This window comes from Streptomyces sp. VTCC 41912 (genome assembly GCF_045799175.1).
GTDB classification, from domain to species: Bacteria; Actinomycetota; Actinomycetes; order Streptomycetales; family Streptomycetaceae; genus Streptomyces; species Streptomyces albulus_C.
Genome location: NZ_JBJMAB010000001.1, coordinates 618,145 through 673,577, shown reverse-complemented (window position 1 = coordinate 673,577; position 55,433 = coordinate 618,145). Strand labels below are relative to the sequence as shown.

At 72.9% G+C, this 55,433-nt stretch carries 51 protein-coding genes (1 of these 51 running past the window's edge); 25 read left to right on the top strand and 26 right to left on the bottom strand.

What is annotated here, in order from left to right:
* Nucleotides 1-1,026 carry the 5' portion of a biotin/lipoate A/B protein ligase family protein gene (locus tag ACJ6WD_RS03070; protein ID WP_407615089.1) on the bottom strand. It extends 42 nt beyond the left edge of the window, so 1,026 of the gene's 1,068 nt are visible here — the first part of the coding sequence; the start codon lies at nt 1,024-1,026; the stop codon falls past the left edge of the window.
* Between the two features lie 178 nt (nt 1,027-1,204).
* Nucleotides 1,205-1,951, bottom strand: coding sequence for an SIR2 family NAD-dependent protein deacylase (locus tag ACJ6WD_RS03065; protein ID WP_407615112.1), 747 nt, complete (start codon nt 1,949-1,951; stop codon nt 1,205-1,207).
* Between the two features lie 210 nt (nt 1,952-2,161).
* Here ACJ6WD_RS03065 and ACJ6WD_RS03060 point away from each other — a divergent pair, with 210 nt between their 5' ends.
* From ACJ6WD_RS03060 to ACJ6WD_RS03035, 6 genes are all read left to right on the top strand, one after another.
* Complete coding sequence (locus ACJ6WD_RS03060; RefSeq protein ID WP_331249514.1) at nt 2,162-4,021, top strand: gamma-glutamyltransferase; 1,860 nt, start codon at nt 2,162-2,164, stop codon at nt 4,019-4,021.
* A gap of 190 nt (nt 4,022-4,211) precedes the next feature.
* Nucleotides 4,212-5,141 (top strand): inositol monophosphatase family protein, encoded by a 930-nt coding sequence (locus ACJ6WD_RS03055; protein ID WP_407615088.1) that lies wholly within the window; start codon nt 4,212-4,214, stop codon nt 5,139-5,141.
* A 40-nt stretch (nt 5,142-5,181) separates the two neighbouring features.
* A complete protein-coding gene (locus ACJ6WD_RS03050) occupies nt 5,182-6,603 on the top strand; it encodes an NAD(P)/FAD-dependent oxidoreductase (RefSeq protein WP_366406813.1) in 1,422 nt (473 codons plus the stop codon).
* Nucleotides 6,604-6,690: 87 nt separating this feature from the next.
* Nucleotides 6,691-7,221, top strand: a complete 531-nt coding sequence (locus ACJ6WD_RS03045; protein ID WP_233660634.1) for an O-acetyl-ADP-ribose deacetylase — start codon at nt 6,691-6,693, stop codon at nt 7,219-7,221.
* Nucleotides 7,222-7,407: 186 nt separating this feature from the next.
* Entirely contained in the window at nt 7,408-8,880 is a 1,473-nt protein-coding gene (locus ACJ6WD_RS03040; RefSeq protein ID WP_020929793.1) for a DNA-3-methyladenine glycosylase 2 family protein, read from the top strand.
* Nucleotides 8,881-8,888: 8 nt separating this feature from the next.
* Entirely contained in the window at nt 8,889-9,434 is a 546-nt protein-coding gene (locus ACJ6WD_RS03035; RefSeq protein WP_407615087.1) for a methylated-DNA--[protein]-cysteine S-methyltransferase, read from the top strand.
* Nucleotides 9,435-9,623: 189 nt separating this feature from the next.
* Here ACJ6WD_RS03035 and ACJ6WD_RS03030 read toward each other — a convergent pair whose 3' ends face one another.
* The gene (locus ACJ6WD_RS03030; RefSeq protein WP_233660632.1) at nt 9,624-10,283 is read right to left on the bottom strand and encodes a TetR/AcrR family transcriptional regulator; all 660 of its coding nucleotides are present in this window, start codon (nt 10,281-10,283) and stop codon (nt 9,624-9,626) included.
* Nucleotides 10,284-10,394: 111 nt separating this feature from the next.
* Between ACJ6WD_RS03030 and ACJ6WD_RS03025 the strand changes: the two genes are divergently transcribed.
* Entirely contained in the window at nt 10,395-11,030 is a 636-nt protein-coding gene (locus tag ACJ6WD_RS03025) for an NAD(P)-dependent oxidoreductase (RefSeq protein ID WP_233660631.1), read from the top strand.
* A 276-nt stretch (nt 11,031-11,306) separates the two neighbouring features.
* Here the strand turns inward: ACJ6WD_RS03025 and ACJ6WD_RS03020 are convergent, their stop codons facing one another.
* Both ACJ6WD_RS03020 and ACJ6WD_RS03015 read right to left on the bottom strand, forming a co-directional pair.
* The gene (locus tag ACJ6WD_RS03020) at nt 11,307-12,122 is read right to left on the bottom strand and encodes a nucleotidyltransferase domain-containing protein (RefSeq protein ID WP_407615086.1); all 816 of its coding nucleotides are present in this window, start codon (nt 12,120-12,122) and stop codon (nt 11,307-11,309) included.
* A gap of 316 nt (nt 12,123-12,438) precedes the next feature.
* Nucleotides 12,439-12,936: an NUDIX hydrolase gene (locus tag ACJ6WD_RS03015; protein WP_016576713.1), complete on the bottom strand. Its 498-nt coding sequence runs from the start codon at nt 12,934-12,936 to the stop codon at nt 12,439-12,441.
* A 195-nt stretch (nt 12,937-13,131) separates the two neighbouring features.
* On the opposite strand from ACJ6WD_RS03015, the gene ACJ6WD_RS03010 reads away from it, so the two are divergent.
* The gene (locus tag ACJ6WD_RS03010; RefSeq protein ID WP_407615085.1) at nt 13,132-14,256 is read left to right on the top strand and encodes a glycerate kinase; all 1,125 of its coding nucleotides are present in this window, start codon (nt 13,132-13,134) and stop codon (nt 14,254-14,256) included.
* A gap of 194 nt (nt 14,257-14,450) precedes the next feature.
* Here the strand turns inward: ACJ6WD_RS03010 and pssA are convergent, their stop codons facing one another.
* From pssA to ACJ6WD_RS02965, 9 genes are all read right to left on the bottom strand, one after another.
* Nucleotides 14,451-15,311 carry a CDP-diacylglycerol--serine O-phosphatidyltransferase gene (gene pssA, locus ACJ6WD_RS03005; RefSeq protein WP_016573360.1) on the bottom strand — a complete coding sequence of 287 codons (861 nt, stop codon included), beginning with the start codon at nt 15,309-15,311 and terminating at the stop codon, nt 14,451-14,453.
* Nucleotides 15,298-15,945 carry a phosphatidylserine decarboxylase gene (locus tag ACJ6WD_RS03000; protein ID WP_016573361.1) on the bottom strand — a complete coding sequence of 216 codons (648 nt, stop codon included), beginning with the start codon at nt 15,943-15,945 and terminating at the stop codon, nt 15,298-15,300. Before ACJ6WD_RS03000 ends, pssA begins: the two co-directional genes overlap by 14 nt.
* Before the next feature lie 170 nt (nt 15,946-16,115).
* Complete coding sequence (locus tag ACJ6WD_RS02995) at nt 16,116-17,321, bottom strand: acyl-CoA dehydrogenase family protein (protein WP_331250050.1); 1,206 nt, start codon at nt 17,319-17,321, stop codon at nt 16,116-16,118.
* A gap of 4 nt (nt 17,322-17,325) precedes the next feature.
* Entirely contained in the window at nt 17,326-17,850 is a 525-nt protein-coding gene (locus ACJ6WD_RS02990) for a MaoC family dehydratase (RefSeq protein WP_233660690.1), read from the bottom strand.
* A gap of 5 nt (nt 17,851-17,855) precedes the next feature.
* Nucleotides 17,856-18,821 carry an HpcH/HpaI aldolase/citrate lyase family protein gene (locus tag ACJ6WD_RS02985; RefSeq protein WP_407615084.1) on the bottom strand — a complete coding sequence of 322 codons (966 nt, stop codon included), beginning with the start codon at nt 18,819-18,821 and terminating at the stop codon, nt 17,856-17,858.
* Nucleotides 18,818-20,830 carry a protein meaA gene (locus ACJ6WD_RS02980; RefSeq protein WP_376441665.1) on the bottom strand — a complete coding sequence of 671 codons (2,013 nt, stop codon included), beginning with the start codon at nt 20,828-20,830 and terminating at the stop codon, nt 18,818-18,820. Before ACJ6WD_RS02980 ends, ACJ6WD_RS02985 begins: the two co-directional genes overlap by 4 nt.
* Before the next feature lie 13 nt (nt 20,831-20,843).
* Nucleotides 20,844-22,220 carry a crotonyl-CoA carboxylase/reductase gene (gene ccrA / locus ACJ6WD_RS02975; protein ID WP_233660625.1) on the bottom strand — a complete coding sequence of 459 codons (1,377 nt, stop codon included), beginning with the start codon at nt 22,218-22,220 and terminating at the stop codon, nt 20,844-20,846.
* 740 nt (nt 22,221-22,960) lie between these two features.
* Nucleotides 22,961-23,764 (bottom strand): TetR family transcriptional regulator, encoded by an 804-nt coding sequence (locus tag ACJ6WD_RS02970; RefSeq protein WP_376441661.1) that lies wholly within the window; start codon nt 23,762-23,764, stop codon nt 22,961-22,963.
* A 145-nt stretch (nt 23,765-23,909) separates the two neighbouring features.
* Nucleotides 23,910-25,757 carry a 3-hydroxyacyl-CoA dehydrogenase family protein gene (locus tag ACJ6WD_RS02965; protein ID WP_407615083.1) on the bottom strand — a complete coding sequence of 616 codons (1,848 nt, stop codon included), beginning with the start codon at nt 25,755-25,757 and terminating at the stop codon, nt 23,910-23,912.
* A gap of 437 nt (nt 25,758-26,194) precedes the next feature.
* Here ACJ6WD_RS02965 and ACJ6WD_RS02960 point away from each other — a divergent pair, with 437 nt between their 5' ends.
* Nucleotides 26,195-26,830 (top strand): HEAT repeat domain-containing protein, encoded by a 636-nt coding sequence (locus ACJ6WD_RS02960; protein ID WP_233660623.1) that lies wholly within the window; start codon nt 26,195-26,197, stop codon nt 26,828-26,830.
* Between the two features lie 23 nt (nt 26,831-26,853).
* Here ACJ6WD_RS02960 and ACJ6WD_RS02955 read toward each other — a convergent pair whose 3' ends face one another.
* Entirely contained in the window at nt 26,854-27,417 is a 564-nt protein-coding gene (locus ACJ6WD_RS02955; RefSeq protein WP_376441652.1) for a GNAT family N-acetyltransferase, read from the bottom strand.
* A gap of 226 nt (nt 27,418-27,643) precedes the next feature.
* Here ACJ6WD_RS02955 and ACJ6WD_RS02950 point away from each other — a divergent pair, with 226 nt between their 5' ends.
* Nucleotides 27,644-28,492 (top strand): SDR family NAD(P)-dependent oxidoreductase, encoded by an 849-nt coding sequence (locus tag ACJ6WD_RS02950; protein ID WP_376441649.1) that lies wholly within the window; start codon nt 27,644-27,646, stop codon nt 28,490-28,492.
* A gap of 82 nt (nt 28,493-28,574) precedes the next feature.
* Complete coding sequence (locus ACJ6WD_RS02945) at nt 28,575-28,943, top strand: MerR family transcriptional regulator (protein ID WP_407615082.1); 369 nt, start codon at nt 28,575-28,577, stop codon at nt 28,941-28,943.
* A 37-nt stretch (nt 28,944-28,980) separates the two neighbouring features.
* Here the strand turns inward: ACJ6WD_RS02945 and ACJ6WD_RS02940 are convergent, their stop codons facing one another.
* Nucleotides 28,981-30,000: an Rv2578c family radical SAM protein gene (locus ACJ6WD_RS02940; RefSeq protein ID WP_233660619.1), complete on the bottom strand. Its 1,020-nt coding sequence runs from the start codon at nt 29,998-30,000 to the stop codon at nt 28,981-28,983.
* A 173-nt stretch (nt 30,001-30,173) separates the two neighbouring features.
* Here ACJ6WD_RS02940 and ACJ6WD_RS02935 point away from each other — a divergent pair, with 173 nt between their 5' ends.
* Nucleotides 30,174-30,617: an SRPBCC family protein gene (locus ACJ6WD_RS02935; protein ID WP_016576849.1), complete on the top strand. Its 444-nt coding sequence runs from the start codon at nt 30,174-30,176 to the stop codon at nt 30,615-30,617.
* 411 nt (nt 30,618-31,028) lie between these two features.
* Here ACJ6WD_RS02935 and ACJ6WD_RS02930 read toward each other — a convergent pair whose 3' ends face one another.
* From ACJ6WD_RS02930 to ACJ6WD_RS02920, 3 genes are all read right to left on the bottom strand, one after another.
* On the bottom strand, nt 31,029-31,787 hold the full coding sequence (locus ACJ6WD_RS02930; protein WP_407615081.1) for a Clp protease N-terminal domain-containing protein: 759 nt from the start codon (nt 31,785-31,787) through the stop codon (nt 31,029-31,031).
* Nucleotides 31,788-31,878: 91 nt separating this feature from the next.
* Entirely contained in the window at nt 31,879-32,811 is a 933-nt protein-coding gene (locus ACJ6WD_RS02925; RefSeq protein WP_407615080.1) for a serine hydrolase, read from the bottom strand.
* A gap of 425 nt (nt 32,812-33,236) precedes the next feature.
* Nucleotides 33,237-34,919: a glycoside hydrolase family 13 protein gene (locus ACJ6WD_RS02920; RefSeq protein WP_407615079.1), complete on the bottom strand. Its 1,683-nt coding sequence runs from the start codon at nt 34,917-34,919 to the stop codon at nt 33,237-33,239.
* Nucleotides 34,920-35,562: 643 nt separating this feature from the next.
* Between ACJ6WD_RS02920 and ACJ6WD_RS02915 the strand changes: the two genes are divergently transcribed.
* The 4 genes from ACJ6WD_RS02915 (at nt 35,563) to ACJ6WD_RS02900 (ending at nt 40,933) form a co-directional block, all read left to right on the top strand.
* Nucleotides 35,563-36,069: a PadR family transcriptional regulator gene (locus ACJ6WD_RS02915; protein WP_331249676.1), complete on the top strand. Its 507-nt coding sequence runs from the start codon at nt 35,563-35,565 to the stop codon at nt 36,067-36,069.
* Between the two features lie 345 nt (nt 36,070-36,414).
* Entirely contained in the window at nt 36,415-37,248 is an 834-nt protein-coding gene (locus tag ACJ6WD_RS02910) for a M55 family metallopeptidase (RefSeq protein ID WP_407615111.1), read from the top strand.
* Nucleotides 37,241-38,617: a M20/M25/M40 family metallo-hydrolase gene (locus tag ACJ6WD_RS02905; RefSeq protein WP_407615078.1), complete on the top strand. Its 1,377-nt coding sequence runs from the start codon at nt 37,241-37,243 to the stop codon at nt 38,615-38,617. Before ACJ6WD_RS02910 ends, ACJ6WD_RS02905 begins: the two co-directional genes overlap by 8 nt.
* Before the next feature lie 525 nt (nt 38,618-39,142).
* A complete protein-coding gene (locus tag ACJ6WD_RS02900; RefSeq protein WP_331249684.1) occupies nt 39,143-40,933 on the top strand; it encodes a CocE/NonD family hydrolase in 1,791 nt (596 codons plus the stop codon).
* A gap of 145 nt (nt 40,934-41,078) precedes the next feature.
* Here the strand turns inward: ACJ6WD_RS02900 and ACJ6WD_RS02895 are convergent, their stop codons facing one another.
* From ACJ6WD_RS02895 to ACJ6WD_RS02885, 3 genes are all read right to left on the bottom strand, one after another.
* Nucleotides 41,079-41,273: a ferredoxin gene (locus ACJ6WD_RS02895; protein WP_016573271.1), complete on the bottom strand. Its 195-nt coding sequence runs from the start codon at nt 41,271-41,273 to the stop codon at nt 41,079-41,081.
* Between the two features lie 48 nt (nt 41,274-41,321).
* Nucleotides 41,322-42,509 carry a cytochrome P450 gene (locus ACJ6WD_RS02890; RefSeq protein WP_407615077.1) on the bottom strand — a complete coding sequence of 396 codons (1,188 nt, stop codon included), beginning with the start codon at nt 42,507-42,509 and terminating at the stop codon, nt 41,322-41,324.
* Nucleotides 42,510-42,700: 191 nt separating this feature from the next.
* Nucleotides 42,701-43,384: a TetR/AcrR family transcriptional regulator gene (locus ACJ6WD_RS02885; RefSeq protein WP_407615076.1), complete on the bottom strand. Its 684-nt coding sequence runs from the start codon at nt 43,382-43,384 to the stop codon at nt 42,701-42,703.
* A gap of 46 nt (nt 43,385-43,430) precedes the next feature.
* Between ACJ6WD_RS02885 and ACJ6WD_RS02880 the strand changes: the two genes are divergently transcribed.
* From ACJ6WD_RS02880 to ACJ6WD_RS02860, 5 genes are all read left to right on the top strand, one after another.
* Nucleotides 43,431-43,649: a hypothetical protein gene (locus tag ACJ6WD_RS02880; protein ID WP_407615075.1), complete on the top strand. Its 219-nt coding sequence runs from the start codon at nt 43,431-43,433 to the stop codon at nt 43,647-43,649.
* A 9-nt stretch (nt 43,650-43,658) separates the two neighbouring features.
* Nucleotides 43,659-43,940 (top strand): hypothetical protein, encoded by a 282-nt coding sequence (locus ACJ6WD_RS02875; protein ID WP_407615074.1) that lies wholly within the window; start codon nt 43,659-43,661, stop codon nt 43,938-43,940.
* Between the two features lie 60 nt (nt 43,941-44,000).
* The gene (locus tag ACJ6WD_RS02870; RefSeq protein ID WP_407615073.1) at nt 44,001-45,455 is read left to right on the top strand and encodes a CoA transferase; all 1,455 of its coding nucleotides are present in this window, start codon (nt 44,001-44,003) and stop codon (nt 45,453-45,455) included.
* Nucleotides 45,456-45,627: 172 nt separating this feature from the next.
* A complete protein-coding gene (locus ACJ6WD_RS02865) occupies nt 45,628-46,269 on the top strand; it encodes a GNAT family N-acetyltransferase (protein WP_407615072.1) in 642 nt (213 codons plus the stop codon).
* Nucleotides 46,266-46,670: a glyoxalase superfamily protein gene (locus tag ACJ6WD_RS02860; RefSeq protein ID WP_016573265.1), complete on the top strand. Its 405-nt coding sequence runs from the start codon at nt 46,266-46,268 to the stop codon at nt 46,668-46,670. The genes ACJ6WD_RS02865 and ACJ6WD_RS02860 overlap by 4 nt, the downstream gene beginning before the upstream one ends.
* 36 nt (nt 46,671-46,706) lie before the next feature.
* On the opposite strand, the gene ACJ6WD_RS02855 is transcribed toward ACJ6WD_RS02860, so the two are convergent.
* On the bottom strand, nt 46,707-47,051 hold the full coding sequence (locus tag ACJ6WD_RS02855; protein WP_233660607.1) for a DUF6204 family protein: 345 nt from the start codon (nt 47,049-47,051) through the stop codon (nt 46,707-46,709).
* Between the two features lie 140 nt (nt 47,052-47,191).
* On the opposite strand from ACJ6WD_RS02855, the gene ACJ6WD_RS02850 reads away from it, so the two are divergent.
* The 3 genes from ACJ6WD_RS02850 (at nt 47,192) to ACJ6WD_RS02840 (ending at nt 51,292) form a co-directional block, all read left to right on the top strand.
* Nucleotides 47,192-48,097 (top strand): arginase family protein, encoded by a 906-nt coding sequence (locus tag ACJ6WD_RS02850; protein WP_038526803.1) that lies wholly within the window; start codon nt 47,192-47,194, stop codon nt 48,095-48,097.
* A gap of 108 nt (nt 48,098-48,205) precedes the next feature.
* A complete protein-coding gene (locus ACJ6WD_RS02845; RefSeq protein ID WP_407615071.1) occupies nt 48,206-50,242 on the top strand; it encodes a DUF5107 domain-containing protein in 2,037 nt (678 codons plus the stop codon).
* 129 nt (nt 50,243-50,371) lie between these two features.
* A complete protein-coding gene (locus ACJ6WD_RS02840) occupies nt 50,372-51,292 on the top strand; it encodes an NADP-dependent oxidoreductase (RefSeq protein WP_233660603.1) in 921 nt (306 codons plus the stop codon).
* A gap of 111 nt (nt 51,293-51,403) precedes the next feature.
* Here ACJ6WD_RS02840 and ACJ6WD_RS02835 read toward each other — a convergent pair whose 3' ends face one another.
* The 3 genes from ACJ6WD_RS02835 to ACJ6WD_RS02825 form a co-directional block, all read right to left on the bottom strand.
* Nucleotides 51,404-51,757 carry a VOC family protein gene (locus ACJ6WD_RS02835; protein ID WP_233660602.1) on the bottom strand — a complete coding sequence of 118 codons (354 nt, stop codon included), beginning with the start codon at nt 51,755-51,757 and terminating at the stop codon, nt 51,404-51,406.
* Between the two features lie 113 nt (nt 51,758-51,870).
* Complete coding sequence (locus tag ACJ6WD_RS02830) at nt 51,871-52,686, bottom strand: methyltransferase domain-containing protein (protein ID WP_407615070.1); 816 nt, start codon at nt 52,684-52,686, stop codon at nt 51,871-51,873.
* Nucleotides 52,687-53,165: 479 nt separating this feature from the next.
* Complete coding sequence (locus tag ACJ6WD_RS02825) at nt 53,166-54,653, bottom strand: bifunctional phosphatase PAP2/diacylglycerol kinase family protein (RefSeq protein WP_233660600.1); 1,488 nt, start codon at nt 54,651-54,653, stop codon at nt 53,166-53,168.
* 314 nt (nt 54,654-54,967) lie between these two features.
* Here ACJ6WD_RS02825 and ACJ6WD_RS02820 point away from each other — a divergent pair, with 314 nt between their 5' ends.
* Nucleotides 54,968-55,411, top strand: coding sequence for a GNAT family N-acetyltransferase (locus ACJ6WD_RS02820; RefSeq protein ID WP_407615069.1), 444 nt, complete (start codon nt 54,968-54,970; stop codon nt 55,409-55,411).
* Nucleotides 55,412-55,433: the final 22 nt, after the last annotated feature.

Here is a 55,433-nt window from a genome sequence, read left to right as displayed (position 1 = left end):
GGCGGCCAGCTCCTCGGCCCGGGCCAGTTCGCGAGGGGACACCGAACCCATCGAACCGCCGTACCGGGTCCGGAACGAGGCGATCATCCGGGCGATGACCTCCGCCCGCGGCAGGCCCGTCTGCCGGCGCAGGGGATCCACCCGCTTCTTCGCGCTGGTGGTGCCCTTGTCCGAGAGCTTCTCCTTGCCGATGCGCAGCACCTGGACCATCTTCTCGGCGTCGATGTCGTAGGACATCGTCACGTGGTGCAGCACCGCGCCGTCGCCCGCCGCCATGCGCTTCTGCGCCGCACCGGCGATCTTCCCGGCCTCGGTGGCGATGTCGTTCAGCGGCTTGTACCACGCGGTGATGCCCATGTCGCCGAGGGCGCCCAGCACCCAGTCGTCCAGATAGGCGTAGCTCTCCGCGAAACTCAGGCCCTGGACCAGGGAGTTGGGGACGCAGAGCGAGTAGGTGATGGTGTTGCCCGGCTCCACGAACATCGCGCCGCCGCCCGAGATCCGGCGGACGACCGTGACACCGTGCCGGGCGGCGCCCTCCGGGTCGACCTCGTTCGCCAGCGACTGGAAGCTACCGATGATCACCGCCGGGCGGTCCCACTCCCACACCCGCAGCGTCGGCGGACGCCGGCCCGCCGCGACCTCGGCCGTCAACACCTCGTCCAACGCCATGTGCAGGGCCGGCGACTGCGGCCCCTCGTGGATGATCTGCCAGTCGAAGTCGGTCCACTCCCGGGCGCCGGCCACCGCCCGGCGCACCGCGACGCCCACCGCCTCGCTGCTGAACCCGAACAGCACCGCCCCGGCGGGCAACGCCGCGTCGATCCGGGCGGCCAGCCCCCGCGCGTCGGTGTCCGCCGGCGCGCCCTCCAGGGCGCCGTTGATGGCGTCCAGCGCCTCGTCCGGCTCCAGGAAGAAGTCCCCGGCCACCCGGACGCCGCGCAGCGCCCCGTCCCCCACCTCCAGGTCGGCGACCACCAACTTGCCGCCCGGCACCTTGTACTCACCGTGGTGCTTGCCCTGCACGGCCCTACCGTCCTTCCCGCTCCCCGCTGCCGTTCCCCCGCACGGCGCGCGGCCGGCAGCGGCGTCAACCGTAACGCGGGCCGCAGCATTCCCGGCGAAAGGGACCGATCCGGGCGCGATCCTGGACGATCCCGGACGCTCCGGGACCACGTCGGCCAGCGGCGGTGCCGCGCCGAGGTCAGACGAGCGCGTTCAACAGGCGGGGCAACGCCGTCCCGATCGGCTCGCGCACCAACTCGGCGGCCAGCGCGTCGTACGGCGTCGGCTCGGCATTGACGATCACCAGGCGCGCGCCGTGCTCCACCGCCACCCCGGCGAGCGAGGCGGCCGGCTGCACCTGGAGCGTGGTGCCCACCGCGAAGAACACCTCGGCCGCCTTCGCCACGCCCAACGCCTCGCCGAGCACCTGCGGATCCAGCCGCTCCCCGAACATCACCGTCGCCGACTTCAGGATCCCGCCGCAGACCAGGCACGCCGGATCGGGATCGCCGGCCGCCACCCGCTCCAGCGCCTGCGCCATCGACGACCGGGCGTGGCAGCGGGTGCACGCCACCTCCCGTGCGGTGCCGTGCAGTTCGAGCACCTTGCGGGCCGGCATCCCGGCGAGCTGGTGCAGCCCGTCCACGTTCTGGGTGATCACCCGCACCGGCGTCCCGGACCGCTCCAACCGGGCCACCGCCTCGTGCGCGGCGTTCGGTCGGGCGCGGAAGGCCGGGCTCTCCTGCCGCATCCGCCACGACCGCCGACGGATCTCCGGATCCGCCATGTACGTGTCGTAGGTGACCAGCTTCTCGGCCTCCGGGTCGCGCCGCCACAGGCCGTTCGGCCCGCGGTAGTCGGGGATCCCGGAGTCGGTGGAGATCCCGGCGCCACTCAGGATCGCCACCAGGGGGCGGCGCGCGGGCCCGTCGTCGGTGCTGCTCATGGGGCGAGCGTACGGAACGGCGCGGGGCACGGCGACCGGGTTCGCCGGCCGGGCCGGTCCGTCCGCGGCCAGCGCCAGTCCGTCCCAACGGATCCCGCGGACGGCACCGGGGAGCGAGGTGAGATCCCGGAGCATGGGGGGAGGGTACGGGGGACCGCCCCGCCGCGACGACCCGTGACGCCGCACACCGACCCACGACGAGGAGCCCCCGTGTTCACCACCCGCCCCACGCTCCAAGGCACCTTCGGCATGGCCGCCACCACCCACTGGTTGGCGTCCCAGTCCGCGATGGCCGTCCTGGAGGACGGCGGCAACGCCTTCGACGCCGCCGTCGCCGCCGGATTCGTGCTGCACGTCGTCGAACCGCACCTCAACGGCCCGGCCGGCGAAGTGCCCGTCATCCTGGCCCCGGCGGGCGGACCGGTGCGGGTGCTGTGCGGCCAGGGCCCGGCCCCGGCCGGGGCCAGCGTGGCGCACTACACCTCCCTCGGCCTCGACCTGGTGCCCGGCACCGGGCCGCTCGCCGCCGCCGTCCCCGGAGCCTTCGACGCCTGGATGCTGCTGCTGCGCGACCACGGCACCAAGTCGCTGGCCGAGGTGCTCCGTTACGCCATCGAGTACGCCGAACACGGCCACCCCGCCGTCGAACGCATCGGGGAGACCGTCCAGACCGTCCGCACGCTCTTCGCGACCGAGTGGACCTCCTCCGCCGAGCTCTACCTGCCCGGCGGCCGCGCCGTCCGCCCGGGCGAACTCCTCACCAACCGGCCGCTGGCCGCCACCTGGCGCCGCCTCCTCACCGAGGCCGGGGCCGCCGCCACCGACCGCGCCGCCCAGATCGACGCCGCCCGCCGCATCTGGCGCGAGGGGTTCATCGGCGAGGCGCTCGCCGCCTTCGCCGCCCGCCCCGCCATGGACACCTCCGGCGAACGCCACGCCGGCACCCTCACCGGCGACGACCTGGCCGCCTACCGCGCCACCTACGAGGACCCGGTGACCTACGACTGGCAGGGGTGGACCGTCGCCAAGGCCGGCGGCTGGACCCAGGGCCCGGCCCTCCTCCAGCAACTCGCCCTGCTCCCGGAGGAGTTGCCCGCCCACGGCAGTCCCGACTACGTCCACCTGCTCGTCGAGGGCAGCAAACTCGCGATGGCCGACCGCGAAGCGTGGTACGGCGACGCCGCCGACGTCCCCCTCGCCACCCTGCTCGGCGACGACTACAACGCCGCCCGGCGGGCCCTGATCGGCGACCGCGCCTCCGCCGCGCTGCGACCCGGCAGCCCCGACGGCCGCACCCCGCGGCTGAGCAAGCACGCCCTGGCGGTGGCCACCGGCACCGGTGGCTTCGATCCGCTCGGTGTGTCGGCGAGCGGCGCCGGGGAACCGACCGTGGCCCGCGGCACCGGCGAGCCCCGCCACGGCGCCCCGCCGGCCGTCGCCCCCGAGGTCGACCGCGACGGCACCACCCGAGGCGACACCTGCCACATCGACGTCGTCGACCGTTGGGGCAACTTCGTCTCCGCCACCCCCTCCGGCGGGTGGCTGCAATCCAACCCGGTCGTCCCCGGCCTCGGCTTCCCGCTCGGCACCCGCCTGCAAATGGCCTGGCTGGAGGAGGGCCTGCCGAACTCCCTCACCCCCGGGCGCCGCCCCCGGACCACCCTCACCCCCTCCCTCGCCCTGCGCGACGGCGTCCCCGTCATGGCGTTCGGCACCCCGGGCGGCGACCAGCAGGACCAGTGGCAACTGCACTTCTTCCTGTCCGTCGCCCTGCGCCCGCAGGTCCGCGGCGGACTCGACCTCCAAGGCGCCATCGACGCCCCGAACTGGCACAACGACTCCTTCCCCGGTTCCTTCTTCCCGCGCGGCATGCGCCCCGGCAGCGTCACCGTCGAATCCCGGATCGGCGACGAGGTCATCGACGGACTGCGGGAGCGCGGCCACGACGTCACGGTGGGCGCCGCCTGGTCGGAGGGGCGCCTGAGCGCGGTGGCCCGCGACCCCCGCACCGGGGTGCTGTCGGCCGCCGCCAACCCGCGCGGCATGCAGGGGTACGCCGTCGGCCGCTGACCCCTCCCGGTCCGGCCCCCCACCCCGGCGTCACCACCGACATGGGGCCTGACCTGCAATGACGCCGGTGGGTCGGGTGCGGACGGGGCCCTCAGCGGGTCTCCGGCCGCACCCGCCCGTGGCCCGGAGGGCACCGGGAGTTCACCCGGTGTCCGGCTGGAGTGTCAGTGGCTCGTGGTTCGATGGACGCATGATCGAAGCACTGCACACCCGCAATCAGGGAGACACCACGGAGCTCACCGACGCCGTCACCCCCCTCCCCACCGCCACGACGCCCGCCGCGACCGACCCCACCGGCCTGGACCTCTCCGGCCTGGACCTGGCCGCCGTCGAGACCGCCGTCCGACAGGCCGCGGCCGACGAGATCACGCCCCGCTTCCGGCAGCTCGCCGCCGAGGACATCGTCCAGAAGAACGGCCCGCACGACCTCGTCACCATCGCCGACCGCCGCGCCGAGGAACACCTCACCGCCGCCCTCACCGCCCTGCTGCCCGGCTCCCGGGTGGTCGGCGAAGAAGCCGTGCACGCCGACCCCACGGTCCTCGACGCGCTCCACGGCGACGCCCCCGTCTGGATCGTCGACCCGGTCGACGGCACCCGCCAGTTCGTCCACGGCGACCCCGGCTTCGCGACCCTGGTCGCCCTCGCCCACCACGGCGAGGTCCTCGCCTCCTGGACGTACGCCCCGGCCCTCGACCAGATGGCCGTCGCCCGCCGCGGCGCCGGCGCCTGGCTCAACGGCGAGCGGCTGCACGCCGGCCACCCCGCCCCCGGCGCCACCCTCGAAGTCGCCACCTCCCACCCCGACTTCACCACCGACGACCAAAAGCGCGTGCTCGCCGGCCTCGACGCCCCCGGCATCGCCCCCCGCCCCTGCGGCTCCGCGGGCCTGGAGTACCTCCACATAGCCCTCGGCCGGCTCGACGCCACCGCCTTCAGCTGGCAGAACGCCTGGGACCACGCCGCCGGACTCCTCCTCGTCCACGAAGCGGGCGGCGCCAGCGGCACGGTCGCCGGCCAGCCCTTCCGCATCGAAGGCGCCAACGCCCTGCCCTTCACCGCGGCCCGGGACACCCAAACGGCCCGGCGTATCCTCGGACTGCTGGCTGCCGCCAACTGACCCTCACCGACGAGGGTCGGACACGAGGGGAGTGGCGCAGGTGCCGACGATGCTCGATGCCGTCGTGATCGGAGCGGGACCCAACGGCCTGACAGCGGCGGTCGAACTCGCCCGCCGCGGCATGTCCGTAGCGGTCTTCGAAGCCCGCGACACCATCGGCGGCGGAGCCCGCACCGAGGAACTCACCCTGCCGGGCTTCCGCCACGACCCCTGCTCCGCGGTGCACCCACTGGGCGTGGGCTCACCCGCCTTCCGCGCCATGCCCCTGGAACGCTACGGCCTGCAATGGCTCCACCCCGACCTGCCCATGGCGCACCCCTTCCCCGACGGCACCGCCGCCGTCCTCGCGCACTCCGTCGGCGAGACGGCCATGTCCTTCGGCCCCCGCGACGCCGGCACCTACCGCCGACTCGTCGCCCCCTTCACCGGCAAGTGGGACGCCATGGCCCACGACTTCCTGCGCACCCAGTGGCTGGGCCTGCCCCAGGCCCCGGTCACCTACGCCCGCTTCGGCCTGGTCGGCATGCAGCCGGTCACCCTCCTCAACCGCCGCTTCCAGGACGAGAAGGCCCGCGCCCTGCTGGCCGGCCTCGCCGCCCACGCCATCGCCCCGCTCCGCGGCCTCGGCACCAGCGGCCTGGCCCTGATGTTCGCCCTGGCCGCCCACGCCAACGGCTGGCCGGTGCCCCGCGGCGGCTCCCAGGCCATCTCCGACGCCCTCGCCGGACTGCTGCGCGCCCACGGCGGCGCCGTCCACACCGACTTCGAGGTCAAGCGCCTGGACGACCTCCCGCCCGCCCGCGCCTACGTCTTCGACACCTCCCCGACCGCCCTCGCCCGGATCGCCGGCCTCGGCAACGCCTACCGCGACGTCACCTACGGCCCCAGCGTCTTCAAGATCGACTACGCGCTCTCCGGCCCCGCCCCCTGGACCGCCGAGGAAGCCCGGCGCGCCGGCACCGTCCACATCGGCCCCACCAGCGGCGAGATCTCCGCCGCCCTCAACGCCGCCAGCGAAGGCCGCGACCCCTCCGTCCCCTTCCTCATCACCGCCCAACCCAGCCTCATCGACCCCACCCGCGCCCCCGACGGCAACCACACCTTCTGGGCCTACGGCCACGTCCCGAACGGCTGGGAAGGCGACGCCACCGACGTCGTCGAGCGCCAGATCGAGCGCTTCGCCCCCGGTTTCCGAGACCTCGTCCTCGCCCGCGCCGTCGCCGGCCCCCCACAACTCGCCGCCCGCAACGCCAACTACGTCGGCGGCGACACCGCCACCGGCTCCGCCGCCGGCCTCCGCCTCCTCATCCGCCCCAAGCTCACCCGCGTCCCCTACGAGACCGCCCACCCCGCCGTCTTCCTCTGCTCCCAGGCCACCCCACCCGGCCCCGGCGTCCACGGCATGTCCGGCCACTACGCCGCCAAGGCGGTCTGGCGCCGCCTGCGAAGCAGCCACCGCTAGGCCCGCCGCCCTGCCCTTCACCGGCGCGCCCCGACGGGCGACGGACGGAAACGGGGACGGAGCACCGCACCACCTACGCTCAGCACCATGAACACCCGTCTCACCCTCACCCAGGGCGACATCACCGAGCAGGCCGTCGACGCCGTGGTCAACGCCGCCAACTCCTCGCTCCTGGGCGGCGGGGGAGTGGACGGCGCCATCCACCGCCGCGGCGGCCCCGAGATCCTCGCCGAGTGCCGCGCCCTGCGCGCCGGCCGCTACGGCCGCGGCCTGCCCATCGGACAGGCCGTCGCCACCACCGCCGGCCGACTCCCCGCCCGCTGGGTGATCCACACCGTCGGCCCCGTCCACTCCGCCACCGAGGACCGCAGCGACCTCCTGGCCTCCTGCTACGTGCAAGCCCTCCGCACCGCCGCCGCACTCGGCGCCCGCACCCTCGCCTTCCCCGCCATCTCCACCGGCGTCTACCGCTGGCCGATCGCCGACGCCGCCCGCACCGCCGTCGCCACCGTCCGCGCCGCCCTCGCCACCACCCCCGACGCCTTCGACGAGATCCGCTTCGTGGTCTTCGACGACCGCGCCCACGCCGCCTACCAGGCAGCCCTGGCCGAGCACTGACCCACAGCGGCCCGCGTCGGCCCGGAGCGGTCGGCCCACGGCGGCCGGTCCGGAGCCGCCCGAAGACGACCCCGAAGACCACCCGGGCGACACCCCGAGCCGGCAACCGGCGTCCAGGCTGATGAGCCGAGGTCCATGTCGGATTTCCGCCAGCCCATCCCACCCGGCTGAGGAATCCTGGAGGACATGCACACCGACACCGAGCGCTGTCTGCGCGCCGTGCAATCCAAGGACGCCCGCTTCGACGGATGGTTCTACACCGCGGTCCTCACCACCGGCATCTACTGCCGGCCCAGCTGCCCGGTAGTGCCCCCCAAGCCCGAGAACATGCGCTTCTACCCCAGCGCCGCCGCCGCCCAACAAGCCGGCTTCCGCGCCTGCAAACGCTGCCGCCCCGACGCCAGCCCCGGCTCCCCGCAATGGGACGAACGCGCCGACCTCGTCGCCCGCGCCATGCGCCTGATCGGCGACGGAACCGTCGACCGCGAAGGCGTCCCCGGCCTCGCCGCCCGCCTCGGCTACAGCCCCCGCCAGATCGAACGCCAACTACGCGCCGAACTCGGCGCCGGCCCCCTCGCCCTGGCCCGCGCCCAGCGCGCCCAAACCGCCCGACTGCTGATCGAGACCACCGCGCTCCCCATGGCCGAGATCGCCTTCGCCGCCGGATTCGCCAGCATCCGCGCCTTCAACGAGACCGTCCGCGAGGTCTTCGCCCTCTCCCCGACCGAACTCCGCGGCCGCGCCCGCCCCGGCCCCCGCACCGCCGCCCCCGGCACCCTCACCCTGCGGCTCCCCTTCCGCCAGCCGCTCAACCCCGACAACCTCTTCGGACACCTCGCCGCCACCGCCGTCCCCGGCGTCGAGGAGTGGCGCGACGGCGCCTACCGCCGCACCCTCGACCTCCCCTACGGACACGGCATCGTCGCGCTCGCGCCCCGCCCCGACCACATCGACTGCCGCCTCGCCCTCACCGACCTCCGCGACCTGGCCGGCGCCATCGCCCGCTGCCGCCGACTGCTCGACCTCGACGCCGATCCCGAAGCCGTCGACGGACTCCTGCGCACCGACCCGCAACTCGCCCCCCTGGTCGACAAGGCCCCCGGCCGCCGAGTACCGCGCACCACCGACCCCGACGAGTTCGCGGTCCGCGCCGTCCTCGGACAGCAGGTCTCCACCGCCGCCGCCCGCACCCACGCCGGCCGCCTGGTCCGCGCCCACGGCGAACCCGTCGACGACCCCGCCGGCGGCCTCACCCACCTCTTCCCGACCCCCGCCGCGCTCGCCGGACTCGATCCGGAAACCCTCGCCATGCCCCGCACCCGCCGCGCCACCCTCACCGGCGTCGTCGCCGCCCTCACCGACGGCACCCTCCACCTCGACGTCGGCAGCGACCGGGACGAGGCCCGCGCCCGCCTCGCCGAACTCCCCGGCATCGGCCCCTGGACCGTCGAATGCATCGCCATGCGCGCCCTCGGCGACCCCGACGCCTTCACCCCCACCGACCTCGGCCTGCGCCGCGCCGCCGCCGGCCTCGGCATGCCCGCCACCCCCGCCGCCCTGATCCGGCACTCCGCCCGCTGGCGCCCCTGGCGCGCCTACGCCGTCCAGTACCTCTGGGCGACCGACGACCACCCCATCAACCACCTCCCGGCGAAGTGAGCCCCACCATGCCCGCACCCAGCACGGCCCCCACCGGCCCCGTCACCCACACCGTCCTCGACGACACCCCCGTGGGCCCGCTCACCCTCGTCGCCGACGCCGCCGCCCTCACCGGCCTCTACATGACCGACCAACGCCACCGCCCGCCCCAGGAGAACTTCGGCCCCCCGGCCGACCCCACCGAACCGCCCTTCGCCCGGACCATCACCCAACTCCGCGCCTACTTCCGGGGCGAACTGACCACCTTCGACCTGCCGCTCGCACTGCACGGCACCCCGTTCCAACGCCGCGTCTGGGCCGCCCTGTGCACCATCCCGTACGGCGAGACCCTCTCCTACGGGCAGCTCGCCGAACGGCTCGGCAACCCGGCCGCCTCCCGCGCCGTCGGTCTGGCCAACGGCCGCAACCCGGTCGGCATCATCGTCCCCTGCCACCGCGTCGTCGGCGCCAACGGCAGCCTCACCGGCTACGGCGGCGGCCTCGACCGCAAGCGCCGCCTGCTCACCTTCGAACGCGCCGCCGACGGCCTCTTTCCCGCGGAGACGTGCGTCTGAGCCACGACCGCACCACCCCGGACGGCGCCCCGGCCACCACCGGGCCGCCCCGCCCTCCCGGCGGCCCGGGAAAACCGTAGAACTCCCCGCACTCCCCGCACTCCCCGAGCTTCTGGGCCCTCGGGCACGCCCGCGCCCTCCCGGGTACTCAGGCCCCCGTGCGGCCCCTGCCGTCCCCGCGCCCGACCCTCACGCGTCGTCCGACGGTGCGAGCCCTCCCAGCAGCGCCCGCACCGTCTCCGCCGCGAACTCCGCCTCGCCCGCCGGACGCAGCGCACCGGCCGGTGCCTCCCCGTCGAAGAACAGGTCGAGGAACGCCCGGTGGAAGCAGGCCCCGATCAGCAGGTTGGCCGCCGCGTGCGGATCGACCGCCGACGAGACCCGCCCCAGCTCCTGCTCCGCGGCCAGGTACGCCGCCACCTGCCGGCTCGCGTTGTGCGGCCCGACGGAACCCAGCTCGTCGAGCTTGCGCCGGTGCGTCGCCAGCAGCTCGGGACTGGCGAACAGTGAGGCCGCGATCGGGAACGACCGCCGGTAGAAGCGCACGGCGGCCAGCGTCACCGCCGTGAGGTGCCCGGCCGGGCCGCGTTCGTCCCCCGCCAGGTCCGGCAGCTCCGCCAGGGCGTCCGCGAGCTGCGGCACCCGCTCGCGCAGCACCTGCACGAAGATCTCCTCCTTGCTCCGGAAGTGCTTGTACAGGGCCGCCTCGGAGCATCCCGCCTGCTTCGCGAGCTGTTTGGTCGTGGTGTGCGCCAGTCCGACGCTCGTCATCAGCAGGGCGGCGGCGTCGAGGATGCGGGAGCGCGTCAGAGCGCCTCCGGACAGCGGGGCGGCGGCTTCGGGGCTCATGGGGCGACTCTACATTGACAGGTGAGTAAGCACTCACTCACACTGGTGGGTGAGTGCTTACTCACCCTCGTGTGCCTTCGGGGGTGCCCAGGACAGAACACCGGAGGAGCCATGAGAATCACCGTCGTCGGGGCCTCGGGCGGCATCGGCCGGCACCTCGTCAGCCAGGCACTGGCCGACGGGCACGAGGTGACCGCCGCACTGCGCAGCCCGGAAAAGCTGACCGAGCGCCACCCACGCCTGACGGTCGTCCGCGTCGACGCCCTCGACGCGACCTCCGTCAAGCCCGCGGTCGAGGGCGCCGACGCGGTCCTCTCCGGCATCGGACAGTTGGGCCGGCACGATCCGCTGCGGCCCGCCTCCACGTCGGCCCGCGCGGTCACCGAAGCCATGGCGGCGACCGGCGTGCGCCGCCTCCTCGTCGTCAGCGCCGGCCCGCTCAACCGCACCGGCACCGGCCAACCGTTCCTCAGCCACCGCGTCTTCAGCCCCTTGCTCTGGGCGATCCTCAAGGAGCTCTACACCGACCTGGAACGCATGGAGGCCGTACTCCGCGGCACCGACCTCGACTGGACCGTCGTACGCCCGCCCCGCCTGCTCGACAAGCCGGGCACCGGCCGCTACCGCCACGCCGTCGAAGCCGGCCCGGCCGGCAGCTCCGTCCCCCGCGCAGATGTCGCCCGCGCCATGCTCGACCTCGTCCCCGACGCCACCACGTACGGACGTGCGGTGGGGGTCAGCAGCTGACCTGCGGTCTGTTGCGGCCTGCTGCCGGGCCCCGCCTCACCCTTGGGCCCCGCCCCCCGCCCCCCGCCCCCACCCCTCCCCGTCGCCCCACTCACGAACGCCGTCACAGAAGTCGCCACCTCTGGCCGGCTCCGCCCCCTCTCGGCCGTACCCCCTCCGCGCCCCTCAAGGGTTGCCCCGTCCCGTCGACGCCCCCACCTGCCTTGTTCCCCCTGCCGGTTCGCCCCTACGCCGTCACCCCTCACCCTCACCCCTCACCCGTGACGCCTCACGCCCTCACCCCTCTGCCGTGACCACCTCCCGGACCTCGTCCACCAGGCGTTCGGCCAAGGCGAGGGAGTGGTGCAACTGGGCTCTGGTGCGGCCGAGTTCGCCGAGGACGGTGTTGGCGCGGGTGGCGAAGCCCGGTGGGGTGTGGGGCAGGGCGGCGGTGGCGGCCAGGGAGCCCTTCTCGTTGAGGCACCAGACGCGGTGGTGGGCGTGCAGGGCCTGGACGAGGGCTCCCACGGCCCGGGAGAGGCACAGGGAGGCGTGCAGGACGTCGGTGCCGGCGGACGACTTGGCCGCCATCGCCACCGAGAAGCCCGCGTCCCAGACGGCGGCACCGGTCACTGCCTCGCGCAGGGGGTCCGGGTACGTCCGGGTCTCGTCCTTGAGGGCACTCAGCTCCCCGGTGTCGTCCACCAGGACCTGGCCGAGGGCGACTTCGCCCGGATAGGCGGGGGACCAGAAGCCGAGCGGATGCCCGGCCTGTATGCCGGTTTCGAAGCGGCCGGCGCGACAGTCCTCCCACACCTGTCGCACCCGGTCGACGTCCCGGAGGATCCAGTCCACGTGGCTGCCGTCGGGGAGCACCAGCCACGCTCCGCCGTTCACCCAGGGGCCCCAGGCGCCCGGTGGGTGGATTTCGACGGGGCTGCCGGTCACGTCGGCGGCCAGTGCCTCCAGGGCCGGGAGGTCGGGGGTCCCCCGGTAGTAGATCCCCAGATCCCAGTCGGAATCGGGGCGGTTGGTTCCTCGTGCGCGGCTGCCCCCGAGCATGACTCCGATGACGCCCGGCACCCGCGCGATGCGTGCCGCGATTTCTTTCATGGGAATGAGGCTAGGCGGTGGGTGGGTGGCAGGAATCGGCCCACGGTTCTCACACTGGGGTATGAGGCGTTCGGCGAGGGGGCGTGCTCCGATGGTGCGAGCCGTGCTCTTGGGCCCGTTGGGCGTCCCGGCATTTCGCGGGGCGCGGCTTCCGGGCGGGCGTTGCCGTGCGCTGGCACGGGAGTTCGTCCGAATGTCGGAGGCGACGCCGTCCGGGCGAGTCGGACAGGGGCCCGTGGGTGCAGCGGCGCCCCGCCGTGGTCGCCGGCGCACGGCGCTCGCACGCCACCGGCGGAGCGTCCCGCGTGCGCAGAGGTCAGGCCGGTGGCCGGCCGTCCTCCAGTTCCAGGGGGCCGTGGCCGTGTTCCAGGGCGTCCAGGGCGCCGCGGATCCGCAGTCGCAGGTCGTCGGCGAGGAGCGGCGCCGCCTCGTCCCAGTGCAGCAGGCGCCAGGACAGCAGTTCCTCCTGCTGCAACCGGATGGCGGCGAACTGGTCCGCGTCCAGCACTCCGCCGTCGAAGACGTAGCACACCAGGGGTGGCCGGGCCGTGCTGCGGACCCAGTCGACGGCGAGCAGCCGGCCGAGTTCCACGTCGAGGCCGATCTCCTCGACGGTTTCGCGACGGGCGGCCTGGCGCGGCGACTCTCCGGTGTCCGACTCGATGGTGCCGCCGGGCAGGAGCCAGGTGTCGCGGTAGTTGGGCTCCACGAGCAGGAGGCGGCCTTCCGCGTCGCGGAAGAGTGCTGCCGCGCCCGCGAGGACGCGGGGGAGGCCGGCGATGTAGGTGGCGTAGTCGTCGTCCGTGGTCGTCACGGCGGCGAGCCTAGGGGGTGATCGGCCTGGAGGCGAAGCGAGGGCCAGAGGTGGGAGGGGGTGCGGACGCGCGGGTGATCTTGGTCCGCTCTGTTCGCCGGGGCGCCGGGCGGATAAGGTCTCAACGGCGCGACTGCCAGTTCGAAAGCAAGGGGAAACACGGTGGCGGACGCAGCAAGGACAAACACAGCACACGTGCTGATCGCCGCGGACAAGTTCAAGGGCTCGCTCACGGCCGTCGAGGTCGCCGAGCACGTCACGGCCGGGCTGCGGCGCGTGGTCCCCGAGCTGGACGTGGCGGCGGTGCCGGTCGCGGACGGCGGCGACGGGACGACCGCGGCGGCCCTCGCGGCCGGTTTCACCCGGCACGAGGCGCGGGTCACCGGGCCCACCGGCGAGCCGGTGACGGCCACCTTCGCGCTGCGCGAGGACGGTACGGCGGTGGTGGAGATGGCCGAGGCATCCGGTCTCCAGCACCTCCCGAAGGGCGTCTTCGCGCCGCTCACGGCCACCACGTACGGCACCGGTGAGCTGCTGCTCGCCGCGCTGGACGCGGGGGCGACCTCGATCGTCTTCGGGGTGGGCGGCAGCGCCACGACGGACGGCGGCGCGGGCATGCTGTCGGCGCTGGGCGCCCGGTTCCTGGACGCCGACGGGGCGCCGGTCGGTCCGGGCGGCGGCGGGCTGCGCGAGCTCGCCACGGCCGACCTGTCGGGGCTCGACCCGCGGCTGGCCCGCACGGAGATCGTGCTCGCCAGTGACGTCGACAATCCGCTGACCGGCCCCAAGGGCGCGCCGGCGGTCTACGGTCCCCAGAAGGGCGCGAGCCCGGAGGACGTCGCTGTCCTGGACGGCGCGCTGGCGCACTTCGCCGAGGTGCTGGAGCGCGTCGTCGGTTCCAAGGCCGCCGAGCACGCGCTGGCGCCCGGTGCCGGTGCCGCGGGCGGCATCGGCTACGGCGCGCTGGTCGGGCTGGACGCCGCGTTCCGGCCGGGCATCGACGTGATGCTGGACGTGCTGGGCTTCGCGCCGGCACTGGCCCGGGCCACGTTCGTGATCACCGGTGAGGGGTCGCTGGACGAGCAGACCCTGCACGGCAAGGCGCCGGCCGGGGTCGCCGCGGCGGCGCGCGCGGCGGGCATCGACGTGGTCGCGGTCTGCGGGCGGCTCCAGCTGTCCCAGGAGGCGCTGTCCGGGGCCGGCATCCAGCGCGCCTACGCCCTGACGGACCTGGAGTCGGACCCGGCGCGCTCGATGGCCGAGGCGGGTCCGCTGCTGGAGCGGTCCGCGGAGCTGCTGGCGCGGGACTTCCTGGTCTGAGCCGGCTCCCGCGGCGGGCCTCGTCAGCCACCGACGAGGCCCGGTGCCGGGGCCGGACGGGGCCCCGCCCCGTAGGGCAGGCCCCACCTGCCGCGCGCCACACGAACGGCGCCCCACGCGAAGAGGCCCCGAGCGGAACGTTCCGCTCGGGGCCTCTTCGCGTCCTCGGTGGGTGCCGCCGGGGCGGCCCGCCGTCAGGGCTGGTGCGCGGCGTGCGATTCGGCGCGCGACTCGCGGCGGTTGTCGCGGAAGGTGTTGACCCTCCGGGCCGTCGCGAAGACCGGGATCATGGCGCCCAGAACGATCTGCAGGGAGCAGCCGGTCTGCAGGAGCAGCTGACCGCCGGGGGCGTCCAGGGCCCAGGCGGCGAGCATGCCCATGCTGAGCACGATCCAGCTGAGCATGGCGACCGCGAGGCGGCCGCGCGGCTTGGGGTACTCGACCCGGCTCACCATCAGCCAGGCCACCCCGATGATCGCCAGCAGGGTCGGCAGGAACGGCAGCTCCAGCAGGACGATGGCGACGACGGTCAGGGCGCCGAACGGGCTCGGCATCCCCTGGAAGATGCCGTCACGGATCGTGACGCAGGAGAAGCGGGCGAGGCGCAGCACGACCGCCAGGAGGACGACGACCGCCGCGACGACCGACACCTTCTGGTGCGCGTCCTGGGCGACCATGCCCCAGGTCACGACGAAGTAGGCGGGCGCCAACCCGAAGCTGATCAGGTCCGAGAGGTTGTCGAGTTCGGCCCCCATCGCCGAGGCCCGCAGCTTGCGCGCCACCAGCCCGTCGAAGAGGTCGAAGATCGATGCCAGGAGCATCAGGATCACGGCCATCGCCGCGCTGTGCCGCGCCATCCCGCCGTCCTCGGTGCCCGTCAGGTGCGGGATGAGGACGCCGGTGGTGGTGAAGTACACGGCCATGAAGCCGCAGATGGCGTTGCCGAGTGTGAGGGTGTCCGCTATCGACAACCGCGTCGACAGCGGCATGTCATCGTCGTCCCCGTCGTTCTCCGGCGCCCAGCCCGCCTGGGTCTCGGGATCAATCACGGTCAAGGCGAGTCACCCCCGCGGTCGTGGTCTGGCCGACCTCGACGGCCGGCTCGACGCCCTCCGGAAGGTAGACGTCCACCCGCGAGCCGAAGCGGATCAGGCCGATGCGCTCGCCCTGCTCGACCTTGGTGCCCTGCGGCACGTAAGGCACGATGCGGCGGGCGACCGCGCCGGCGATCTGCACCATCTCGATGTCACCGAGCTCGGTGTCGAAGTGCCAGACGACCCGCTCGTTGTTCTCGCTCTCCTTGTTGAACGCGGGAACGAATCCGCCGGGGATGTGCTCCACGGACGTCACCGTGCCGGCCAGCGGCGCACGGTTGACGTGGACGTTCAGCGGGCTCATGAAGATCGCGACGCGGGTGCGCCCGTCCTTCCACGGCATGATGCTCTGCACCACGCCGTCGGCCGGAGAGATGACGCGCCCCTGCGCGATCTCTCGCTCCGGGTCGCGGAAGAACCACAGCATGCCCGCCGCGAGTGCGGTGGTGGGCACGGCGACGGCGGCCCAGCGTCCCGAGCGACGGGAACGGGCCAGGCTGACCGCTGCCGTTGCCACGGTCGGGAGGAGCCACGGCGATGCTCCGCGCGCGAGGCGGACGCGACCGCGTTGTGCAGAGGATTGGCTGTGGGGCATGGATGACCTTCGTAGCGGAGGATGCCGCGTATGGATACGGGGGACGGCGGCTTTCCTGGGATGCTATCGGTTGCGAGCGGCAACTGGCCAAGAGCCAGAGCCAATCCGTGGCCGAAGAACGATGACACGGTGTGATCTTTATCTAGCGGAAAACGACCCAAATGGGACGTTCAGCCCTGGATTCGGTACTCCTCAAGTAGCCGTCGCCCGATGATCATTTTCTGGATCTCGGCCGTGCCCTCGCCGATCAGGAGCATCGGGGCCTCCCGGTAGAGGCGCTCGATCTCGTACTCCTTGGAGAAGCCGTAGCCGCCGTGGATACGGAAGGAGTCCTCGACCACCTCCTTGCAGTACTCGGAGGCGAGGTACTTGGCCATGCCCGCCTCAAGGTCGTTTCGTTGCCCCGAGTCCTTTTTGCGTGCGGCATTAACCATCATGGCATGCGCGGCCTCCACCTTTGTCGCCATTTCGGCGAGTTTGAACTGAATTGCCTGGTGCTGGGCAATTGGCTTGCCGAAGGTGTGTCGCTGCTGCGCGTACGACACGCCGAGCTCGAAGGCGCGCTGGGCGACTCCGCAGCCCCGCGCAGCCACATTGACCCGGCCCACCTCGACGCCGTCCATCATGTGATAGAAGCCACGCCCGGTCTCGCCGCCGAGGACCCGGTCCGCCGGAATGCGTAGCCCGTCCATGATCAGCTCAGTGGTGTCGACGCCCTTGTAGCCCATCTTCTCGATCTTGCCCGGAATGGTCAGGCCCGGTCGGACCTCGCCGAAGCCCGCCTCCTTCTCCACCAGGAAGGTCGTCATCGACTTGTGCGGGGCGGTGCCTTCGGGGTGTCCCTCGTCCGTTCGGCACAACACCGCCACGAGGGTGGCCGAGCCGCCGTTCGTGAGCCACATCTTTTGGCCGTTGAGGACGAAGTCGTCACCGTCCCGGACACCCTTGGAGGAAATGGCCGACACATCGGAACCGAGCGCCGGCTCCGACATCGAGAAGGCGCCCCGGATCTCGCCCGCCGCCATCTTCGGAAGGAAATGGTCCTTCTGCTCCTGCGTGCCGTGCTGCTTGAGCATGTACGCCACGATGAAGTGGGTGTTGATGATGCCGGAGACGCTCATCCAGCCGCGGGCGATCTCCTCGACCGTCAGCGCGTAGGTGAGCAACGACTCACCCAGACCGCCGTACTCCTCGGGGATCATCAGGCCGAACACACCGAGCTCCTTCAGGCCCTCGACGATCTGTGTCGGGTATGCGTCGCGGTGCTCCAGTTCCGTGGCGACCGGAATGATCTCCTTGTCCACGAAGTCGCGGACGGTGGAGAGGATTTCCTGCTGGACGTCGTTCAGACCCTCGGTCCGTGCCAGGCGTGCCATCCGGTCACTTCTCCTTCCGGGCCGCGGGGGCCTTGAGCTCGGGGCGGCCGGGCTGCTCGCCGCCGCGCTCCTCGATGTAGGTGGCGGTGGGCACCATCACCTTGCGCCGGAAGACGCAGACCAGGGTGCCGTCCTGCTTGTAGCCCTTGGTCTCGACGTGCACGATGCCGCGGTCGGACTTGGACTTCGACGGCGTCTTGTCCAGCACCGTGGTCTCGCCGTAAAGCGTGTCGCCATGGAACGTCGGCGCCACGTGCTTCAGCGATTCGATCTCCAGATTGGCGATCGCCTTTCCGGAGACGTCCGGCACCGACATGCCCAGCAGCAGGGAGTAGACGTAATTGCCGACGACGACGTTCTTCCCGAAGTCGGTGGTCCGCTCCGCGTAATTGCTGTCCATGTGCAGCGGATGGTGGTTCATGGTCAGCAGGCAGAACAGGTGGTCGTCGTATTCGGTCACCGTTTTACCCGGCCAGTGCTTGTAGACGTCGCCGACGGTGAACTCTTCATAGGTGCGGCCGAACTGCATCGCGCTCATGCCTCCGGGGCTTCGAAAGTGGACTTGCGAACGATGCCGGCGGCCCGGCCCTTTCCAGCGATGACCAGTGCCATTTTGCGGCTCGCCTCGTCGATCATTTCGTCGCCGAGCATCGCCGAACCCTTCTTCCCGCCCGCCTCGGACGTGCACCACTCGTACGCGTCCAGGATCAGTTCGGCGTGGTCGTAGTCCTCCTGGGACGGCGAGAAGACCTCGTTGGCGGCCTCGACCTGGCCCGGGTGCAGTACCCACTTGCCGTCGAAGCCCAGCGCGGCCGCCCGACCGGCCACCTCGCGGAACCCGTCGACGTTCTTGATCTGGAGGTAAGGGCCGTCGATGGCCTGGAGGTTGTGGGTGCGGGCCGCCATCAGGATGCGCATCAGGATGTAGTGGTAGGCGTCCGCCGGGTAGCCGGGCGGCTGCTCGCCGACCACCAGGGACTTCATGTTGATCGACGCCATGAAGTCCGCCGGGCCGAAGATGATGGTCTCCAGGCGGGGCGAGGCGGCGGCGATCGCGTCGACGTTCACCAGGCCCTTGGCGTTCTCGATCTGCGCCTCGATGCCGATCCGGCCGACTTCGAGGCCCATGGTCTTCTCGATCTGCGTCAGCAGCAGGTCCAACGCGGTCACCTGCGCGGCGTCCTGCACCTTCGGCAGCATGATGCAGTCGAGGTTCGCGCCGGCGCCCTCGACGACCGTGACGACGTCCCGGTAGGTCCACTCGGTGGTCCAGTCGTTGACCCGCACCACCCGCGTCTTGCCGGTCCAGTCACCCTCGTTGAGGAACGTGACGATGGTGTGCCGGGCCTGCGGCTTGGCCAGCGGCGCGCAGGCGTCCTCCAGGTCCAAGAAGACCTGGTCGGCGGCGAGGCCCTGGGCCTTCTCCAGGAAGCGGGGGTTGCTGCCGGGCACCGCCAGACACGAACGGCGCGGACGCAGACGCTGAACGGGGGGCGTCATGCGGGGACCTCCAGAGGGTCGAGTTGGTTCGCTGTGCGGATCTCGTCGACGATACGGCCGATGATCTCCGTGATCCCGAAGTCCTTCGGGGTGAAGACGGCGGCGACACCCGCTTCGCGCAGCGCCGCGGCGTCCGCCGACGGGATGATGCCGCCCACGATGACCGGTAGGTCGCCGGCGCCGGCGCGGCGCAGCCGGTCCAGGACGTCCGGCACCAGCGCGGCGTGCGATCCCGACAGGATCGACAGCCCCACGCAGTGCACGTCCTCGCTGACCGCCGCCGTCACGATCTGCTCCGGGGTGAGCCGGATGCCCTGGTAGACGACCTCGAAGCCGGCGTCCCTGGCGCGCACCGCGATCTGTTCGGCGCCGTTGCTGTGCCCGTCCAGGCCGGGCTTGCCGACCAGCAGGCGCAGCCGGCCGCCGCCGAGGTCGGCCGCCGTCCTGGCGACCTTCTCGCGGACCGTCGCCAGCGTCGAACCGGCCTCCGCGGTCACCGCCACCGGCGCGCCGGAGACCCCGGTGGGGGCCCGGAACTCGCCGAAGACGTCCCGCAGCGCCCAGGCCCACTCCCCGCTCGTCACGCCGGCGCGGGCGCACTCCAGCGTCGCCGGGAAGAGGTTGGTGTCGCCCGCCGCGGCCTTCTTCAGGGCCGAGAGCGCCTCCTGGGCCCGCAGTTCGTCGCGGTTGTCCCGCCAGTTGTGCAGGGCCCGCACGACGCCCGCTTCGTTGGCCGGGTCCACCGTCATGATCGCGGTGTCCAGGTCGGCGGTGAGCGGGTTGGGTTCGCTGCCCTCGAAGCAGTTGACGCCGACGATCTTCTCGTCGCCGGACTCGATGCGGGCCCGGCGCTCGGCGTGCGCCGACACCAACTGCGACTTCAGATAGCCGGACTCCACGGCCGCCATCGCGCCGCCCATCTCCTGGATCCGGTCGATCTCCGCCAGGCAGTCGGTCACCAGGGCGTCCACCTTGGCCTCCACGACGTGCGACCCGGCGAAGATGTCCTCGTACTCCAGCAGGTCCGACTCGTGCGCGAGGACCTGTTGGATGCGCAGCGACCACTGCTGATCCCAGGGGCGCGGCAGCCCCAACGCCTCGTTCCAGGCGGGGAGTTGGACGGCGCGGGCGCGGGCGTCCTTGGAGAGCGTGACGGCCAGCATCTCCAGGACGATCCGCTGGACGTTGTTCTCCGGTTGCGCCTCGGTCAGTCCCAGGGAGTTGACCTGCACGCCGTAGCGGAAGCGGCGCTGCTTGGGGTCCTCGATGCCGTAGCGCTCCTGGGTGATCCGGTCCCACAGGCGCCCGAAGGCGCGCATCTTGCACATCTCCTCGACGAAGCGGACGCCCGCGTTCACGAAGAACGAGATCCGGGCGACCACGTCGCCGCGCCGCTCCTGGGGGACCTGGCCGGACGCGAACACCGCGTCCAGCACGGCGATCGCCGTGGACATCGCGTACGAGATCTCCTGGACCGGCGTGGCGCCCGCCTCCTGCAGGTGGTAGCTGCAGATGTTGATCGGGTTCCACTTGGGGAGGTGGTTGACCGTGTACGTGATCATGTCGGTGGTCAGCCGCAGCGAAGGACCGGGCGGGAAGACGTGCGTGCCGCGGGAGAGGTACTCCTTGACGATGTCGTTCTGCGTGGTGCCGGAGAGCTTGCTGACATCGGCGCCCTGCTCCTCGGCGACCACCTGGTAGAGCGCCAGCAGCCACATGGCGGTGGCGTTGATGGTCATCGAGGTGTTCATCTGCTCCAGTGGGATGTCCTGGAACAGGCGCCGCATGTCACCCAGGTGGGACACCGGGACCCCGACCCGGCCGACCTCGCCGCGGGCCAGGACGTGGTCGGGGTCGTATCCGGTCTGCGTCGGGAGGTCGAACGCGACCGACAGGCCCGTCTGGCCCTTGGCGAGGTTGCGCCGGTACAGCTCGTTGGACGCCTCGGCGGTGGAGTGCCCGGCGTACGTCCGCATCAGCCACGGACGATCCTTCTGACGCTCAGTCATGTGATCCCGGTCCTCAGGCGTTCCGGTCGGGGGTGCCGGTCCGCTGCGCCGGCGCGGTGGCACGGAACAGGTTGATCGCGTCGAGGTGCCGGGCGCGCTTCTCCTCGTCGCGCACGCCCATGCCCTCCTCGGGGGCCAGGCACAGCACGCCGACCTTGCCCTGGTGGACGTTGCGGTGCACGTCGTGGGCGGCCTGGCCGGTCTCCTCCAGGCGGTACGTCTTCGACAGGGTCGGGTGGATCTTGCCCTTGGCGATCAGCCGGTTGGCCTCCCACGCCTCCCGGTAGTTGGCGAAGTGCGAGCCGACGATCCGCTTCAGCGACATCCACAGGTATCGGTTGTCGTACTCGTGCTGGTATCCGGAGGTCGAGGCGCAGGTGACGATGGTGCCGCCCTTGCGGGTGACGTACACCGAGGCGCCGAAGGTCTCCCGGCCGGGGTGCTCGAAGACGATGTCCACGTCCTCGCCGCCGGTCAGCTCGCGGATGCGCTTGCCGAAGCGCTTCCACTCCCGGGGGTCCTGGTTCTGCTCGTCCTTCCAGAACTTGTAGCCCTCGGCGTTGCGGTCGATGATCGCCTCGGCGCCCATCTTCCGGCAGATCTCCGCCTTCTGGTCGCTGGAGACCACGCAGATCGGGTTGGCGCCGCCGGCCAGCGCGAACTGGGTGGCGTAGGAGCCGAGGCCGCCGCTGGCGCCCCAGATCAGGACGTTGTCGCCCTGCTTCATCGCCGCGCCGTTCTGCGAGACCAGCTGCCGGTACGCGGTCGAGTTGACCAGGCCCGGCGCCGCCGCCTCCTCCCAGCTCAGGTGGCGCGGCTTGGGCATCAGCTGGTTGGACTTGACCAGCGCGATCTCCGCCAGGCCGCCGAAGTTGGTCTCGAAGCCCCAGATCCGCTGCTCGGGGTCGAGCATCGTGTCGTTGTGGCCGTCGGAGGACTCCAGCTCCACGGAGAGGCAGTGCGCGACGACCTCGTCGCCGGGGTGCCAGGCGTTGACGCCGGGGCCGGTGCGCAGCACCACGCCGGCCAGGTCCGAGCCGATGACGTGGTACGGCAGGTCGTGACGCTTGGCGAGCGGCGAGAGCCGCCCGTAGCGCTCCAGGAAGCCGAAGGTCGACATCGGCTCGAAGATCGAGGTCCAGACCGAGTTGTAGTTCACGGAGGAGGCCATGACGGCCACGAGCGCCTCGCCCGGCCCGAGTTCGGGCACCGGCACGTCCTCGACGTGCAGCGACTTGCGGGGGTCCTTCTCGCGGGTGGACAGGCCGGCGAACATGTCGACCTCGTCCTTGTGCACGGTGACCGCGCGGTACGACTCGGGGAGGGGGAGGGCGGCGAAGTCTTCGCGCGTGCTGTCCGGCGCGAGGATCGCATCGAGTATCTGGTTCACGGTATGCCTCCGGCGAAGCGCGTATGGAACGGCTTGAGGGAACGTCGGGGGTGGAGCGGCTGTGGTGCCGTCGGTTCGGCCGGTGGTGCTTGGCATTGCGCTGGTGGGCGCGGGGCCCCTGCGGTAGCGGGGGGAGTGCCTGTGACGCAGGCGTCCGGGCGCGCAAGTTCTTGCGGGGACAGTCGGCGCACCGGGGTTTCATGAGGTGCGCCGGCCGCCCGGACACCTCCAACGTATGACACCCGGTGCCAGCAGACAAGACACTGAGTGCCAAGAATTTCTCTCAAATGTCATGCGCTGGGCACGCATGAGCAAAGAACGGGCCGTTTTGGGGATGCTTCGTCCCGCTATGTGAGGTGCGGTGCGCGGACGGTGCGCGGAGGTCCCTTACGCCAATCGGGTGAGGCCGGGGGAGGCGACGCACGTGCGGCGGACGGCCTTTGCCGGCTGCGCCGCGGAAGGGGGAGGGGCGGGCGCGCGGCACACGGGGCCGCGTTCGGCAAGCCGCCGGCGGGGCGCAGGGCCGGGGCCGGCGCCCGTGCGGAGCGGGCGGCGGCGTCCCGCGGGGAAAGCGCGGCGCGGGGGCGGCGGTGGGAAGCGGCAACTGGCCGCGGGACCAGGGGACTTCGATGGGCGGCGGCGCCCCGCTCGCGTCCGTCACGCGGCGGTGGACGGGGGAGCGGGGCGGTCCCGTCAGGCGCCGCGCGGACCGCGGCCCGGCCGGCGCCCGGCGGCCCCGGTCAGCGGTTCTCCTTGAGCGCCTTGCGGATGGTGCGCATGACCTCGTCGAGCGGGGCGTCCGTGCGGGCGACCGTCACCAGCACCTCGCCCTCCCGGGAGACCGTCGCCGGGGGCGTCTCGCCGGACGCGGTCCGGCCCGCGCCGATCCCCGCGCCGAAGGTCTCGCGGACGATCTCGAAGGCGTGGTCGAGCTGGCTCTCGACGTCGCCCTCCGCGCCGGCTCGCAGCCAGCGGCGCAGGACGTGGTTGTGCGCGGTGACCACGGCGGACGCGGCGACCTCGGCGAGCAGCGGGTCGTCGTCGCCCTCGCGGTGCGCGCCCTCGTCGAAGTGGCCCAGCAGATACCTGGTGAACAGCCGCTCGTAGCGGGCCACCGAGGCGATCTCGGCCTCCCGGAGGGTGGGTACCTCGCGGGTGAGGCGGTAACGGGCCACCGACACGGCCGGCGCGGACGCGTACATCCGCATGACTTCCTTGATGCCGCGGCAGACCGTGTCGAGCGGGTTCTCGTGCGGCGGCGCGGCGTCCAGGACGGCCTCGGCGCGCACCAGCGTGTCGTCGTGGTCGGGGAAGATCGCCTCTTCCTTGGAACGGAAGTGGCGGAAGAAGGTGCGCCGGGCGACGCCCGCGGCGGCCGCGATCTCGTCGACCGTGGTCGCCTCGTAGCCCTTCGTCGCGAACAGCTCCATGGCGGCGGCCGAGAGTTCCCGGCGCATTTTCAGGCGTTGGGCGGCCGCCCGGCGGGTGCCGGGAGTGGGGGTGTCGGAGACGTCGGAGGACTGCGGGCGAGCGGGCTGGGACATGTGGGGAAGGTACTGCATATTCCCGCGGCCTGCGGCATGAGGTACCGCTCGGACCCCCGTGACCTGGGGCGGGCTGCCGGAACCGCCGTTCGACGGCTCCAGCAGCCCGCCCCAGCCGCCTCGGGCCCGAGGGCGCCGCCGCGGGTCAGCGCCGGGCGTGCTCACGGAAGCCGCGACCGGTCTTCCGGCCGAGGCAGCCCGCCGCGACGAGGTGTTCCAGCAGGGGCGCCGGGGCCAGCCCCGGGTCGCGGAACGCGGCGTGCAGCACCTTCTCGATGGCGAGCGAGACGTCCAGCCCGACCACGTCCAGGAGCTCGAACGGGCCCATCGGGTAGCCGCCGCCCAGCTTCATCGCGGCGTCGATGTCGTCCAACGAGGCGTAGTGCTCCTGGACCATCTTGACCGCGTTGTTCAGGTACGGGAACAGCAGCGCGTTGACGATGAAACCGGCCCGGTCGCCGCAGTCCACCGGGTGCTTGCGGACCTCGGCGCAGACCGCGCGCACGGTGGCGTGCACCGCGTCGTCGGTCAGGACGGTACGGACCACCTCGACCAGCTTCATGGCCGGCGCCGGGTTGAAGAAGTGCATCCCGATGACGTCCTGCGGGCGCGAGGTGGCGCGGGCGCAGGCGACGACCGGCAGCGAGGAGGTGGTGGTGGCCAGCACGGCGCCCGGCTTGCAGACCGCGTCCAGCGTCCGGAACAACTGCTCCTTGACGGCCAGGTCCTCGGCCACCGCCTCCACCGCCAGGTCGACGTCGGCGAACGCGTCCAGCGAACCGGCCGGGGTGATCGCCGCCAGCGCCGCGTCGCGCGCCTCGGCGGTCATCCGGCCCTTGTCCACGGAGCGGCCCAGCGACCTGGCGATCCGGTCCTTGGCCCGTTCGGCCTTCTCCAGGCCGCGGGCGGCGAGCACCACCGTGAAGCCGGCCTTGGCGAAGACCTCCGCGATGCCGCTGGCCATCGTCCCGGAACCGGCCACGCCCACGCTGCGGACCGGCCGGCCGACCGGCGCTCCGGCGCCGTCGCCGGCCCCCGGGGTCCAGGCGTCCGGCACGACGGTCGCGGAGCCGGGCGCCTCGTAGGTGTAGAAGCCGCGGCCCGCCTTGCGGCCGGTCAGCCCGGCGTCCGCGAGCTGACCGAGGATCGGTGCGGGCGCGTGCAGCCGGTCGCGGGACTCGGCGTACATGGCCTCCAGGACCGTCCGGGCGGTGTCCACGCCGATCAGGTCGAGCAGCGCCAACGGGCCCATCGGCAGCCCGCAGCCGAGCCGCATCGCCGCGTCGATGTCCTCCCGCGTCGCGTACCTCGACTCGTACATCGCGGCGGCCTGGTTGAGGTACCCGAAGAGCAGGCCGTCGGCGACGAACCCGGGGCGGTCGCCCACCGCGATCGGGTCCTTGCCCAACTCCCGGGCGAGGTCGGTGACGGCGGCGACCGCGGTCGGCGCGGTCAGCACCGAGGAGACCACCTCGACGAGCTTCATGGCCGGCGCCGGGTTGAAGAAGTGGACGCCGAGCACCCGCTCGGGGCGCTGCGAGTCGGCCGCGAGCCGGGTCACCGACAGCGCGTTGGTGCCGGTGGCGAGGATGGCGTCCGGGCGGACGACGCCGTCCAGGGTGGCGAAGACCTCCCGCTTGAGGTCGTAGTCCTCCGGCACCACCTCGATGACCAGGTCGGCGTCGCGCGCGGCCTGGAGATCACCGAACGTGCGGAACCGGGACAGCACGTCCTGCCGCTCCTGTTCGGTGAGCCGGTCACGTGCCACCGCGCGGGCGGTGGAGGCTTCGAGGGCGGCCCGGGCCCGCTTCACCGCCGCCTCGTCGGTGTCGATGCCGATGACCTCGCGGCCGGCCCGGGCCAGCACGTCGGCGATGCCGGTGCCCATGGTGCCCAGGCCGACGACGGCGATGGTGGCGAGCGCCGCGGCGGGTGCGGCAGAGGGGACAGCAGAGGGGACAGTGGAGAGATCAGGGGTGGACTGACGGCCCATCGCGAGACTCCTGAAAGTGTTCCCCCGGAACGGGGGACGTGACGACTGAGGGGTGGGGCGCACGGGCAGGGCTGCGGCATCGGGCGGCCGACCGGCGGGAAGGGCCGCGGGAAGCCACGGCACTGCGAGCAGCGCCTGTGGTGGAGGAGCGCGGCGGGCCCTGTCCCGAGGCCGTACCGCTTCCCCCGTGAGGGGCGTGCTGTGAGGGTGTGCACGGCGCGGGGCTGCGGTGCCCGCGCACGCGTGGTGCTGTGTGGTGTGCCGAACCGACGTCACACTCCGGCGGCTGCGTCACCAGGCCGCCCGAGCAGGGGTGCTGCTCGTTCCAGCAGGTTAACCGGTGGGTAACCGAAGCGCCAGGGGTAATGCGGGTCATTAGGTTGTGGTGCCGGCCACGCCCTGCGAACCAGGGTCGCCGGCAGGGAGGGGAGCAGTAAATGGAAGACGAATTCCACGAGTTGACGGACCGGGTGCGGGCCGAACTCCGCTCTCCGCAGGACCTGGTCGCCTACGAACGGCTGCTGGGCCTGGCCCGCAAGAACACCCCGGCGGGCCGGGAGGAACTGGCCCGGATGCTCATCGCGGTGGAACGCCCCCTGTGGGCCCGGGAGATCGCCGCCTTCATCCTCGGCTGCGCCGGCGACAAGCGCGCCTTCGAGACCCTGGTCCTGCTGCTCAACTACCGCGAACCGGTCCGCTGCGCCACGGCCGCGCACGCCCTGGGCAAGCTCGGCGACCCGCGCACCGCCCGCGCCGCGGCCGCCCTCGCCACCAACCCGCTGCGCACCGCCTACGCGCTGCACCCCGTCCGACTGCTCGCCGAACTCCGCGCACCGCAGTCCGTCCCCGCCCTGATCGCCACCCTGGAACGGCTGCTGACCCCGCACAACCCGTACTGGCGGGTGGCGCTGGCCTGCGTCGAGGGCCTGGGGGCACTCGGTGACAAGCGGGCGGTGCCGGCGCTGCGGGCGGCCGCCGGCCACTCCCGGCTCGCCGCGGCCGCGTCGGCGTCGCTGGCCCGCCTCGGCGTCCACGAGGACCCGCCCGGCGTGGGCGCCGGCCCGCCGGCCTGAAGGCCCCGCGCCGGCCCACCGGCCTACCGCAGCGGCCGCCGGTAGCGCAGCTCAGGGACGCGCCGCCCGCCCACGTCGGACGCCTCCTCGGCCCCGTCCGGGACGAATCCGGCCCGCTCGTAGAAGCGTTGGGCCCGGGCGTTGCCGCGGACCACCCACAGGTACAGCGCGCCGTACCCGAGGGACCGCGCCCGGAGCGTGCCGGCGTCCAACAGGGCCCGGCCGACGCCCGTCCCCAGGAGCTCGGGCGCCACGTACAGGGCCAGCAGCTCGGCCGCGGGACGCCGGACGGCCGGCAACTCCCGTTCGTCCGGCACGGGTTCACCGTCCGTGGGGCTCCCGTCGTCCCGGGCGAGGTCGGCGTCCCGGGCGGGGCCGGCGGCCGACCAACCGACGACCCGACCGGCCCGCTCCGCCACCAGCTCCCACACCGCGGGGCGGCGGCGCGCGAACCACTCCCGTCGCCGCGCGGCGTCCTGCGCCACATCCATCGCGTCCAGATACGCCTGCGGCATCAGCCCCGGGTACGCCGCCTGCCAGCCGCGCACCCGCACCGCCGAGACCGCGTCGATATCGGCCTCCGCCATCTCGCGTACGCACACTTCCGACAGCGGCTGCTCCGCCCTCCCCCCACCAGCCCCATCCGTCCCCCGCACCTCGACCCGTGCCATGTCCGCCTCCCCGGTCCGGTCCGTTTCATCGAGCGTCGAATCCACCGTGGACACCGGTCAACCGGATTTCTCACACCGGACGGCAGCCCTCCGGACAGTGCGTTTGACCTTGCCCCTGAGGGCAGGGTCGAAGACTCCCGACATGGCACACGCGCCTCTTGAGACCACATCGAACCCACCCATCCCGCGCCCCACGCAGAACCCACCCGTCTCGCACCCCGCACCGGAGCCGTCCGACGGCCCGCGCCGGGTCGTCGTCATCACCGGCGCCGGTACCGGCATCGGCCGGGCCACGGCCCGCGCGTTCGCGGCGCAGGGGGCGCACGTGGTGGCCGTCGGCCGCCGCCCCGAGCCGCTCGCCGAGACCGCCGCCGCGGCGGCCGACGCCGACGGCGCGGTCGTCCCCTACCCCGCCGACATCACCGCGGACGGCGCGCCCGAGGCCCTCGTCGGGCACGTCGTCGACGCCTACGGCCGGTTGGACGTCCTGGTCAACAACGCCGCGGTGGTCGGCAACGGCGCGCTCGGCAGCCACACCAAGGAGTCCATGGCACCCCAACTGGCCACCAACCTCCTCGCGCCGGTCCTGCTGACCCAGGAGGCCGTGCCCCACCTGGAGCGCACCGGCGGGGTGGTGGTCAACCTCAGCACCTCGGTCGGCCAACGGGGCTGGCCGGGCAACTCCGTCTACGCCGCCACCAAGTCCGGGCTGGAACTGCTCACCCGCAGCTGGGCGGTGGAGCTGGCACCGCGCGGCGTCCGGGTCGTGGCCGTGGCCCCCGGCGCGATCGACACCCCGATCGCGGACCACCAGGGCTGGTCCCCGGAGCACCGCGCAGCCCTGCGTGCCTGGCAGATCGAGCACACCCCGATGGGCCGCATCGGCCGCGCGGAGGAGGTGGCCTGGGCGATCACCGCGCTGGCCGCCCCGCACGCGGCCTTCGTCACGGGCGTGGTCCTCCCGGTGGACGGGGGCGCCGTGGTCGGCTGACCGGAGTCGGTAGCGTACGTGCCCTCCGGCCGCACGGCCGGTCCACGGCGCCGGACCGGCCCGTACGAGGGGAGGCGATCCGGTGCGGATCGGAGAACTGGCGGACCTGACCGGGGTCTCGCCGCGGGCGCTGCGCAAGTACGAGGACGAGGGCCTGCTCTCCTCGGAGCGGGCGGCCAACGGCTACCGGCTCTACGACGCGCGCGCCGCCGTCCGCGTCCGCAACATCCGGCACCTGCTGGACGCCGGCCTCACCCTCGCCGACGTCGCCTGCTTCCGGACGTGCCTGGACGGCGACCTGACCACCGCGCCGCCCTCGCCCGAGGGCCTGCGCATCGCCCGCGAGCGGCTCGCCGTCATCGACCGGCGGATCGCCGCCCAGGCGACCGCCCGCGACCGCCTGGCACGCGCCCTGGACGCCGTAGCACCCCCGGCGGCCGCCCGGCCCTGAGCCCGCACCACGGGCCCTTCGACGCCCCGCCGCACCCTCAGAGCAGCGTCAACTGCGTTGCCTGGGGACGCGGTTCGGGCGGCGTGGCGGGCTCCGGCGGCAGCCGGCGCGCCCGGTCCCTTCGGAACGGCCCGAGGCCGTGCTCGGCCGCCAGCTCGTGGACCTGCCGGGTGATCCGGCGCTGGTACCAGGTGGGCGCGTACGAGCCGCCGGCGTACAACTCCTCGTAGCGGCGCACCAGGTGTGGATGGTGGCGGCCCAACCAGGCCAGGTACCACTCGCGGGCGCCGGGCCGCAGGTGGAGCGCCAGCGGCGTGACCGAGTCGGCGCCGGCCTCGGCGACGGCCCGGACCGTGGCGCGCAACTGCTCCGGCGCGTCGGACAGGAACGGCAGCACCGGGGCCATCAGGACCCCGCAGGGGATGCCGTGGGCGGCGAGCGTGCGCACCACGTCGAGCCGCCGCCCGGGCGCGGGCGTGCCTGGTTCGACGGTCCGCCACAGCGCCTCGTCCAGGAACCCGACGGAGACCGAGACGCCGACGTCGGTGACCTCGGCGGCCTGCCGCAGCAGGGCGAGGTCGCGCAGGACCAGGGTGCCCTTGGTGAGGATCGAGAAGGGGTTGGCGTGGTCCCGCAGGGCCGCGAGGATGCCGGGCATCAGCGCATACCGTCCCTCCGCCCGCTGGTAGCAGTCGACGTTGGTGCCCATCGCGACGTGCTCGCCGCGCCACCGGGGCGCCGCCAGCTCCCGGCGCAGCAGCTCCGGCGCGTTGACCTTGACCACGATCTGGGAGTCGAAGTCGAGGCCGGTGTCCAGGTCGAGGTAGCCGTGGGTCTTGCGGGCGAAGCAGTAGACGCAGGCGTGGCTGCAACCGCGGTAGGGGTTCACGGTCCATTCGAACGGCATCCGGGAGGCGCCCGGCACGCGGTTGACGAGGGAGCGGGCGCGCACCTCGTGGAAGGTGATGCCGCGGAATTCGGGGGTGTCCACCGTTCGGGTGACGACATCCGTGCCGAACAGCGCGGACGGGCTTTCTCCCAGATTGTCCCAGCGCATCGGGCCTCCTGTTGCGATCCTGCCGAGCCCCCACCTCGATATTAGAACACCTGTTCGCTTCCGGGTTGTCAACCCGGATTTGGGTGCGCTGCCCAGTGGTGGTTGGCTTGGCGGCGCACCGCAGGTTGGCGGCGCACTCAGGTCCGGCAGCCGACTACTGGAGGAAGGCACACATGGGGCAGGTAGAGGCCACCACGCAGCGGGAGATCGCGGCGGACCCGGAGGACGTGTTCGACGCGCTCGCCGACTACAACGGAACGCGCCGGCAGCTGCTGCCCGAGCACTTCAGCGAGTACGAGGTCCGCGAGGGCGGCGACGGCAAGGGCACCCTCGTCCACTGGAAGCTCCAGGCCACCAGCAAGCGGGTGCGCGACTGCCTGCTGGAGGTCGACGAGCCGACCGACGGCCAGCTGGTGGAGAAGGACCGCAACTCCTCCATGGTGACCACCTGGGTCGTCACCCCGGCCGGGGAGAACCGCGCCAAGGTCGTCGTCACCACCACCTGGCAGGGGGCCGGCGGCATCGGCGGCTTCTTCGAGCGGACCTTCGCCCCCAAGGGGCTCGGCCGCATCTACGACGCGATCCTGGCCAACCTCGCCGCCCACATGGAGAAGTGAGGGGGCGTCGCCCCCTGACCCGTTCGCGGCGCCGGCAGACTCACCGGTTCGAGTGGTTTCCCCCGCGCGGCGCCGTCCGGCCTCCCGGACGGCCCGCCGACGGAAACCCCTGATCGGAGCCCAAGAGGCGCCCCGGACACGGCACTTGACGCCCGACACCACCCGCCTCGCCCCGCATCCCCTCGCTTGATCGCCGTTGTCGCCCAGCGCGAGAAACGGGCGCCGCAGCAGCGTGACGAGGGGAGCGGGACGTGGGCGGGACCACCCTGAGCGAGCGGGACGAGCCGGCCGGACCGCCCGACGCCGACGCCGCCGCCGCGGCCCCGACGCCCGAGCCCGACGCACCGGAGCCCCACGACCCCGCGCCGGTCCCACCCGGCCCCTGCCGGGCGCGCCCCGCATCGCCTTCCGCTACCGCCCCTCGGCTTCCTCCCCCTGCTGGCGGGCGGCGAGGATCGCGGCCAGTGCCTGGCCGATGAACGCCTCGGCGGCGGCCTTCTCGACGCCGAGGTCGGTGAGCGGACCGGAGCCGTTCTCCTGCTCCAACAGGGCCAGCAGGAGGTGTTCGGTGCCGATGTAGTTGTGGCCCAGCCGCAGGGCCTCGCGGTAGGTGAGTTCCAGCGCCTTGCGGGACTGGGCGTCGAACGGGGTGAGGGCGGGCAGTTCCTCGGCCGCGGGCGGTAGCGCCGCGGTCGCGGCCTCGCGGAGGGCCTGGGGCGTCACGCCCTGGTCCGCCAGCGCCCGCACGGCGAGCGCCTCCGGTTCGCGCAGCAGGCCGAGGACGAGGTGCTCGGGGCGGATCTCGTCGTTCCGGGCGGCGTGGGCCTCGTTCTGCGCCCCGACCACCACGTTCCGGGCTCGTTCGGTGAAGCGGCTGAAGCCCTGGGAGGGGTTGAGGTCCGAGCCCGCGCCCGAAGCCTTGGGGACGAAGCGCTTCTGTGCGGCCTGCTTGGTGACCCCCATGCTCTTGCCGATGTCGGTCCAGGACGCGCCCGAGCGCCGGGCCTGGTCCACGAAGTGCCCGATGAGGTGGTCGGCCACCTCGCCGAGGTGGTCCGCGGCGATCACGGCGTCGGAGAGCTGCTCCAGCACGTCGGAGTGGGTCTTCTTGATGCCCTCGATCAGATCGTCGAGGCGGACGGGATGCGTCATGCGAGCGGGTTCTGTCATGCGTCAACCATAGGTTGACGATCATGGGTCGTCAACCCGAAGTTGACGACGGGATGGTGAGGCGATCCCGGTCGGCCACGGGGTCATCCGTTCAGGCGCCGGACGCCTCCGTGGGGGCGGTGTCGGCGGTGGCCCCCTGGCGGTCGGCGGCGCCCGCCAGGTCCCGGTGGATGACCTTGGCGGCCGCCTCCACCGTGGCCACCCCGTAGTCCATGGTGTCGCTGCCCGTGGAGAGGAGGGCCATCCCGTAGTCGTTGCCGTTGCCGCGGAACACGCCGACGCTGTGCACCCGCCAGCCCTGGTGGGAGCGCGACAGCCAGCCGTTCTTGAGGTGCGCGGTCGCCGACGCCGGCGCGCCCGCGGGCACGCCCCAGCGCTGCTCGGGGACGACCTTCTGCATCAGGTCGAGGGCGTAGGCGCGGGACGCCGTGCCCAGCACCGCGTTGTCCGTCGTCAGCAGCCGCAGCAGGGTGAGTTGGTCGGCGGCGGTGATCTGGGTGAGGCCCCAGGAGCCGCCGGGGCCGGGCACGGTGTCCCGCATGCCGGCCAGGTCCAGGAAGTGCTGGACCGCGGGCCTGCCGACCTGGTGCCACAGCGCGTCGGTCGAGGCGTTGTCCGACTTCGTGATCATGGCCGTGGTCAGCGCGACCTCGTGCGGCGTCAACGTCCGGTGCGCCTCCTCCGCCTGCCGCAGCAACGTCCCGAGGACCGTGACCTTGACGACGCTCGCGGAGTCGAACGACGTGCCCGCCTGGAACTCGCAGCTGGTCCCGGAGGGTCGGTCGTAGAGGGCGACCGCCGAGGTGCCCCGGCGGCCCTGGAGCGCATCGGCGAGGTCGTGGGACAGGGCGGGGGCCAGGCCCGGCCGGTCGGAGGTGCAAAGGACGCGGGCGTCCCCCACGGTGTCGCTGCCGGTGCTCGCCGAGGCGGGGCTCGCCGTGCTCCATGCCGTGAGCGCGGCGCCGGCGGCCACGAGGGCGGCCAGCCCGCGACGCGTGCGGCGTGCGGTGCGTGATGCGTGCATAGGCGTGGTGTCCTGTCCCACTGTGCGCGCCGCCCGCCTGGCATCCCTGGGGGAGCCCACCCGGTATCCCACCGGCTACGGCGATCAAGCGGCGACCGTGCCCTGGTAGCGGGCACCCCGCAAGAATGCGGGCCGATCGGCCGATGGGAAAAGACCGGACGGGTGTGATATGCGCCAAACGGACATTGGCGTCATCGCGCCCGGCGGGCCGGAACGCCGCTCGGCCCGCGGCCCCGCCCCGACGCCCTCGTGGGCGCCGTCGCAGGCTCGGGCGGACCACCGCGGCATCGCCGGAGGCGGCCGCCTTCCCGTGCTCCCACAGGCCACCGCGCACGCCGTTTCGCGCAGGCCCCTGCGCGCCATCGGGGCGCCGGTCGACACCACCGCCCCGATGCGCCCCGATCTCGCGGCGAACCGCCGCCCGTCTACGGCAGCAACGGCTGGACCGGGTCCATCCACCAGGCGGCGGTGGCCCCCGGCAGCGTCCCGGCCGGACAGTCACCGCTGGCCAGCAGGGGTGCACCGGTCACCGGCGCCGGCACCGGCCCGGTGCCGAAGTTCACCGCGCAGACCAGACCGTCACCGCGGACGAACGCCAGCACCTGCGGCGGCGATTCCAGCCAGCGCAACGTGCCGTCACCCAACTGGGGAAGGCCCCGGCGCAACTGGAGCGCCTCGCGGTACAGATGCCAGAAGGATCCGGTGTCGGCCACCGCCCCCTCCGCCGTGTGCGCCGCGAACGACGCCGGCTGCGGCAACCAGGTCGACGCCGCCCCGGGCGCGCTGAAGCCGTACGGGGCGGCCTCCCCCGACCAGGGCAGCGGCACTCGGCAGCCGTCGCGGATGTGCTGCCGGCTGCCCGTGCGGTGGAAGATCGGGTCGGTGAGCACGTCGTCCGGCAGGTCGTCGACCTCGGGCAGGCCCAACTCCTCGCCCTGGTAGACGTACGCGGCGCCGGGCAGGGCCAGCATCAGCAGCGCCGCGGCGCGCGCCCGGGCCGGGCCCGACGCGCCCGCCGGGGTGCCCGCTTCGCCGGCGTAGCGGGTGACGGTGCGCACCTGGTCGTGGTTGTTGAGCACCCAGGTGACGGTGGAACCGGTGTCCGCGATGTCGGTCAGCGCCTCGGAGATCACCTTGCGGAAGAGGTCGACGTCCCAGCGCGCGGTCAACAGGTGGAAGAAGAACGCCTGGTGGAGCTCGTCGGGCCGCACGTAGGCGGCCTGCTCGCCCGGGGTGCGCACCGAGACCTCGCCCACGAGCAGCCGGTCGTGGCCGTCCCGGGCGGTGTACTCCTCGCACAGCGCCCGCCACTCGCGCCACACCTGGTGCACCTCGGGTTGGTTCCAGGCCAGCGGGTTGACCGAGTCGCGGGTGCGCTCGTCGGCCTCCGGGTCGGGGGAGTCGGGGAGCTCGGGGTGCTTGAAGAGCCCCGCCGCCACGTCGATGCGGAAGCCGTCCACGCCGCGGTCCAACCAGAAGCGCAGCACCTTGTCGAAGTCGGCCGCCACGTCGGGGTTGCGCCAGTTGAGGTCGGGCTGCTCGGGGGTGAACATGTGGAGGTACCACTGCCCCGGGGTGCCGTCCTCCTCGATGGTGCGGGACCAGGCGGGGCCGCCGAACATCGCCCGCCAGTTGTTGGGCGGCAGTTCGCCGTGCTCCCCGCGCCCGTCCGCGAAGTGGAAGAGCGCCCGCGACGGCCCGCCGGGCCCCTCCTCCAACGCCGAGCGGAACCAGGGGTGTTCGCTGGAGCAGTGGTTCGGGACGATGTCCAGCAGCACCTTCAGGCCGAGGCGGTGGGCGTCGGCCATCAGCCGGTCGAACTCGTTGAGGTCGCCGTAGACGGGGTCGACGTCGCGGTAGTCCGCCACGTCGTAGCCGTGGTCGTGCTGCGGGGACGGGAAGAACGGGCTGAGCCAGATCCCGTCCACGCCGAGCTTCTTGAGGTACGGCAACCCCTCCCGGACGCCGGCCAGGTCTCCGGTACCGTCTCCGGTGGTGTCGCGGAAGCTGCGGACGTAGACCTGGTAGATGACCGCATCGCGCCACCAGCGCTGGGCCGTGTCCTGGGCGGGGGTCGGAAGGCCGCGATCTGCGGTGGCTGTGAGCATCTGCCGGATCCACTTCTTACGGTGCAAGTCGGCGCGGCGGCTTGCGAGTTGCTGTTATGCATGCATGTTAGGTAGCCGCATCTTTTCGGTGTCAACTGAATGTCGAAAGTCGAACGGTACGTGCCCGGATTTGTGGGGTACTGCGTCTCGATCCCGTCTGGAATGTCATCCGGCGGATGCCCACGCGATCCTCAACTCCCTTGCCCTGTAGGCGAGTAGGGAGTAGCTACATGAGTGCGGACCGTAGGGGCTCACCTCACGGAACGTGGTGCGGTCGCCACCTGGCGTCGGCCCCGATACCGCCTTCCGGTATACCTGTTAGCCGTTGTGGAGGGAGCTGCGCGCCCTCCGCAGGAACGGCCTCCGTGTGAGGACTTGGGGACAAGACTTCCGGAGGAAGCCCTCAGGGGCGGGACGGTCACCGGCCGGGCCCGCTCCGGACCGGACGGTCGCTTCGGCAACCGCCGTTGCGGCAGCAGGCGTTGTCGTGCACGCCGATGCGGGTAACGGGGCGGGCGGGGCGCGCCGAGGGGCGGACGCCGCGCCCCGGGCGACGGGGACCGGGCAACGTTTGACGACTACGACTACGACTACGACTACGACTACGGGCAACGGGCGTCGAGGGCTCAAGGAGAGGGAGAGCGTGCGACTGCCACTCCTGGCACTGCTGGTCAACGGACCCGCGCACGGATACGAACTCAAACAGGCCCTGGAGGCGCTCCTGGGTGCGGCCTACCCCCGGCCGAACGTCGGCCAGATCTACGTGACCCTGGGCCGGTTGGAGAAGACGGGCCTCATCGAGGGCGAGGACGTCGAACAGTCGGACCGGCCGAACAAGCGGACCTACCGGATCACCGCGGCCGGCCGCGAGGCGGTGGAGGCGTGGTTCGAGGACGCCACCGTCGAACCGCGGGTCCGCGACGAGTTCTTCATGAAGCTGGCACTGGCCTCCCGCGCCGGGGCCACCAGCCGGGTCGCCCTGATCGACCGCCAGCGTCGGCACTACCTCAAGAGCATGCGCGAACTGTCCCGCCTGGCCGCCGCGGAAGACCGCGACAACCGGGTCGCGCACCTGCTGATAGAGGGCGCGATGTTGCACATCCGGGCCGATCTCGCATGGTTGGAACGCTGCCAGGAGGACCTGGGGTGAGGGGACGGGCGGCTTAGTCGGGTGGCTTAGTCGGCCGGTGGCGGTGGCGGTGGCGGTGGCGGTGGCGGTGACCCGCTTCCTGGCGTGTGCCTCCGCGTTGGTTTTTTCCCCTCCGCCCACCCCCCCGTTCGGGGGGTGGGCGGGTATGGACGGCCGGTGGGCCGCCCGTGGCCGCGCCCACGCGAACGCGCACGGCCGGCCGCCCCCGCCCCGCCGCCCGGATGATCTTCAGTGGTCTGGACCTCCGGAGTTATCCACAGCCCTGGTCGGCGGGTTGTGCCCCGCGTAACGTGATCAGTCAAGGATCGGGCACATGCCCTCTCACCTGCGATGGGACTGATAGACGTGAAGATCCTGATCTCCGCGGACATGGAGGGAGCCACGGGCGTGACGTGGCCCGCGGACGTGCTGCCGGGTACGCCGCAGTGGGAGCGCTGCCGCCACATGTTCACCTCCGACGTGAACGCCGCCATCGCCGGCTTCTTCGACGGCGGAGCGGACGAGGTGCTCGTCAACGAGGCCCACTGGACGATGCGCAACCTGCTGCTGGAGCAGCTCGACGAGCGCGCCGAGATGCTGACGGGCCGCCACAAGGCCCTGAGCATGGTCGAGGGCGTGCAGCGCGCAGACGTCGACGGCATCGCCTTCGTCGGCTACCACACCGGTGCCGGGACGGAAGGCGTGCTGGCGCACACCTATCTGGCCAACACCCTCACCGGCGTCTGGGTCAACGGGACACGCGCCAGCGAGGGGCATCTCAACTCCCTCGTCGTGGCCGAGTACGGGGTGCCCGTGGTGCTGGTGACGGGCGACGACCGGACGTGCGTCGACGCGCAGGGGTACGCCCCGCAGGCGCCCGGCGTGGCGGTCAAGGACTACGTCTCGCGCTACGCGGCGGTGTGCCGTCCGCCGGCCCGCACGGCGGCCGACATCCGGGCCGCGGCCTGCAAGGGCGCGGCGCTCGCGGTGCGTCATGACCCGGTCCGGGGCGGCCCGTTCCGGTTCGAGTTGGAGTTCGACGCCGAGCATCTGGTGGGGGCCGCGACATGCGTGCCCGGCGTGGAGCGCTGCGGCGAGCGCCGGGTGACGTATACCAGTCAGGAAACGTACGAAGCCATCCGGTGTTTCAAGGCGGTCACCACGGTCGTCTCGTCCGCCGTGGAGGAACAATATGGCTGAGATCCAATGGGCACAGGACGCGTCCGACCGGGACGCCGAGACGGTCGATCAGCAGGCGCTGGACGAGGTGGTGCGGTTCACCTCGGACCTGATCCGCATCGACACCAGCAATACCGGGGACGGCACCTGCCGGGAGCGCCCGGCGGCGGAGTACGTCGCCGAGCGGCTTGCCGAGGTGGGCATCGAGCCGGTCCTGGCGGAGCGCACCCCGGGACGCACCAACGTCGTCGCCCGCATCGAGGGCAGCGACCCGTCCGCGGACGCGCTCCTGGTGCACGGGCACCTCGACGTGGTCCCGGCCGAGCCCGCCGACTGGCAGGTCCCCCCCTTCTCCGGGGAGGTCCGCGACGGTGTGGTCTGGGGCCGCGGCGCCATCGACATGAAGAACATGGACGCGATGATGCTCGCCACCGTCCGGCAGTGGGCCCGCAGCGGTGTGCGGCCCCGGCGGGACGTCGTCCTGGCCTTCACCGCCGACGAGGAGGCCAGCGCCGAGGACGGCTCGGGATTCCTCGCCGACCACCACGCCGACCTCTTCGAAGGCTGCACCGAAGGCATCAGCGAATCGGGCGCCTTCACGTTCCACGCCGGCGGCGGAATGCGGATCTACCCGATCGCGGCGGGGGAACGGGGCACCGCCTGGCTGAAGCTGACGGCCCGGGGCCGGGCCGGCCACGGCTCGAAGGTCAACCGCGACAACGCGGTCAGCCGGCTGGCCGACGCGGTGTCCCGGATCGGTGCGCACGAGTGGCCGGTGCGGCTCACCCCCACCGTCCGGGCGGCGCTGCGCGAGCTCGCCGCGCTGCACGACATCGACGTCGCCCTCGAGCGCCCCGACTTCGACGTCGACGCCCTCATGGCGAAGCTCGGCCCGGCCGCCAAGCTGGTCGAGCCGACGGTCCGCAACAGCGCCAACCCGACGATGCTCACCGCCGGCTACAAGGTCAACGTGATCCCGGGGTCCGCCACCGCCTACGTGGACGGGCGGGTCGTCCCCGGAGGCGAGGCGGAGTTCCGCACGACCATGGACGCGCTCACGGGGCCTGACGTCAGCTGGGACTACCACCACGGCGAGGTGGCGCTCCAGGCCCCGGTCGACTCTCCGTCGTTCGCCGCGATGCGGGCCGCGATCGAGCGGTTCGACCCGGACGGGCACGTCGTGCCGTACTGCATGTCCGGGGGCACGGACGCCAAGCAGTTCTCCCGGCTCGGCATCGTCGGCTACGGCTTCTCGCCGCTGAGGCTGCCGGAGGGGTTCGACTACCAGGCGCTCTTCCACGGCGTGGACGAGCGGGTGCCCGTGGAGGGCCTGCACTTCGGCGTCCGGGTCCTGGACCACTTCCTGCGGGGCGTGCCGGGGAGCCGCTGACCGACCTTCTGCGGGGGGTGCGGCGGTCCGAGCCGGCCGTCGACGCGCCGGCCGGCTCGGTCGCCGGACCGTCCGCCACGGAGGAGCCGACGGCCGGGGACGGCCATGGGCCGCTGGCGTGTGAGGTCGGCGGGGGAGGGACCCGCCTCGTCGAGGTGCGGTGTGGCACGCGGCCGGCGCGGGAGTGGACTGAGGCTCCGGCAAAGGCCGTCCGCCGTGCGCCCGCGCCCCGGGGCTCGCCGTGACGTTGCGTCAGAACGAGGCCCCTGGCCGGCGCTGCGCACCGGCGCGTCTCGTGGCCGTATCCGCGCCCACCGCAGCCCGGCAAAGGGCGTGCCATCGGCCCATTTCCCGCCCAGATGCGATGAACTGACGTCCTATCACCGGCGCACGTCACGAGCGTTGACATGTCCGTTACTCGTGTCACAACATGAGCGCGCCGTTACCGACTGGTTGGTACGACGTGTCCTTCTGGAGGTCTGCGTGCCCAGCGTGTCCCGAGTCGTGTCCCGCCCCGTGCTCCGCATGTCCCTCGCCCTGCTGACCGGCACCGCCCTCACCGCCCCTCTCGTCCTGAGCGCCCCGGCCGCCGCTGCGGGGGACGCCGCCGAGCCGTACACGGTCACCGCGTTGAAGGTCACCATGCGGGCGGGCGACCGCCTGTGCGCGGTGGACGCGGACCTCTACCGCCCGACGGGCGTCAACGCCGCGCACCCGGCGCCGGCCGTGCTGACCACCAACGGCTTCGGCGGCAGCAAGGCGGACGGCTCGACCAACGCCACCGCCCGGGCGTTCGCCGACCGCGGCTACGTCGCGCTCGCCTACTCCGGCCTCGGATTCGGCAAGACCGGCTGCCCGATCTCCCTCGACGACCCCCAGATCGACGGCAAGGCCGCGAGCCAGCTCATCGACCTGTTGGCCGGGACGCGCACCGCCGACGACGGCACCCGCATCGACTTCGTCGCCAAGGACCGCCCCGGCGATCCCCGGGTCGGCATGATCGGCGGGTCGTACGGCGGCGCGATCCAGATGGCCACCGCCGCGGTCGACCACCGCGTCGACGCACTGGTCCCGCTGATCACCTGGAACGACCTGTCCTACTCCCTCGACCCGAACAACGCCGCTCGCACGGACGGCGTCAGCGGTCCGGTACCCGGTGCGTACAAGTACCAGTGGACGAACGGGTTCTTCCTCATCGGGGAGGCGCAGGGGCTGCTCCACCCGGGGCTGGACTCGTCGCGGGCCGGCGGCGCCTGGTGCCTGCACTTCGTCGCGCCAGCCTGCCGCACCAAGCGGCTGCTGGACTCGCGCGCCTACCCGGCCGACGAGACCCGGACGATGCTCGCCTACGCCCGCAGCGTCTCCCCGGTCTCCTACCTGAAATCCGTCAAGGCGCCCACCCTGCTCGTCCAGGGCCAGGCCGACACCCTCTTCAACCTCAACGAGGCCGCGGCCACGTACCGGACGCTCGCCGCCCAGGGCACGCCCGTCAAGATGATCTGGCAGTCCTGGGGCCACAGCGGCGGGATGAAGGACCCGGCGCCGGGCGAACTCGACCTGGGCAAGGGGAATCTGGACACCAGCTACGTGGGTCGGCGGATCCTCGCCTGGTTCGACCGCTACCTCCGGCACCGGACGGCCACGAGCACCGGACCGGCCTTCGCGTACTACCGGGACTGGGTGAGCAGCGGTCCCACCTACGCCTCCTCGTCAGACTTCCCGGCGGGTGACGACCGCCGGCTGTACCTGTCCGGGGACGGCAAGCTCGTCGACGACCGTGCCAAGGTGGCCCGCGGAAGCCGCGACTACCGCAACCTGCGGGTCCCCACCAGTCACTCGGAGAACTCCCTGTCCGGCATGCTCGGGCTCCCCGACCCGGCCCCCTACGACATCAAGGGCACCTACCTGGACTGGACCTCGGAGCCGGTGACCGGCGGGCCGTTGGACGTCGTGGGGGCCCCGAAGCTGACGCTGAAGGTCGTCTCGCCGCAGGCCGAGCAGGTGCAGAACTCCTCCGACGCGGCGGACAAGCTGGTGCTCTTCGCGAAGCTCTACGACGTCGCGCCGGACGGCCACAAGACGCTGGTGCACCGGTTGGTGGCCCCGGCCCGGGTGCCCGACGTGACCCGGGAGTTCACCGTGGAGCTCCCGGGCATCGTGCACCGCTATCAGCCGGGACACCGGTTGCGGCTGGTGATCGCCGCGAGCGACTCGGCCTATGTGGGCAATCGCGGCGTGAAGCGCGTGACGGTCACCAGCGCGCCCGGGGACGCCGGTGTCCTCGAACTGCCCGTCACCCAGGGAGCCGTGCCGTAGCGGGCGGATGGCTGCCGCGACGGGGGGGCGGCAGGGCCAGGTGAGGTGCGCGCCGCGACACCCGATGCCGGTGGCCGGCCGGGCGTCGGGCGTCCGCACCGGCGACCGCTCGGGGCGGGTGCCGGTGCGGGGCGGTCCGTCGGCGTCAGTCCTCCGTGACCTCGATGGCCTGTACGGGGCAGGCGCGGGCGGCTTCGCGCACCAGGGGGTCGCCCCCGCCGTCCTCCCGGCCCGGCAGCAGGGCGCTGAACCCGTCGTCGTCCTGGGTGAACACCGACGGGGCGGTCAGTGCGCACTGACCGGAACCGATACAGACGCCGGTGTCGATGGTGATCCGCATCTTTGGAGCCCTTTCCTTGGCGTGCCGCGTGCGGTGGGCCGAACGGCGCTACCAGATCAGCGGCAGTTCGATCATTCCTTGGAGAGTTTCCCCCGGCTTGAAGGGAATTTCGGCAGCCGGCACGGCGAGTCGCAGGTCGGGCACTCGCCGGAACAGCGAGCGTAGCGCGATCTCCAACTCGGCGCGGGCCAGATTCTGGCCCAGGCACTGGTGGATGCCGAAGCCGAACGCGACGTGGTGGCGGGCCGAACGGTCGACGTGGAGTTCGTCCGGTGACGGGTAGGCCGTCGCGTCGCGGTTGATCAGGGAGGTGGAGAACACCACGCCGTCGCCGGTGCGGATGGTGTGCCCGGCGATCTCGATGTCGGCGGTCGCGACCCGCAGCATGCCGTCGGCTATGGACAGGAACCGCAGCAACTCCTCGACCGCTCCCGGTATCAGGCTCTCGTCGGACCTCAACTGGGCCAACTGGTCGGGGTGTTCGAGGAGGGCGAAGGTGCCGAGGGAGATCATGTTGGCGGTGGTCTCGTGCCCGGCGACCAGCAGGACCATGGCCAGCCGGACCAGTTCCTGGTGTTGGAGCGTGCCGGCCCGGAGCTGCTCGGCGATCAGCTCGTCGAGCAGTCCGTCACCCGGATCCGTCTCCTTGCGGGCCATCAGATCCGCGAGGTATCCCTCCAACTCGCGTCGGGCCTGCTCGCTCTCCTCGGCCGTGCCTCCGCGGAGGATGCGGCGCGACCGGCCCTCGAAGAACTCGTGGTCCGCGTACGGGACGCCGAGCAGCGAGCAGATCACCATCGACGGGACCGGGAGCGCGAACGCGGAGACCAACTCGGCGGGTGGGCCCTGCTCCAGCATCCGGTCCAGGAGGCCGTCCACGATCTGTTGGATCTGCGGTCGGAGCGCGGCGGTCCGTTTGACGCTGAAGCTGGGGATCAGCATGCGGCGCTGAGTGTTGTGCTCGGGATCGTCCACGCCGATCAAGGGGGTGCGCACCCGCCGGACGGCCTCGAACCGCTCGACCGGGATGGGGAAGGCCGGGTTCTGCCGGTCGGACGACAGGCGGGGGTCGACCAGCAGCGTCCGCGCCTCGGCGTGCCCGGTCACCGCCCAGACCTTGCGGCCGTTGTAGAAGCTGACGTGCGAGAGCGGACCGGATTCGCGCAGCGGCCGGTAGTTCGTCGGCGGGTGGTAGGGACAAGTGCGGTCTTGAGGGAAGGGGATGGTTCCGGTCACGGTTCCTCCCGTGCGGGTGGGGAGTGAGTTGCTCGCCCGGGGGACACCGCCTGCTGCTGACTGGCGTGCCTGCCGCGGGACGAGTCGTGCGCGCCGCGCTGCTCTCCGTGGGGGCGGGTGCCGGTCACCCCTGCCCGCCCGCCGTCCGGCACAGGGGATGGCGGTCCCGCAATTGCGTCCGGTCGGTGCCTTCACCCCCTCTCGGCGGTGGCGTCCGCCGCCCGGCGCGGCGGGTCCGATGGTCGAACGTCCGGATCGGCCCCGGAGGTTCCCGTCGGATGCAGCAGGGTCTCCAGCACCGCGTCCAGGTGGCGCTCGCGGGCGGGGCCGTCCGGCAGGGAGCGGGGGACCGAGTGGCTCAGCTGGGTGTGCCCCAGGTAGGCGGTGTACGCGAGCAGGCCGCGGCGGTGCGCCTCGTCCTCGGGGAAGCCCAACTCGACGAAAAGGTCGGCGATGTGGCCGATCCGGCGGTCGGTCACCCGGGCGAGCACGGACGACACCCGTGGATCGCCCGCGGAGGCCAGCAAGGAGACCTCCAGCGGATCCTCGGCGGCCCGGCGGGTGGCCCGCAGGAACAGGCGGCGGAGCCGTGCGCCCGGGTCGGGCTCGTCGGCCAGCTCGGCGATCGCCGCTTCGGTGCGGGCTTGTGCCCAGCGGTCCAGGGCGGCCTCGATCAAGGCGTCGCGGTTGGCGAAGTGCCAGTAGAAGCTGCCCTTCGTGGTGCCCAACCGGGCCGCCAGCGGCTCGACGGCGACCGCGGAGAGGCCCCCTTCCCCCATGGCCGCCAGTGCCGCGTCCGCCCAGTCCTGCACGGTCAGTCGCTGCCGTGCGGCGGCGCCGCCGGTCCCCTTCGTCCGCTCTCGCACCATGACCATACGCTACCGTACGGTAAAAACATACGCCACCGTATGGAGGTGCTCCGTGCGCACGATCCGCGACGCCCGTGTCCGCACCGTCCACGCCCCCCGCAGCCGCCCACCCCGCGCGCAACTGCTCAACCGCCTCCGATGGGACCGCTCGACGGCCGTACCCCTCCCGGCGGGCGCGACCCTGGCACGCAGTGCCTTCTCGCGCGTGGACTTCCACGGTGCCTGGCAGGTGCCGCTGCGCCCCGGCATGCCGCGCGAACCGGACGCGTGACAGCGGGCGTTGCGCCGGGCCCCGTTCCCCGTCCTCGCCCGGCGGGGTGGCGAGACGCTGTTCGGCAAGGACGCCGGACACCTCGACTTCCGCGCGTCCCTGCTGGTCACCGACGACCACATCACCCTCGGCACGGTGGTCCGCATCCACCACCGCGGCGGACGGCTCCACCGGGCCGCGCTACGCCGGCTCCACCCCTTCGCCGCCCGCGGCGTGCTGCGCAGGGCCCACCGCGAGGTGGCACTGTCCGCGCCCACCGCGGGGGAGCGCTGGTGGACGCACCATCCGTAGGCGCCTCACGGACGCCCCCACCTACTGGTCAAGGATGGCACTCAGTGCCAGACTCGGTTCATGGTGCAACGAGACGACACGCGACGGCGGACCGCCGGCACGGACCAGGCATGGGCGGCGCTCGGCGGCGCCCCCGGGCTCACGGCGCGGATCTCCTACGACGGCCCGCCCGGCCTGCTCGCGGCCCGCCTCCCGGTCATGGCCCTGGCCCGCTCCACGGTGGCCGTCTGCGCGCTCGCCGCGGCCGAACTGGCCGCCCGGCGCGACGACGTCCCGCTGCCCGCCGTACGGGTCGACGACGGCGCCGTGGCCACCGCCTTCGTCAGCGAACGGCACCTCCGGATCGACGGCCGCGCCCCGACCTCCTTCGCACCGCTCTCCCGCTTCTGGCGCACCACGGACGGCTGGCTGCGCACCCACGCCAACTACCCCCACCACCGCACCCGTTTGCTCGACGCCCTGGGCCTGTCCGGCACCGCGACGCCCGCGGACGCCGAGGCCGCCATCGCCGCACGCCGCTGCGAAGACCTCCAAGAGGCCGTCCACGCGGCGGGCGGCCTGGCCGTCGCCGCCCGCACCCCCGAGGAGTGGTCCGCCCACGAACAGGGCGCCGCCGTCGCCCGCCACCCCCTGGTGACCCGGGCGGCCCTCGGCGCCGACGCCCCACCGCGCCCCCTGCCGGCCCGCGCCGGTGACCCCCTGCTGCCCGCCGCCGGGCTGCGGGTGCTGGACCTGACCCGGGTGATCGCCGGCCCGGTGGCCACCCGCACCCTCGCCCTCCTCGGGGCCGACGTCCTCCGCATCGACGCCCCGCAGCTGCCGGAGAGCCAGGACGCCCACTGCGACACCGGCTTCGGCAAGCGCTCCACCACCCTCGACCTGGGCTCGCGCGGCGGCCGCATGTCCTTCGAGGCACTGTTGGCGGAGGCCGACGTCGTGGTCACCGGCTACCGCCCCGGCGCCCTGGACCGCCTCGGGCTCGCCCCCGAAGCCCTCGCCGAGCGCCGCCCCGGCCTGGTCGTGGCCCGCCTCTCCGCCTGGGGCGACGACGGCCCCTGGGGCGACCGCCGCGGATTCGACAGCCTCGTGCAGGTCGCGACCGGCATCGCCGCGGTCGAAGCGAGCGCCGACGGCACCCCGGGCGCACTGCCCGCGCAGGCACTGGACCACGGCACCGGCTACCTGCTGGCCGCGGCGGTCCTGCGGGCACTGACCGAGCAGTCCCGGACGGGCGGCTCACGCCTCGCGACGCTGGCCCTCGCCCGTACGGCGCGCTGGCTCATCGAGGACCTCCCGGACGAGCCCGAGCCGGCCGGCCCCGAGGGCACCACGGACCCGACGGCCGCTACCGGCCACGACCCCGCCCGCCACCTCAGGGAAACCCGCAGTCCCGTAGGGCGGCTGCGGCACGCGCTGCCTCCGGTGTCCTTCGCCGGAGGCCCGACCAACTGGAGCACACCGCCCGGCCGTTGGGGTACCGATGCGCCCGCCTGGCGCCCCGCCGCACGCCCATAGGGCCCTGACCGCACCCGTACCCGCACCCGTCCCCGTACACCGGCCCCGACCAGCCGTACCGACGCCGGGGCCTACGAGCGGGTAGCGGTCCGCCCGTAGGCCACGGGACGGCCGGTCACCAGGCGGAAGAACGCGGTTGGTCCAGTCTCGCCGCCCCTCGTACGATCTGCGGATGACGAGCACCGACCGCTATCTCGCACGTGGCCCCCGGGCGGGCATCCGGCACTTCACCGCCGCGGACCGGGCGGAGTTCACCGCGCTCAGCCGGCAGAGCGCCGACCTGCACCGGCCCTGGCTCTTCCCGCCGGACGACGACGCCGCGTTCGACGGCTACCTGGCGCGGCTCCAGGAGCCGCTCCGGGAGGGCTTCTTGATCTGCGAGCACGACAGCGGCCGGATCGCGGGCTACCTCACGATCAACAACATCGTGCACGGCGCCTTCCGCAGCGGCGCCATCGGCTACGGCGCCTTCGCGCCCGCCGCCGGCCGCGGCCTGATGAGCGAGGGCCTGCGGCTGGTGCTCCGGTATGCCTTCGACCACCTGGGGCTGCACCGCCTGGAGGCCAACATCCAGCCGACCAACAGACAGTCGATCTCCCTGGTCGAGCGCGCGGGCTTCCGCCTGGAGGGGTTCTCCCCGGACTTCCTCTTCGTCGACGGCGCCTGGCGCGACCACGAGCGCTGGGCCGTCACCCGTGAGATGGTCCCTGAGGACGCAGACGACCAGACGGACCGGAAGGACCCGGCGGACCGGGCGGTCCAGGAGGGCGACCGGGCGGACCGGGACGTCCGGAGAGGCGGCGAGGCGGAGTGAACGATTCCAAGGGCGCGGGGGACGTCGTCGTCCGGCGCGCCGTACCGATCTTCCGGATCTTCGACGTGGCCAAGGCGCACGACTTCTACGTCGACTACCTCGGCTGCACCATCGACTGGGAACACCGCTTCGCACCCGACATGCCGCTCTACACCCAGGTCTCCCGCAGCGGCCTGGTGCTGCACCTCTCCGAGCACCACGGCGACGCCACGCCCGGCTCCACCGTCTACGTCGAGCTGACCGGCGTGCGGGCCCTGCACGCCGAACTGACCGCCAAGGACTACCCCTACCTGCGGCCCGGCCTGGAGGAGGACGAGTTCGGCACCGGTCTCACCCTGATCGACCCCTTCGGCAACCGGCTCCGCTTCAACGAGCCGCGCCCCGACGAGCCGGGGAAGTGACGCACCCCCACGCGACGCCCTCCAACGGGAGCGCCCCTAGTGCCCCTGGCGGCCCTTGCGGTTGATCTTCATCGTGTCCATGTCGGTCGCGGTGGACCGCAGCTCCCGATGGCCCAGCCCCGCCGCCCGCAGCGCGGCCTCCGCCTTCTCCTCCCCGAGCGCGGCGGCCATCTCCTCGCCGTACTCGGCGTCCGAGACGATGACGAAGCGGTAACTGAAGGCGTGCAGCGCGGCGTCGTAGGCCAGCGAGCCCTCGGCGGTGAACTGCATCTGCGCGAGCCCGTGGTCCTCGACCTCGGCGAGCAGCGTCGCCCGGGCCTCCTCCGTGAGCTGGTCCCACTTGCCGCGGACGATCACTCGGTAGGTGTGCTGCGTGGCCATCTCCACCGCTTCCGTTCTGCTCGACGTTCCTCGTGTGCAGCAGTAGAGGCTATGCCGCACCGGCCCCGCGCCGCCCGGCAATTACCGTGCAACCCCCTGCAACGACCGGCCGTTTGTACGCCGCCCGTTACGATCGCCGCATGCGCCGGAACGTGTTGATCGATGCTCCGTCCAACCTGGGACTGCGACCGCCCGCCCCCGGTGTGGTGCCCGGCTGCTACAAGCTCGCCGGGGCGCTGCGGGAACAGGGACTGCTGCGACGGCTCGGCGCCCTGGAGGGCGGCGTGGTGGTGCCGCCCCGCTACGGCCTGGGGGACTGGCGCGAGGGGGACGGGGACTTCCACGCCCCGGCGATCGCCTCGTACAGCGCGCGACTCGCCCGCCGGGTGCAGGGCCACGTGCGCAGCGGCGACTTCCCCGTCGTCCTCGGCGGCGACTGCAGCATCCTGCTCGGCGCGGTGCTCGCCCTGCGGCGACTGGGCCGGTACGGCGTCGCCTACCTGGACGGGCACGGTGACTTCCGGCACCCCGACAACACCGCGGTGGCCGGCCCGGTGGGCGCCGCCGCCGGCGAGGGCGTCGCACAGATCACCGGGCGCGGCCAGGCCGAGCTGACGGACATCGAGGGGCTGCGCCCGTACGTCCGCGACGAGGACGTGTGCCTCCTGGGGGTCCGCGACGCGGACGTGGACCAACCCGAGCTGGCCGGACTCGGTATCAGTTGCACCAACGTCGGCGGGATCCGGCGGCACGGGCCGGAAGCGGTCGCCCGGGAGGCACTGCGCCACCTGCAGAACTCCCCACTGGACGGCTTCTGGATCCACCTGGACGCGGATGTGCTGGACCCCACCGTCATGCCCGCGGTGGACAGCCCCGACCCCGGCGGCCTGTTCACCGAGGAACTCCGTTCGCTGCTCGCCCCGTTGGCCGCCTCCCCGCGCTGCGTGGGCGTGACCGTGGCGATCTACGACCCGGACCGCGACCCCGACGGCTCCGGGGCGGTCCTGCTTGCCGACCTCCTGACGGACGTTTTTGCGCAACCCTGACCCCAGCTGGCCAACAGCAGCCCTGTTCAGACGGGCCGTCACGTTGTTCCATGGTCAACAAGGGGCCGCCAGAGCCGAGGTGGTCCGGTCCGACCTTGCGAGGCAGCCGTGGCCACCAGCGTGCACCGCACCACCCTCACCCTCCCCATGGCCGCCCTCGGCCCGGACAACCCGCTGCCCGCACTGCACGGGGTCGGCGACGCGCACCGCGTCGAGATCCCCCAGGACGCCGGGCTGCCCGCCGACATGGCACGGCAGACCGGCTACGCACCGCTGCGCTCGATCCTGCCCACCCAAATGCGGGACGGTTACGGCCGGGAGCGCCACCTGACCGACATCGACGCACTGGTGATCGAGAACGACCGGTTGCGTGCCATCGTCCTCCCCGGACTCGGCGGCCGGGTGCACTCCCTCCACCACAAGCCCACCGACCGCGAACTCCTCTACCGCAACCCGGTGGTGCAGCCCGCCGCCTTCGCCCTCAACGGGGCGTGGTTCTCCGGCGGCATCGAATGGAACGTCGGCGCCACCGGCCACACCACCCTCTCCTGCGCCCCCCTGCACGCCGCCCGGGTACCCGCACCCGACGGCGGGACGATGCTGCGCCTGTGGGAGTGGGAACGCCTGCGCGACCTGCCCTTCCAGGTCGACCTGTGGCTGCCCGACGACGCCGAGTTCCTCTACGTCGGCGTGCGCATCCGCAATCCCCACCACCACACCGCCCCGGCTTACTGGTGGTCCAACACCGCCGTACCCGAAGACGCGCACACCCGCGTACTGGCCCCCGCCGAAGCCGCCTGGCACTTCGGATACCAACGCACCCTGCGCCACGTCCCGGTGCCGGAGTCCGACGGGGCCGACCGCACCTACCCGCTGCGCAGCGAGTTCCCCGCCGACTACTTCTACGACCTGCCCCAGGGCGCGCGCCCCTGGATCGCCTCCCTCGACCGCGACGGCCACGGCCTGGTGCAGACCTCCACCGCCACCCTGTCCGGCCGCAAGCTCTTCCTGTGGGGATCCGGCCGGGCCGGCCGCCGCTGGCAGCGCTGGCTCACCGAGCCCGGCACCGCCGGCTACGCGGAGATCCAGGCCGGCCTCGCCCGCACCCAACTGGAGCACGTCCCACTCGAAGCCGGCGGTCAATTCACCTGGCTGGAGGCGTACGGACCGCTGAGCGCCGACCCGTCGGCGGTGCACAGCACCGACTGGGCGGCGGCGCGCGACGCCGTCGAGACCCGACTGTCCGAAGTCCTGCCGCGGGCCGACGTCGACGCCGCGTACGCCGCCTGGCTCCCCCACGCCGACCAGGAACCCAAGGAACACCTCGCCACCGGCTCCGGCTGGGGCGCCCTCGAAACGGCCCGGGCGGGCCTGGACCTCCCCGGCACGCCCTTCGACCCGGCCACGCTGAGCGCCGCGCAGCAGCCCTGGCTGACCCTGCTCAGGACCGGGGAACTGCCCACCGCCCCGCTCCCCGGACCCGCGCTGGTCTCCCCGGCCTGGCGCGACCTCCTGGAATCCGCCCGTCCCGGTGCGGCCGCCGAGTACCACCTCGGACTCGCCCAGTGGCACGCCGGCGACCGCGCGCAGGCCGTCCGCAGCTGGGAACGCGCCCTGGCCCACGGCGCCGGCTGCCTTCCGCTGTACTGCCTGGCCGTCGCCGAGTCCGCGGCGGGCGAAGCCGCGCACGCCGCCGACCGCTTCACCGAGGCGTTCGCCTGCGCCACCAGGTCGGCCGCGTCCGACGATCCGGCGACCGCCCGGGTCTGGCGGGAGACCTTGCCGGCCCTCGCCCGCACGGCGATCCCCGCGCTGCTCGCGGCGGAACGGGCCGACGGGGCCGCGGCGATGCTGGCGGCACTGCGCCCGGCCGAGCGTGCCGGCGGCCGCTTCCGGCTGCTGACGGCGCAGGTCCTGCTCGCCCAGGGGCAGCCGCGGGCGGCCCGGGAGGTCTTCGACGAGGGCTTCGAGATCGCCGACCTGCAGGAGGGCGCGGAGGTGCTGAGCGACATCTGGTACGCCATCGCCGAACGACTGGTCGTGGCGGACGGTCCGGTGACCGCGGAGGCCGCGGAACGGGCCAGGGCGGAGCATCCGCTGCCCGAACGGTACGAGTTCCGGATGCGCCCGACGGATCCGGCGTAGCGGAGCGGCGTGGGACTCCCGGCGGGCCGTCCCGCCGGGAGCCCGCCCCGTTTCCGCGTTGGCATATGCCACTTGGGAAAGAGCGCCGGACTCCGGAATCCCCGCCGATCGTCACGCGTTGTGACGGTCATGAAGGCAATCACCACGAACAGTTACGGCGGACCCGAGGTCCTCACCCACTCCGAGCAACCCGAACCCAAGGTCGGACCCGACTCGGTGCTGATCCGAGTGAAGGCCGCCGGCGTCAATCCGGTCGACTGGAAGATCGTCGCCGGCCACCTCGACGGCATCATGCACGTCCATTTCCCCCTCATCCCCGGCTGGGACGTCGCGGGAGTGGTCGAGGCCGTGGGCGCCGACGCCTCCGAGTACGCGGTCGGCGACGAAGTCATCGGCTACGTCCGCAAGGACGAGGTACAACACGGCACCTACGCCGAACTCGTCGCCGCGCCGGTGCGCACCCTGGCCCGCAAGCCCGACTCGCTCAACTGGCACCAGGCCGCCGGTCTGCCCCTGGCGGGGCTGACGGCCTATCAGTCGCTCAAGCGGGCCCGGACCAGAGCGGGCGACCTGGTGCTGGTGCACGCCGCCGCCGGCGGGGTCGGCTCACTCGCCGTGCAGATCGCCGTCGCCGAGGGGGCCCGCGTGATCGGCACCGCCAGCGAGCGCAACCACGACTTTCTCCGCTCCCTGGGCGCCGAACCCGTCACCTACGGCGACGGCCTCGCGGACCGGGTCCGCGACCTGGCGCCCCAAGGTGTCGACGTGGCACTGGACTTCGTCGGCGGCGGGGCCGTCGACGTCTCCCGGGCCCTGCTCAAGGAGCCGAGCCGCGTCGTGTCGATCGCCGACGGCGAGGTCCGGGCGAAGGGCGGGCACATGGTGTGGGTCAGACCGGACAGCGCCGACCTGACCGCACTGGCCATCCTCGCCGACGCGGGAAAGCTGACCGTGCCGGTCGACGCGGTGCTTCCCCTGCCGGAAGCCGCCGAGGCGTTCCGGCTCAGCATGGCCGGCCGCACCCGCGGCAAGATCGTCCTGGAGGTGTGACGGACGTGCGGGCGCGATCACCTCGGCGGCGAGATCCACCGGGGCACCACCGAACGGAAAGCACGGGAGGCGAGGGCGCGACGGGCGACGCCGCGCGGAGCGCGACGCCGCCTAGGCGCCCTGGCTGCGGTCGACGTACTCGAAGACAGAACCGTCCGGATGACGGGCGATCAGGTTGCGGCCGATGGGGGTGGCCAGCGGCCCGGCGATGATGTCCGCGCCGACCGCGGTGAGATCGGCGACCGCCACGTCCACATCCTGCACGGCGATGGTCGCGGCGATCTTGCGCAGCACCGACAGTTCCGCTTCCGGACCGCTCATCAGGAAGAAGCACCCGACCGCCGCGACCGCCACCCCACCGCGTTGGAAGCGGATCGCCTCGGCGCCGGTCAACCGTTCGTACGTCGCGACCGCGGCATCGAGGTCGCCGACACATACCCGAAGTGAGGTCCCCAGAATGTCCATATGGATCAGCCTAGTTGGGCTCCCCGCGGCTGCGCTAACCCCAGGTCGCGGTGTGACCACGCCGTGCCGACGCAGTGGAGGCGACGTGACGGCGAGACGAGGCTGACGCTACGTCACACCCGGCACAGCACCTCGCCGTGCAGCATCGCGAACCACCCGTCCTCCTGGGCTCCCCACTCCCGCCACGCCGCGGCGATGCGGGACAGTTCCTCGGTGGTGGCGTGCCCGCCGTCAACCGCCAGCTTGGCGTAGGAGGAGGCGACCGTACGGTCCGCCCACAGCTCCGACCACCAGACCCGCTCCTCCGGGGTCCGGTAGCACCAGGTGCTCGCGGACGCGGTGATGTTCCCCGGCGGGAAGCCGGCCTGGCGCGCCCAGGCGTGCAGTCGGCGTCCGGCGTCCGGCTCGCCGCCGTTGGCGCGCGCCACCCGCCGGTACAGGTCCAACCACCCCTTCATGCGCTTGACTTCCGGATACCAGGTCATGGTGGCGTAGTCCGAGTCGCGCACGGCGACGACGCCGCCGGGCTTGGTGACGCGACGCATCTCGCGCAGCGCCTGCACGGGATCGCCCACGTGCTGCAGCACTTGGTGGGCGTGCGTCATGCAGAAGGTGTCGTCGGGGAAGTCCAGTGCGTGGACGTCGCCGACCGCGAAGCGGATGTTCTCCACTCCGCGGGCGGCGGCCGTGGCGCGGGCCTGCTCCAGGACGGCGGGTGCGTGCTCCAGGCCGGTGACGTGGCCGTCCGGCACCAGGCCGGCCAGGTCGGCGGTGATGGTGCCGGGGCCGCAACCGATGTCCAGGACCTGCATGTGCGGGCGCAGTGAATCCAGCAGGTAGGCAGCCGAGTTGGCGGCGGTGCGCCAGGTGTGCGAGCGCAGTACGGACTCGTGGTGGCCGTGGGTGTAGACGGCGGATTCCTGCGGCATGGACGGCTCCTTCGCGGGCATCGGGGGGCTGTCGCACGCGGCCGTGACGGGCCACGACCGGGTGCGGAAGCCCCGTGGTGTGCTGCCCTCACACCGTACGCGGGTGTCTCGTATCGCGAGAGTGGCGTCTTGCAATCTGGACGCGATGTGGACGCCGATGGGGGCGCGAGTGGGTGCGCGAGTGGGTGGAGTGAGGGGCGAGGAGCGGGGATCACGGTGCGGGGAGGAGGTGCACTCAGGGCGGGATGGGGCGCGTGGAGGAGCGGGGTGGGGTGTTGGGGGAGGGGTGTGGGTGGGGAGGGGTGTGGGTGGGGAGGGGGCGGGGCCCCGGGGGCGGGGGGCCCCCGGGGCAAGAGCCGGAGCGTCAACCGCCTCCGAGACGGGTCAAGGCGGGCCAAGGCGGGCCGAGACGGGCCGAGACGGGCCGAGGCCGGCCGGCAAGCAGGCCGGCCGGCCGTAGGTGAGGCGAAACGTGTGGTTCAGGCGGGAAGGAGGCGGTAGACGGTGAGGGCCTCGTTCTTCTTCTCCAGGGCCAACTCGCCGTTCACCGTGGTCACTTCGCCGTCGAAGGCGAGCGGGACGTCGTCCGGGAGGCCGCCGATCCGCAGTCGGGGGAGGCGGGCCTCGCCCAGGACCGGGGAACTGCGTGGAGTGCCGAGGAGGGCGGCGGCGAGGAGCCGGGTGCGGGCCAGTCGGCCGCCGTGCACCACCCGGACGTCGAGCACGCCGTCGGCGAGGTCGTGACGGCGGACCGGTGCGGTGCCCAGGCCGCGGTACTGGCAGTTGCCGACGAACAGCAGCCAGACCGAGCGTCGTTCGCCGTTGATCTCCACGTCCAGCGGTGCGGCGGTGCGCAGCACCTTCCACGCGGCGAGGACGCCGGCGGGCCAGGCGCCGATGCGGTGCGCCCACCGCTCCCGGATCCGTACCAGTTCCGGATACGCGCCGATGGAGAAGGTGTTGAGGAAGTGTTGGCCCTCCTGGTGCGGTCCGGCCCGGAAGCGCGCCACGTCCACCGCGACGGCCTCGCCGGTCTCCACGGCGCGTGCCGCCTCCGCGTAGGTCTCGATGCCGAGGTCGTAGGCGAAGTGGTTGAGGGTGCCGCCGGGCAGGACGGCGAGTGGCAGGCCGTGCCGCACCGCGACCGTGGCCGCCGCGTTGACGGTGCCGTCGCCGCCCAGCACCCCGAGGGCACCGCCGCGCGCCTTGGCCTGTTCGGCGGCTTCCTCCAGGGCCTTGTCCAGCGGTGGCCCGTCCGGGTCGCCGCAGACCACGACCTCGGCGTGCGGGAGGACCCCGTGGACCTCCGAGGCCCGGTCGGGGCGCGGGCCGGAACGTTGGCCGGAGCCCGCGTTCGCGACCACGAACAGTCCGCGCCCACCGGGCAGCGCGGGCGCCTCGGCGCGCGGTCGGGCGGGCGGGGCCAGTTGGGCGCGGGTCGGCGCGAAGCCGCGGACCGCGAAGGCCGCGCCCACGCCGAGCGCGGCCCCCGCCACCACGTCGCCCGGATAGTGCACGCCCGTGTAGACGCGGGAGAAGGCGACGGAGGCGGCGACCGGGGCGAGGGCCAGCCCCCACCACTTGTTCTCGAAGGCGACGCCGGTGACGAAGGCGGCCGCCGAGGCCGCGTGCCCGGACGGGAACGAGGAGGTGAAGGGCTGGCGTTGGAGCCGTCGCATCGCCGGGACGACGTCCAGCAGCGGTCTGTCGCGGCGCACGGAGCGCTTGCCGAGGGTGTTCACCGTTGCGGAGGCCACGGCCAACGAGGCGATGCCGCGCACGGCGGCCCGTCGTGCGGGCCGCCCGCCGAGCGCTGCCGCTCCGGCCGCCACGCCGAACCACAGGAGTCCGTGGTTGGCGCTGCGGGTCAGCTTGGGCAGGACGCGCTGGGCGCCCGGCCACTCGCGGGTGGCGATCCGGTCGAAGGCCCACCGGTCGAGGTGGGTGAGGAGCGTTGGCGTTCGCATGGGTCACCTGTACCCCGGGAGGGGCGGGGCAGGCCGGGGAGCCGGTGCGAGGGAGGGGAGGGGAGGGGAGGAGGGAGGGGAGGGGGAGGTGAGGGAGGCCGACACAGGGTCTGGGGCGGATGTTTTCTGCGGGGCTCGGATGGCTGGCGCGGTGGGAGGGAGGGGGGAGGTGGAGGCGCAGAGGTGAGGCTGTGAGGATGGCGGGGAGCGGTGCAGACGGGGCCGGGTCGAGGCCGAGGACGGATGAGCAGGGGGCAGTGGCGATGAGTGGGACGCGTGGTGGTGCGGCGGGCGACGGGGGAGGGCCGCCGGAGGTGGTGCGACGGCGGTGCGATGCGGATCTCGATGACTGCGTCGCGGTCCTCGCCGACGTGCACGCGGACAGCGGTTATCCCCATCACTGGCCCGCTGAGCCGCAGCGGTGGCTCACTCCTGACGGGTTGACCGCCGCCTGGGTCGCCGAGGCGGACGGGGCGGTGCTCGGCCATGCCGCGCTGTGCGGGCGGGAGGTCAGCCGTCTCTACGTCTCGCCCGGTGCGCGCGGCCGTGGTCTCGGCGCGCGGTTGCTGGCTGCCGTCGAGGCGGAGGCGGCGGACCGCGGGGTGCGGCTCGTCCTGGAAGTGAAGACCTCCGACTCCGCGGCGGTCGCGCTGTACGAGCGGCGGGGCTGGGTGCGGCGCGGCACCGAGCGGCAGGAGTGGAGCGCGCCGGGGTCCGTCGCGGAAGTGGTGACCGTGCACCGGTACGAGGCGCCGTAGGGCGGACGGGGCGTGCATCTCG

What these genes read in the sequence shown, in the direction of transcription:
- ACJ6WD_RS03065 (WP_407615112.1), bottom strand. Translation starts at nt 1,951, where the DNA reads ATGAGCAGCACCGACGACGGGCCCGCGCGCCGCCCCCTGGTGGCGATC.
- ACJ6WD_RS03055 (WP_407615088.1), top strand. Translation starts at nt 4,212, where the DNA reads ATGATCGAAGCACTGCACACCCGCAATCAGGGAGACACCACGGAGCTC.
- ACJ6WD_RS03045 (WP_233660634.1), top strand. Translation starts at nt 6,691, where the DNA reads ATGAACACCCGTCTCACCCTCACCCAGGGCGACATCACCGAGCAGGCC.
- ACJ6WD_RS03040 (WP_020929793.1), top strand. Translation starts at nt 7,408, where the DNA reads ATGCACACCGACACCGAGCGCTGTCTGCGCGCCGTGCAATCCAAGGAC.
- ACJ6WD_RS03035 (WP_407615087.1), top strand. Translation starts at nt 8,889, where the DNA reads ATGCCCGCACCCAGCACGGCCCCCACCGGCCCCGTCACCCACACCGTC.
- ACJ6WD_RS03030 (WP_233660632.1), bottom strand. Translation starts at nt 10,283, where the DNA reads ATGAGCCCCGAAGCCGCCGCCCCGCTGTCCGGAGGCGCTCTGACGCGC.
- ACJ6WD_RS03025 (WP_233660631.1), top strand. Translation starts at nt 10,395, where the DNA reads ATGAGAATCACCGTCGTCGGGGCCTCGGGCGGCATCGGCCGGCACCTC.
- ACJ6WD_RS03020 (WP_407615086.1), bottom strand. Translation starts at nt 12,122, where the DNA reads ATGAAAGAAATCGCGGCACGCATCGCGCGGGTGCCGGGCGTCATCGGA.
- ACJ6WD_RS03000 (WP_016573361.1), bottom strand. Translation starts at nt 15,945, where the DNA reads ATGCCCCACAGCCAATCCTCTGCACAACGCGGTCGCGTCCGCCTCGCG.
- ACJ6WD_RS02995 (WP_331250050.1), bottom strand. Translation starts at nt 17,321, where the DNA reads ATGGCACGCCTGGCACGGACCGAGGGTCTGAACGACGTCCAGCAGGAA.
- ACJ6WD_RS02990 (WP_233660690.1), bottom strand. Translation starts at nt 17,850, where the DNA reads ATGCAGTTCGGCCGCACCTATGAAGAGTTCACCGTCGGCGACGTCTAC.
- ACJ6WD_RS02985 (WP_407615084.1), bottom strand. Translation starts at nt 18,821, where the DNA reads ATGACGCCCCCCGTTCAGCGTCTGCGTCCGCGCCGTTCGTGTCTGGCG.
- ACJ6WD_RS02980 (WP_376441665.1), bottom strand. Translation starts at nt 20,830, where the DNA reads ATGACTGAGCGTCAGAAGGATCGTCCGTGGCTGATGCGGACGTACGCC.
- ACJ6WD_RS02970 (WP_376441661.1), bottom strand. Translation starts at nt 23,764, where the DNA reads ATGTCCCAGCCCGCTCGCCCGCAGTCCTCCGACGTCTCCGACACCCCC.
- ACJ6WD_RS02965 (WP_407615083.1), bottom strand. Translation starts at nt 25,757, where the DNA reads ATGGGCCGTCAGTCCACCCCTGATCTCTCCACTGTCCCCTCTGCTGTC.
- ACJ6WD_RS02960 (WP_233660623.1), top strand. Translation starts at nt 26,195, where the DNA reads ATGGAAGACGAATTCCACGAGTTGACGGACCGGGTGCGGGCCGAACTC.
- ACJ6WD_RS02955 (WP_376441652.1), bottom strand. Translation starts at nt 27,417, where the DNA reads ATGGCGGAGGCCGATATCGACGCGGTCTCGGCGGTGCGGGTGCGCGGC.
- ACJ6WD_RS02950 (WP_376441649.1), top strand. Translation starts at nt 27,644, where the DNA reads ATGGCACACGCGCCTCTTGAGACCACATCGAACCCACCCATCCCGCGC.
- ACJ6WD_RS02940 (WP_233660619.1), bottom strand. Translation starts at nt 30,000, where the DNA reads ATGCGCTGGGACAATCTGGGAGAAAGCCCGTCCGCGCTGTTCGGCACG.
- ACJ6WD_RS02935 (WP_016576849.1), top strand. Translation starts at nt 30,174, where the DNA reads ATGGGGCAGGTAGAGGCCACCACGCAGCGGGAGATCGCGGCGGACCCG.
- ACJ6WD_RS02930 (WP_407615081.1), bottom strand. Translation starts at nt 31,787, where the DNA reads ATGACAGAACCCGCTCGCATGACGCATCCCGTCCGCCTCGACGATCTG.
- ACJ6WD_RS02925 (WP_407615080.1), bottom strand. Translation starts at nt 32,811, where the DNA reads ATGCACGCATCACGCACCGCACGCCGCACGCGTCGCGGGCTGGCCGCC.
- ACJ6WD_RS02920 (WP_407615079.1), bottom strand. Translation starts at nt 34,919, where the DNA reads ATGCTCACAGCCACCGCAGATCGCGGCCTTCCGACCCCCGCCCAGGAC.
- ACJ6WD_RS02905 (WP_407615078.1), top strand. Translation starts at nt 37,241, where the DNA reads ATGGCTGAGATCCAATGGGCACAGGACGCGTCCGACCGGGACGCCGAG.
- ACJ6WD_RS02900 (WP_331249684.1), top strand. Translation starts at nt 39,143, where the DNA reads ATGTCCCTCGCCCTGCTGACCGGCACCGCCCTCACCGCCCCTCTCGTC.
- ACJ6WD_RS02895 (WP_016573271.1), bottom strand. Translation starts at nt 41,273, where the DNA reads ATGCGGATCACCATCGACACCGGCGTCTGTATCGGTTCCGGTCAGTGC.
- ACJ6WD_RS02885 (WP_407615076.1), bottom strand. Translation starts at nt 43,384, where the DNA reads ATGGTCATGGTGCGAGAGCGGACGAAGGGGACCGGCGGCGCCGCCGCA.
- ACJ6WD_RS02870 (WP_407615073.1), top strand. Translation starts at nt 44,001, where the DNA reads ATGGTGCAACGAGACGACACGCGACGGCGGACCGCCGGCACGGACCAG.
- ACJ6WD_RS02865 (WP_407615072.1), top strand. Translation starts at nt 45,628, where the DNA reads ATGACGAGCACCGACCGCTATCTCGCACGTGGCCCCCGGGCGGGCATC.
- ACJ6WD_RS02855 (WP_233660607.1), bottom strand. Translation starts at nt 47,051, where the DNA reads ATGGCCACGCAGCACACCTACCGAGTGATCGTCCGCGGCAAGTGGGAC.
- ACJ6WD_RS02850 (WP_038526803.1), top strand. Translation starts at nt 47,192, where the DNA reads ATGCGCCGGAACGTGTTGATCGATGCTCCGTCCAACCTGGGACTGCGA.
- ACJ6WD_RS02840 (WP_233660603.1), top strand. Translation starts at nt 50,372, where the DNA reads ATGAAGGCAATCACCACGAACAGTTACGGCGGACCCGAGGTCCTCACC.
- ACJ6WD_RS02835 (WP_233660602.1), bottom strand. Translation starts at nt 51,757, where the DNA reads ATGGACATTCTGGGGACCTCACTTCGGGTATGTGTCGGCGACCTCGAT.
- ACJ6WD_RS02830 (WP_407615070.1), bottom strand. Translation starts at nt 52,686, where the DNA reads ATGCCGCAGGAATCCGCCGTCTACACCCACGGCCACCACGAGTCCGTA.
- ACJ6WD_RS02825 (WP_233660600.1), bottom strand. Translation starts at nt 54,653, where the DNA reads ATGCGAACGCCAACGCTCCTCACCCACCTCGACCGGTGGGCCTTCGAC.